The organism is Stenotrophomonas sp. YJH_SMC_37, from assembly GCF_059370035.1.
On record NZ_JCAFTG010000016.1, the window covers coordinates 1 to 57,671 of the forward strand.

Consider the following 57,671-nt stretch of genomic DNA (forward strand, 5'->3'; position numbering starts at 1 on the left):
GCCCGAGCGACTCGGCCAACTCCACGGCTTGGTGCTTGAACTCATCGGTATAGCTACGACGGGTGATACGGGACATAAGGGACCTCCAGGTGCGATCAAAGTATCGCTTCTTGGCGTCCGCTGACGGGGGGCCAGATCAGTCAGCCGCATGGATGCGGCTGCCAAGCCTCCAGGGACGGATTCACGGCGTCCCCCGCGTACCCAACCCGACCGGCCCACCCGCGGCTTCTCCTTTCCGCGACCACCCAGACACCACCCACGAGGGGCTGCGCCGATGGCTGGAAACTTCCTGACTCTGCGCAACGCCAGTTATGGAAGCGTTCTCACAACGCTGCACGACAGCACACCCGCTGACCAAAGTCCGCAAAAAACGTTAGCTGGTTCACACTTTTACGCCGCGTTGATCTTGATCAATGGACTTGTCGTAATCGGCCTGCACAATGGCGGCCCGTTCGGCACGGCGCGCCGTCAATCGATGCAGCGCGAGGGGGCGTCGGGCGGGAGCAGTACTGATCCAACGGGTACAGGGAGCGCGGGGAACTGTCACTGGGGAGCGGCAGCCGCGCAGGTACCGACCGGATCCGGTCGCCGGTTGCGTCTGCGGGGATGGGGACGCAACCGGCCACCTCTATCTGAATGGGGAAGCCCGATCACGACGTCTTCACATTTCCCGCTGAACGGGGCAAATCGTTGTGATTCATGGTGTTAGGGGTTTTAATTCATCCATGACCTGCTAACCTGCGACGATGATTCGACGCACTCTGGCCTGCATGCTCACCCTCGGCCTGGTCGCCTGCGCGACCCAGCCGAAGTCCCCACCGTCTTCGCCGCAGGCCAGCAGCACGCCGCGCCAGCCGTCCGCCAAGGCCCATGGTCCGGCCGAGGCCGCGCCTGAAGCCGCTGCCGCCACCGCACCGCCGGTCGATCTCACCCCGGTGCCGTTCGAGGTTGCACGGGCCCGCTTCATTGCCGATACCGCCAAGCGCTATGGCCTGAGGCCGGAGCAGATCAGCAGCGTGCTCGACCAGGCGCAGGTGCGCCAGCCGATCATCGCCGCCATGTCGCGTCCGGCCGAACGGGTCAAACCGTGGAACGAGTACCGGCCGATGTTCATCAGCAAGGCACGCATCGATGGCGGCCGCGCGTTCCTGGCCCAGCATCGTGCCGAACTGGATCGCGTGCAGCAGCGCACCGGCGTGCCGGCCGAGGTGATCGTGGCGATCATCGGCGTGGAAACCAGCTACGGAAAGAATGCGGGCAATCATCGCGTGCTCGATGCGCTGTACACGCTGGCGTTCTACTACCCGCGCAGTGGCGACCCGGCCAAGCTGGAGCGCGAAGTGCGCCGCGAGCTGTTCTTCCGCGATGAGCTGGCCAAGCTGTTCGAGCTGGGCCGTGAGGAAAAGCTGGACATCACCACGCTCAAGGGCAGCTATGCCGGTGCGATGGGCATGGGCCAGTTCATGCCGTCCAGCTATCTCGATTACGCCGTGGACGGTAATGGCGATGGCCGTCGCGACCTGTTCACCAGCTACGACGATGTGTTCTCGTCCATCGCCAATTATTTCGTGAAGAAGGGCGGCTGGGTCCGTGGTGGCCAGGTGGCCGTACCGGCCACGCTGGCGCCGGGTCGCGAGGAGTTCAACCCGACCGAATGGATGCCGACCTGGTCGCTGGCCGACCTAGCCCAGCGCGGCTACCAGCCCAGCGCTACGGTGCAGCCGGGCGCCACCGCAACGCCGATCACGCTTGAGGGCAGCACCGGCAAGCAGTACTGGCTGGGCTTCCAGAACTACTACGCGATCACCCGCTACAACCTCTCGAAGATGTACGCGATGGCCGTGTTCCAGTTGTCGCAGGCCATCGCCGGACAGGAGCTGCCCCCGGCATGAACATCAGATGGCTGGTCCCGAGCTTGATCGTCCTCGCGCTGGCTGCCTGCAGCAGTGCGCCGAAGAAGCCGGCCACGGCCGGCCACGGTGGCAAGCCCAGCGGCACGGTGGTGCAGGGTCGGGGCTCGCGCCCGGCGCATTGCCCGGAAGGCTCGCCCTATGCCGCGGCCAAGGAAGACCCGAACACGCGCGGCAACTACACCGCCGGGGGGCTGTACAAGCCAGGCGTGCGCGACAGCACCCCGGACTACATTCCCAACGTCGCCTGCATTCCCGAGCCGGAAGTGACCGCCGAAGAGCGTTCGGCCATCGGCAACAAGTCGCCGTACGTGGTGCTGGGCAAGTCGTACAAGGTGCTCGACGACACCCGCAATTATGTCGAGCGCGGTACCGCGTCGTACTACGGCGCCAAGTTCCACGGCCGCCTGACCTCCAACCGCGAGGTCTACGACATGTACCAGTTCACCGCCGCGCACAAGACGCTGCCGCTGCCCAGCTTCGCCCGTGTGACCAACCTGGACAACGGCGAGTCGGTGATCGTGCGCGTCAACGACCGTGGCCCGTTCCATGATGGCCGTGTGGTCGACCTCAGTTATGCCGCCGCAGTGCGGCTGGGCATCACCCAGCGCGGTACCGGCAATGTGGAGGTGCGCGCGTTGCAGCCGGGCGAGGGCAACCTGCTGGCGCAGAAGCCGTCGCGCCGCGAGCGCCGTGCCGCCGAAACGGCTGTCGCGGCGGCCAGTACGCGCCCGGTAACGGCTGCGCGTGCCACCGCCGACAGCGACATCGATCGCCTGGTCAAGCGCCTTCCGGCCGACGCCACGCCTGCGCGTGGCCAGCCGGCCACCACACAGGGCGTGGCCAGCGCGGTGCCGGACGTGGCGGTCAGCAGCCTGCCGCCGAGCGCACCGCCGGTGCGCAGCCCCACAATGGCGCCGGTTGCAGTCGCCAGCGCCGCGCCGCGCACGGTCGCGCCGGCCGCAGTGCGTACGGTGCCCGCCACCGCAGCAGCCCCCAGCCTGTCGCAGCAGGTGGTCGGCGCGGTGATGGTGCAGGTCGCCAGCTTCTCCAGCCGCGACAATGCCAACCGCGCGATGGGCCAGCTCAACGCGGCCGGCATTGTCGGCGCGACCATCAGCGACATCGCCGCCGGTGGCCGCACCCTGTTCCGGCTGCGCGTTCCCGCCAGCGACCATGCCAGTGCCGCGGAACTTGTCGGCCGCATCGCCGGTCTGGGCCTGGGTTCGCCGCAGATCGTCAAGGATTGACCCGCCTGGGCTGGTGCTGCCGGCCCAGGCTCGCCCGGCCTTACAATGGCCGCTTCGTTCCACCCTCCATTCCTGGCCGTCCCCTGGAGCCTGCTGTCCAATGAATTTCCGTTCCGCCGCCACCGCCCTGGCCGCCACCCTGGTGGTGGGCCTGGCTTCCGCCCAGACGCCGCTGCCGACCCCGGCCACGCCTGCGCCTGCCGCCGCCGCCCCGGCCACCGTTGCCACCCCCCCGGCGCCGGTGCCGAGCGTATCCAAGGCCTGGGTGCTGATGGACTACGCCACCGGCCAGGTGCTGGCTGGCGAAAACATCCACGAGCAGCTGGCCCCGGCCAGCATCACCAAGGTGATGACGTCCTACGTGGTTGCCGCCGAGGTCAAGAACGGCAAGGTCCGTGCGGATGACCAGGTGATGATGAGCGAGCGCGCCTGGCGCGAAGGCGGCGCCGGCACCGATGGCAGCTACAGCGGCTTCCCGGTCAACCAGACCGCACGCCTGGAAGACATGGAAAAGGGCATGGCGATCCAGTCCGGCAATGACGCCGCGATCGCCCTGGCCGAGCATGTGGCCGGCAGCGAAGAAGCCTTCGCGTCGCTGATGAACAGCTACGCCGCCAAGATCGGCATGAAGAACTCGCACTTCGTCAACGCCCACGGCCTGACCGCCGAAGGCCACCACAGCACCGCCTATGACCTGGCACTGCTGGGCCGCGCGATGGTGCGTGATTACCCGGAAACCTACGCGTACAACAAGATCAAGGAATTCCAGGTCGGCAACATCAAGCAGCCGAACCGCAACCTGCTGCTGTGGCGAGATGGCAGCGTCGACGGCATCAAGACCGGCCACACCTCCGAAGCCGGTTACTGCCTGATGAGTTCGGCGCAGCGCGGCGACCAGCGCCTGATCGCCGTGGTATTGGGTGGTGCGTCGGAAAAGCAGCGCGCTGATGACAGCCTGGCCCTGCTGAACTGGGGTTTCCGCTTCTTCGAGACCCACCGCCTGTACGAGCCGGGCAAGCCCGTGGCCGAGCACAAGGTCTGGAAGGGCACCGCCGACAAGGTGCAGCTGGGCGTGGCGCAGCCGATGCTGGTCAGCGTGCCGCGCGGCCGCTACAACGACCTGAAGCCGAGCATCGACGTGCCCAAGACCCTGGAGGCACCGTTCACTGCCGGCCAGCAGATCGGCACCGTGAAGGTCACGCTGGACGGCAAGGTCGTCGCCGAAGCGCCGCTGGTTGCCGTGGCTGCCGTCGAACAGGCCGGCTTCTTCAAGCGCCTGTGGGACAGCTTCTGGATGTGGTGGGAATCGGAATGATCCACGCCCCGGCGTGGTGAATGAAAAGGCCGGCGTATGCCGGCCTTTTCGTTCCGGGATGTCGGATGCGGATGGGGGGAGTGCCGGCCGCTGGCCGGCTCCCCATGAATCAATCCGGAAATGCGAGAGCCGGCCAGCGGCCGGCACTACCGGCAGCGCCTCACTTGCAGCGAGCGATGCAGTAACCGGTGTGCCGACCAACGGTCGGCACCTACCCGCTTCACCCTCAGCGCCTCGCCTACAGCGAGCGGCTGATGGTGAAGCTGCCGAACACCGGCGATTGGCGCTGGCCGTTGAATTCGCGCGTGCTGTGGTACCGCGCGGCAGCGAACTTCCAGCGGCCGTACATCACCGCCACGCCGTACCCGCCGTAGGCCACCACATGGCGCTTGTCCACGCTGTGGCTGTTGCGGAAGGTGTTGCCATCCAGCGTGATGTCGCGGATCACCCAGGCAGCGTCGGAGGTCGCGAACAGGTGCCAGGACCACCCGCTTGGGCGGCCGCCGCGGGTCGGCGCCGTGTTCTCACCTGCCGGGCGCAACGGCGTGCTGCCGAAGTCATCCGGCAGCTTCCAGCCGAAGCGCACTTCACCGCCCAAATTGGCCTTGGTTTCCAGGTTGCCGATCGACCCGCCGTAGTGGCTGATCGCGTCCCAACCCCAACCGTCGGCATTGACGCTGGCATCGCCCGGCCAGCGGCGCATGCGCTCATGGGTCAGCATGAACAGTGGTTCGTTGTGCAGCTGGTTGTCCCAACCCTTGAATTTCTCGTCGCCCAACACTTCATGCACGGCATTCTGCACCTGCTTGCCCTGCGCCCACGGGCCGACCACGCCCAGTGTCAGCTGGGTGGTCTGCAGGCGGTCGCCGCTGCGCGCATTGAAACCGAAGTTTGCGATCAGCACGCCGGCGTAAGGGCGGTCGTCCTCGATCAGGTCCCTGCGGCTGAAATCGGTTGGGGTGAAAATCCCCTGGCCGATGCTGAAGATCATGTTCTGCTGTTCGAACCTGCCCGGATGCAGCCCTTCCAGGTACCGGTTCACCCAGCGCGCCATGCGCGGCAGGCAGGGGTCGTCGGTGTAATCGACCAGATTGGGGGAGACCAGGGTCAACAGCGCACCGTTGGTATAGCCCTGGTCCTGGTGGCGGCCGCCGAACAGGTCGTTGTCGACGCGGAAATTGACCTGCGGCGGATGGTCGCGCATCGCGTCCGGGCCACATTGTTCGGCCGCCTGGGCGGCAAGCGGGAGGGCAGCAGCCAGCAGGCCGTACAGGCCGAGGGCCGCAAGGCGGCGGTGGGAAGGGGGACTCATTGGGAGGGCTTTGTTCTGTCTGTCGTTGTATGCCGCGACACGGTACTCGCGGGGACGTGACGGAACGAGCGCGTTCGAATCACTTGTCTGTTCCGAAAACGACATTGTCTCGTGAGGACAATCCTGAACCCTCCTGTAGCGGGCTTTGGGGCAATGACCAATGCTGAACGTCTGTTCAGCTGCAACGCAGCGACTCACCAGTGCGCCGTTTGACGTTGATGAATACTCTTGGGTTTGTTGCCCTGCGGCCCGATAATGGCTTCATGGAAATCAAGTCCGACAACCCCGACCACGGCTTCCAGTTCCCCGGCCAGTTCGAGCTCAGCGCCATGGGCCCGGCCAACCGCGGCCTGGAACATGAGCTCCCCCGCCTGCTGCTGGCTGCCGGCATCGATGTGGTCAACGAACGCATCAGCTGGAAGCACTCCTCCAACGGCAAGTACGTGTCCGTCCGCATCGTGTTCAAGGCCGAAAGCCGCGAGCAGTACGACCTGGCGCACCAGGCGCTGCGCGACCACCCGGAAGTGAAGTGGACGCTGTAGCCGACAGCTGCCCGGCCGAAGCCGCCCCGGAACACCGCGCGCCGCGTCCGGCGGTGGTCCGTGACCTCGGCCGCCAGGCCTACGAGCCGGTATGGCGCGCCATGCAGCGCTTCACCGACCAGCGCAACGACAACGATGCCGACGAGCTGTGGGTGGTCGAGCACGACCCGGTGTTCACCCTGGGCCAGGCCGGCAAGGACGAGCACGTGCTGGCACCGGGTGAGGTCCCGGTGCTGCACGTGGACCGAGGTGGCCAGGTGACCTACCACGGTCCCGGCCAGATCGTGGTCTATCCGCTGCTGCGCCTGCCGCGGCTGGGGATCGGGGTCCGCGACTACGTGTGCCGCATCGAGCAGGCCCTCATCGATACGCTGGCCGAGTGGAACATCGGTGCCGAACGCCGCGAGGGCGCCCCGGGCGTCTACGTCGGTGGTGCCAAGATCGCTGCGCTCGGCATCCGTGTGCGGCGCGGCTGCACCTTCCATGGGCTGGCCTTCAACGTGGCCATGGACCTGGAACCCTTCCACCGCATCAATCCCTGTGGCTATCAGGGGTTGCAGGTGACCTCGGTAGTAGACTTGGGCGGGCCCTCCGGCATGGAGGCCGTCAAGCCGGTACTGCTGGAGCACCTGGCCCGCCAGTTCGGCCTGCTGCTCCAGCCCACGCACGAACTGCCCGATCTTTCTGCGGCCGCCTGACCGCTCCCGGAACTGCCATGACTGAAACCACCGCCCGTTCCATTCCCCTGCAGATCGTGCAGGGCGACTCCCCATCCGCCGCGCCGTTGCAGGCCGGGGTCAAGCAGCTGGGCGGTGACAAGATCAACCGCTCGCCGGTGCAGTTCGCCGACGCGCCGGTGCTGCGCAAGCCGTCATGGATCCGCGTGCGCATTCCCTCGGGAAATGCCGTGCAGAACCTGAAGGCCAAGCTGCGCGAAAACCGCCTGGTGACCGTATGCGAGGAAGCCAGCTGCCCGAACATCCACGAATGCTTCGGCCATGGCACCGCCACCTTCATGATCCTCGGCGAGGTCTGCACCCGCCGCTGCTCGTTCTGCGACGTGGCCCATGGCCGCCCGAAGCCGCCGGATGCCAACGAACCGGCCAGCCTCGGCCAGACCGTGGCCGACATGGGCCTGAAGTACGTGGTGGTGACCAGCGTCGACCGCGATGACCTGCGTGACGGCGGTGCCCAGCACTTCGTCGACTGCATCACCGCCATCCGCGAAAAGTCGCCGGGTACCCGCATCGAAGTGCTGACGCCGGACTTCCGTGGCAAGGGCCGCATGGAGCGCGCGCTGGAGATCCTGGCGCAGAACCCGCCGGATGTGTTCAACCACAACATCGAAACCGTACCGGACCTGTACCGCAATGTGCGCCCGGGTGCGGACTACCAGTGGTCGCTGAACCTGCTGAAGAACTTCAAGGCGCAGCACCCGGGCGTGCCGACCAAGAGCGGCATCATGCTGGGTCTGGGCGAAGACTTCGAACAGATCAAGGCCACCATGCGCGACCTGCGCGCGCACGATGTGGACATGATCACCATCGGCCAGTACCTGCAGCCGACCGCGCATCACCACCCGGTACTGAAGTACTGGACTCCCGAGGACTACAAGGCGCTGGAGGACTACGGCTACGAGCTGGGATTCAGCCACGTGGCCTCCGGCCCGATGGTGCGCTCGTCGTACCACGCCGACGTCCAGGCCAAGGGCGCCGGCATTTCCTGACACCCTGCCGGTGGGTGGGAGCTACTTCTCCTGTGGGTGCGGACCCTTGGTCCGCACACCTCTGCCTGCCGTAGAGCCGAGCCCATGCTCGGCTGCTTGCTGCCGGCCAGCCGAGCATGGGCTCGGCTCTACATGCATTCACAATTTGCTACACCGGCCCGGCTAGGCTGGTTTTCCACCGAGCGCGGCCGGGTGACAAACCCGGCAACTTTCGGCACTGTCGTGGTGTCTTAACACCCCGCAGTCTCCCCCTTGGCAAGGCGCCTTCGAGCACGTCAATGAAATTCAAAGCCCCCGCATTCCTGATGGCCCTGGCGCTGGTGGCGCCGCTGGCGCTGGCGGCCAAGGCCGACTCGCCGGCATTGCCCGCTGCGGTAACCGCCGATCAGGTGACCACCTCCAAGCTGGTGTACGGCCTGCTGTCCGACAGCCGTTATGCCTACCGCCCGCGCGCGCTGGACGAGGCCACGTCCAAGGACGTGTTCAAGCGCTACCTGGAGACGCTTGACGGCGGCAAGCAGTACTTCACGCAGGCCGACGTGGCGCGCTTTGCGCCGTTCGAAGCCAACATTTCCTCGGCCATTCGCGGCGGCGAGCTGGAGCCGGCATTCCAGGTGTTTGCGGTCTACAAGCAGCGCGTCGGCGAGCGCGTGGCCTACGCGCGCAAGCTGCTCAAGCAGGAACCGGACTTCACCACCGACGAGCGCTTCGAGTACGACCGCAAGAAGGTGCCGTGGGCCGCCAGCAGCGCCGAGCTGGATGAGCTGTGGCGCAAGTCGGTGAAGAATGACTGGCTGCGCCTTAAGCTGGCCGGCAAGAAGCCCGATGACATCCGCAAGACGCTGGACAAGCGCTATGCCACGCTTGAAAAGTCGGTCAACGAGCTGAAGGGCGAGGACGTCTTCCAGTTCTTCATGAACGCCTACACCAGCGCTGTCGATCCGCACACCGACTACTTCACCCCGCGCACCGCCGAGAACTTCAACCAGGCGATGTCGCTTTCGCTGGAAGGCATCGGTGCGCAGCTGCAGCGGCAGGACGACATGGTGGTGATCCGCGAGATCATCGCCGGTGGCCCGGCTGCAGTGGATGGCACGCTGAAGCCGGGTGACCGCATCGTCGGCGTCGGCCAGGGCAAGTCCGGCCTGGTCGAGGACGTGATCGGCTGGCGCATCGACGACGTCGTGGCCAAGATCCGCGGTGCCAAGGATACCCAGGTGAAGCTGGAATTCATTCCGGCCGCCGAGGGTGCCGACGGCAAGCACCACACCCTGGTGCTGACCCGCCAGAAGGTGCGCCTGGCCGAACAGGCCGCGAAGGGAGAGACCATGACCATCCCGGCCGCCAATGGCGAGCCGGCACGCAGGATCGGCGTGATCAAGCTGCCGACCTTCTACCAGGACTTCGAAGGCCGTCGCCGCAATGCGGCCGACTACGCCTCGGCCACCCGCGACGTGGCCAAGCTGCTGGCCGGCTTCAAGAACGACAAGCTGGACGGCGTGGTGCTGGACCTGCGCAACAACGGAGGCGGTTCGCTGGATGAAGCCATCGAACTGACCGGCCTGTTCATCGAGCAGGGCCCGGTGGTGCAGGTGCGCGAGTCTGGTGGCCGCGTCACCGTCAACAGCGACCGCAACCAGGGCGTGGCGTGGGATGGCCCGCTGGCGGTGCTGATCAACCGCGGTTCGGCCTCGGCCTCGGAAATTTTTGCTGGTGCCATCCAGGACTACGGTCGTGGCCTGGTGATCGGTGAAACCAGCTTCGGCAAGGGCACCGTTCAGAACATCGTCGACCTCGACCGTTGGCCGAGCGGCGAGACCCAGCGCTTTGGCCAGGTCAAGCTGACCATCGCCCAGTTCTTCCGCATCAGCGGCAGCAGCACCCAGCACAAGGGGGTGGTGCCCGACCTGGCCTTCCCGGCCAGTGTCGACGCCACCGAGTTCGGCGAGAGCACCTACGACAACGCCCTGCCGTGGACCCGCATCGCCGCCGTGCCGCACACCCAGTACGGCAACTTCGCGCCGCTGCTGCCGAAGCTGGAAATCCGCCACGACGCACGCATCGCCACCGACAAGGAGTTCCAGTGGTGGAACGAGGACGTGGAACAGTTCCGCACCGAGGCGGCCAAGAAGTACATTTCGCTCAACGAGGCCACGCGCCGCGCCGAGCGTGAGCGCCAGGATGCCCAGCGCAAGGAACGCCAGCTGCAGCGCAAGGAGCTGGGCCTGGCCCTGGACCCGCTGGCCGATGACAGCAGCGATGACGGCCTGACGGGCAACGAGCGCGACATCGTCAAGGACGCCGCGCGCGAGAAGGCGGCCGAGAAGCGCCCGGACCCGCTGCTGCGCGAGTCGGCGTCCATCCTGGCCGATGCGGTGAACCTGCTGGCCAACGACCGCCCGCTGTCGGCACAGGTGCTGCCGCAGTCGACCGGCGCCGGTCGCTGGGCGGACTGAGCCGGACACGGTATGTGATACCCGAGGGCCGGCATTGCCGGCCCTTCTGCTTTTTTCGTGCATGAACCGGCTGCAAACGGGGCCGCCTGACGCGGGTGCTTTCGACCTGCCGCACACAGCAACGGGGCTACCCTTGCCGGTACCGTCCTCGCAAGAGCACCCATGCGGTCCTCCCTCGTTTCCAGTGCTGTTGTGGCGCTTGGCAGCGCCCTGATCCTGTCGGCCTGTGGTGGCCGTGCCGCCGACAGCACGCTGCTGCGCGAATCCTTCGATTCCGGCGACACGTTCTCGCGTACCGTCGATGGCCGCCCCGGCGATGCCTGTGAAGCGGCGCGACGCACCCTGCTCAGCCAGGGGTACGCCATCGCCCGTGCCGATGACGCACAGGTGGAAGGCAACAAGAACTTCCAGCCGCGCGAAGACGACCATGAGCAGCTGGTGCTGCGCATCTCCTGTGCGCCCCGGGGCGATCAGGCGTTGGTGTTCGTAAGCGCCGTGCAGGACCGTTATGCGTTGAAGAAGAGCCCGACGTCCGCCAGTGTCGGCGTCGGTGCACTGGGCTCGGTATCACTGCCGTTCGGCAGCAATGACGATTCGCTGGTGAAAGTGGCGAGCAGCACGGTTACCGACGCCGATTTCTATCGCCGTTTCTTCCAGCGCCTGCAGCAGTACCTGCCACAGGCTGCGGGCACGCCACCGCCGCCACCACCCGCAGCAGTTCCTGAGCCCGCGCCGGTCCGCACGGACCAAGGGTGAACGTGCACGGCTGGCTGATGGGCGCGGCCCTGTTGCTCGCGCCTGTGATGGGCGTGGCGGCCACAGCCGGCGACTGCGCCCAGGGGCTGCTGCTGCGGCTGGGCTGGCGCTTCGACGAGGCCGCGCTGAAGGAGCCGCAGGTGCATGGTGGCGCGGTGTGCACCCGTGCGTCGCTGGCCGAGGCGCAGGCAGCAGGCGATCTGCACGTGCGCTGGCCGGCGCACATGTCCGCTGCTGCACGCCAAGCGCTGCTGCAGCAGTTGCTGGACGATCCGGCCACGATCTGCGCCTATGCGTTCCAGCTGGGGGCGGCCACGCAACGCGCCGCCTCGGCCTTGCAGGCCAACACCCGCTTCCGCTTCTCCGGCCTGCAGATGGGCTGGATCGGTTTCGGCCTGCAGGGCCCGCGCGCTCAAGGCTGGCAGCGTACGCACAGTCTTGGCCGCGGTTTCGTTCCCAGCGCGGGCAACAGCAAGGCGCTGCAGGCGTTCTACAACGGTGCCGTGCGTGCCGAATGCGGTGTCGGCCGCCAGGTCGCGCAGCTGGCCACCCAGCGCGAGCTGTATGGCGATGCTGCCTTCGATACCGAGTTCTCTGCGGATGAGCTGTCGATCGGCACCTTTCTCGCCCTGCATGGGACCGACAGCATCCTGCTTGGCGCGCATGCCGGCGATTTCTTCGCCGATGGCAAGGCAGTGCGTACCTCGGCGATGGGGCGCCAGGCGTTCGTCGGTGTGCCTGGTTTCATCGAGCATGCATACGACAAGGGCACGCTGGACGACCTGAGCAACCAGGCCGAGAACTTCGTGGTGGTCGAGGTGGGCGAGGACGCTGCGCGGGCGCTGGCCACGCATGGCGGCCTGGCCTGGTACGACCAGCGCAACGTCGAACTATGGAAACTCGCGCAGGACATCCCGCGCACCGGCCAGCGCTACTTCGAACGCCTGCTGTTCGAGCGCGACCCTGAGGTGCGCGCGGCGCTTGCGCCGCGCTACCACGCCACGCTGGCACGCATGGACCGCCTGCTGGACGATCCGTTCTACCAGCAGTTCGTGATCTATGTGCATCCGCGCGGTATACGTCCCATCGGCTACCACATCGCCCGCCTGCTTGACCGCAACCCGCGAACCCCCTTTTCGATCGACCTGGCGGTGCACAATCTGCATACCACGCTCTACCGGCGTTGGCGCGAGGCGCAGCTGCGCCACTGCGCGGCTACCGGCAGGCCAGGCAGCCTGACCCTAGACCCCAACTGAAGGTGAAACAATGGATATTGCAATGATCGGCCTCGGCCGCATGGGCGCCAACATGGCCCAGCGCCTGCATCGCGGCGGCCACCGCGTGGTCGGCTACGACCCGGGCGAAGGGGCCCGCCAGCGCGCCGCCGAGGCCGGCCTGGAGGTGGTTGATTCGCTGGCCGCCGCGGTGGCCGCGCTGCCGGTGCCGCGCGTGGTGTGGCTGATGGTGCCGGCCGGCGAAACCGTCGACCAGACGCTGGGCCAGCTGACCCCGCACCTGGCCGAGGGTGACATCGTCATCGATGGCGGCAACTCCAACTACCAGGACTCGATCCGCCGCGCCAAGGCGCTGGCCGAGGACGGCCTGGGCTACGTCGACTGCGGCACCAGCGGAGGCGTGTGGGGCCTGCAGGAGGGCTACAGCCTGATGGTCGGTGGCGAAGCGCCGGTGGTGGAGCAGATCGCGCCGCTGCTGCGTACGCTGGCACCGGCCGAGGACCGCGGCTGGGCGCGTGTCGGCCCATCCGGCGCTGGCCACTTCACCAAAATGGTGCACAACGGTATCGAGTACGGAATGATGCAGGCTTACGCCGAAGGCTTCGCGCTGATGGAGCGCAAGCAGGAGATGGAGCTGGACCTTGCCCAGGTGGCCGAAGTCTGGCGGCACGGCAGCGTGGTGCGTTCGTGGCTGCTGGACCTGAGTACCGAAGCACTCAAGCGCAATCCGTCGCTGGATGGCATCGCGCCGTATGTGGAGGATTCCGGTGAAGGCCGCTGGACCGTCGCCGAAGCCATCGCGCTGGACGTGCCGGCCCCGGTGATCACCTTGTCGCTGCTGGAACGCCTGCGTTCGCGCGAATCCAACTCGTTCACCGACCGCCTGCTGTCGGCGATGCGCAACGAGTTCGGTGGGCACGCCATCAAGAAGTCGTAAGCAATCGGGGTCGGACCCCTTTCCGCAGGAAAGGGCGCTGACCCCCATGGCGCCAGGGGCAGTCGAGCATGGCTCGACTCTGCAAAAGCATTTTCCGATTGTTTGCACGTCATCCACGCATGGCGTGGATCTACTGGCAGATCGCGGGAAAGTGCCGAAGGCCAGGTGGGGGCGGTTGCGGGGGTGTCTGCGGCATGGATGGCGCGGCCAAGCCTCCAGGGACGGATTTACGGCGTCCCCCGCAACCCGACCCACCCCGCCATCCCACGGATAGCCGGCTTTTGCTGTTGAGGTTGCCGGCCAGCGGCCGGCACTACCGCTTCTGCGGGTGCAGGGCGCAGCCCTGCCGATCACCCCAACGCGATTCGCCGCCCTTCGCGCGCACTGTCCATGCCCGCCTGCAGCAACTGCATCAACTGCAGTGCCTGCACCGGGCTGACCGTAGCTTCGCCGTCGCCGTGCATCGCCGCGGCGAACTGCGCATACAGCCGCCGGTAGTCGCCAGGCAGGTTGTCCACCGTCGTGCGCTGCACGTTGTCTTCGGCATCGCAGCGCACCAGCTCACCATGCCGCGGATCGATACCCCAGCCTGGCGCACCGGGTGCCACACCGCGGCGCAGCTGCGCCTCCTGCACGTCCAGGCCGTGCTTGATCCAGCTTGCCTTGCTGCCATGCACGCTGAAGTGCGGGGTCTGTGCCGCGACCAATGAACCGGAATGGAGGATCGCGCGATGCCGCGGGTAGTGCAGCACGGCGTGGAAGTAATCGATGCCGCTGCCGCCTTGGCGCAGCACGGCAAGATCCGCATCGATCGCCTCGGGCCAGCCGAACAGCACCAGCATCTGGTCCAGCAGATGCGGACCCAGGTCGTACCACAGGCCACTACCGGGCCCGTCCTGCTCGCGCCAGCGATCGCGCACCTGCGGCCGGTAACGGTCGAAATGCGCATGGCACTCGGCCACGTCGCCGAGTGCGCCTTCGGCCAGCAGCGCCTGCAGGGTGAGGAAATCCGCATCGAAGCGCCGGTTCTGGAACACGGTGGCGATGCGGCCGGCGCTGCGTGCCGCAGCCAGTACCGCTTCGGCTTCAGCGACATCCAGCGCAAACGGCTTGTCGACCAGCACGTGCTTGCCCGCGGCCAGCGCCGCGATTGCAAGCGGCGCGTGCTGCGCGTTCGGTGTGGCAATCACCACTGCGTCCACGGCCGGATCGTCGAACACGTCCTGCGGCATCGCACGCACGTGCACGTCGCTGAACGCGCGCAGCAATGTGTCGCGCTGCGAACTGACGATGCTGTGCAGCGCCAGCCCGGGTGTGTGCTGGATCAGCGGCGCATGGAAGACGCGGCCGGCGAGGCCGTAGCCGATCAGGGCCAGTTGCAGGTCGGGGCGCATGGCAGAGCTCCGGCTGTGGGAAGGGCAGGGTATACGACGGGTGGTGACAGGCCAAACTGAACCGTTGCCCCAGGAAACGGTCCGATTCACGGCGGCATGACCGCAGCGCCACGCCTGCTCTACGGCGGCTTGTCCAGACTGGCAGCACATCCCGAAGGAGTACGACACGATGAGCAATACCTCCCGCACACTGATTGCTTCTGCCTTGACGCTGGGCCTGGCGCTGTCCTCCTCGGCTGCATTTGCAAAGGATCCCGCTGCCAAGAGCCCGCCGACCAGCAGCCATCCGGCCACGCATGCTGATCGCCATGACTCCAATGAGCCTGTGACCGATACCTGGATCACCACCAAGGTGAAGGCCGACCTGCTGGCCAGCAGCAACGTTCCGGGCACGGAGATCAAGGTGGAAACCGTGAACGGCGTTGTCAGCCTGAGCGGCGCGGTGGCCTCCCAGGCCGAGAAGGACAAGGCGGTTGCCACTGCCAAGGGCATCAAGGGCGTGACCCGCGTCGATGCCGCTGCACTGAAGGTCAGCACTGCTGCCAAGCGCTGACCTGGCGGAGTGGGCGCCCCGGTATGGGGCGCCCACTCCCGCGTGAAGCCGAGCCGTGCTCGGCTGCCGTTGGGTTCCAGCCGACCGTGGGCTCGGCCGTACAGCGCCGAAGTACCAGCCGTTCAGCCAGCGGCGCTGGAAACTCCAGAGTTTTGACCCGCCTGCGCTATATTGCCGGTTCCGCCGCACTGGGGCCGGGTACGGCCCATGCTTTGCGGCCGTGTTGATGAGGAACTATGGCGCTGGTTTTCAGTGATGACATCTGGGACCGCTGGCGGATGCCCGCCCTGGCGCTGGCCGCCGCAGCGATCATCGTGGTGCCGTGGTTGACACTGCGCCACCTGCAGCAGGACAGCGAAGATGCGATGGCCTGGGTCAATCATACCCAGGCTGTCGGCGTGGCCTTGCAGCAGCTGCAGGCCGATGTACGCGATGTCGAATCGGCCGCGCTGACCCTGTCCAAGGGCGTGGACGCGCCTGGCCTGCGCGAGCGCATGGCCAAAGCCAATGAACTTCCCGGTCGCCTGGCTGAACTGGGCCGGATGACCCGCGACAATCCTGAGCAGCTGATCCGCATCGGCCGCATCGAGTCGATGCTGGAAGGGCGCATGGCGCTTGCCCGCGAACTGGCAAAGTCAGAGCCCAACAGTGACCAGCGCGAGCTGGTGCAGGACCTGAGCACGCGTTATCCGATCCGCGGGCTGGTGGAGGAACTGCAGGCCAGCGAGCAGAAGCTGCTGGCACAGCGCGCCGAGCAGGCCGCCCGCCAGCGCAAGCAGACCGAGTTGGTGTCGTGGAGTTCGCTGGTGGTCCAGCTGGCGTTGCTCGGCCTGGTGCTGTGGCTGCTGCAGCGGCAGATCGGCCGACGCCTGCACGCCGAGCGGCAGTCATTGCGTTCGGCCGCGCGTGCAGCGTCGGTGCTGCAGACGGTGCGCGAGCCGATCGTGCTGCTCGACCGCGATCTGCGCGTGCAGCTGCACAATCCTGCTTTCGCCGAGCTGTATGGTCTGCAGGATGAGCGCGCCGAGGGCCTGGTGCTGGATAACGTCGGCAACGGTGCGTGGCAAGACCCGGTGATGCGCCAGCGACTGTCCGATGTGCTGCTGCGCGGCCGGGAACTCTGGGACTTCGAGCATGAACAGCGCACCGCCGATGGCTTGGTGCGCTACATGCTGCTCAACGCTCGGCGCATGCCGCTGCCGGACACCGATGACGAAGTGGTGTTGCTCACGGTCAGCGACGTCACCGTGCAGCGTGCGGTGCAGCTGCGTGTGGAGGAACTGAACCGCCAGCTGGAAGGCAAGGTTGCACAGGTGTCCGAGGTCAACAGGGAACTGGAAGCCTTCAGTTACTCGGTCTCGCACGATCTGCGGGCGCCGCTGCGCCACGTGGCTGGATTCTCCGACAAGCTGTCGCGCCATCTCGGCGATGCGGCCGATGACAAGAGCCGCCATTACCTGGAAGTGATCTCCAGTTCGGCGCGGCGCATGGCCGCGCTGATCGACGACCTGCTGGTCTATTCGCGGCTGGGCCGTGCGGCAATGCGGCACCAGGCGGTGGACATGCAGTCGCTGGTGGCCGATACCCGCGCCATGCTCGATTCCAATCTGCAGGCCGAGGCTGAGGCCAGCGGCCACGTGCACCAGGTGGAGTGGAACATCGCGCCGCTGCCGATCGTGGTGGGTGACGAGAACATGATCCGCCAGGTCTGGCTGAACCTGCTTGGCAACGCTGTGAAGTACTCGGGCAACCGCGAACCGGCGAAGATCCGCGTGGATTACCAGCCCCAGCCCGACGGCGGCCATCAGTTCACGGTCAGCGACAATGGTGCAGGCTTTGACATGGCCTATGCCGGAAAGCTGTTCGGTGTGTTCCAGCGCCTGCACAAGGCCAGCGACTACCCCGGAACCGGTATCGGCCTGGCCAGCGTCCGTCGCGTGCTCACCCGCCATGGCGGCCGTATCTGGGCCGAGGCCGAACCGGACGTCGGCGCCACCTTCCACTTCTACCTGCCCCCCGCGACCGACGCGGACAAACAAGGTCCCTCTGCATGACGACTCTGCGCACCATTCTTCTCGCCGAAGACAGCCCGGCCGATGCCGAAATGGCGATCGACGCCCTGGAAGAGGCGCGTCTGGCCAATCCCATCGTGCACGTCGAGGATGGCGTGGAAGTGATGGACTACCTGCTGCGCCGCGGCGCCTTCGCCAACCGCGAGGAAGGCCTGCCGGCGGTGCTGCTGCTGGACATCAAGATGCCGCGCATGGACGGCCTGGAAGTGCTGCGGCAGATCCGCGAGCACGAAGAACTCAAGCGCCTGCCGGTGGTGATCCTGTCGTCCTCGCGCGAGGAAAGTGATTTGGCCCGCAGCTGGGACATGGGGGTCAATGCCTACGTGGTCAAGCCGGTGGACGTGGACCAGTTCTTCGGTGCGGTGCAGACCCTGGGCAAGTTCTGGGCGTTGATCAACCAGGCACCGGAACTCGAGTGAGCCCATGCCCCTGACCGGTCCTGCCCTGGGGGCGCTGCGCATCCTGCTGGTGGAGGACTCACCGGAAGATGCCGAGCTGATGTCCGAACAGATGCTCGATGCGGGCCTGGACGCTCGTTTCGAGCGCGTCGAGAGCGAGGCGGAGCTGCGCCAGGCACTGGCCGCGTTCCAGCCGGACATCGTGCTGTCCGACCTGAGCATGCCGGGGTTTTCCGGTGATGATGCGCTGCGCATCGTGCGCGAGACGGCGCCGGAAGTCCCTTTCATCTTCGTCTCCGGCACCATGGGTGAGGAGAACGCGGTGGCGGCGCTGCAGAAAGGCGCCAACGATTACATCATCAAGCACCAGCCGGCGCGCCTGCCGTCGGCGGTGGCGCGTGCGATCCGCGATGCCCGCAGCGCCGTAGAGCGCGCACGGGTGGAGACCGAACTGATGCGCGCGCAGCGCCTGGAAAGCCTGTCGCTGCTCGCCGCCGGCCTCAGCCATGACCTGCGCAACATCCTGCAGCCGCTGCTGATCATGCCGGACCTGTTGAAGGCGCGTACCGACGATCCGCAGTTGCACCACCTGGCCGACGTCATCGCCGAGTGTGGCCGCCGCGGCCACGAGATGGCCGAATCGATGCTGTCGTTCGTGCGCGGTTCGCGCAAGCCGAGCGAGCGTATCGAGATCAAGGGCCTGTTCGATGCGGTGGCCCTGCTGTTGCGCAGCAACGTGCCCGATGCCGTGCGCCTGGAACTGCAGGTGCAGGACGAAGGCCTGGTAGTGGATGCCAACTACACCGAACTGCAGCAGGTCATGCTGAACCTGGCACTCAATGCGATCCAGGCGATGCCCAACGGCGGCCGACTGAGCCTGACCGCCAGCCATGCCGGCCAGCGCGATGGCGTGGACTGGATGCGTATCTGCGTTGCCGATGAAGGCATTGGCATGGATGCGGACACGCTGTCGCACCTGTTCAATCCATTCTTCACCACCAAGGCAGATGGCACTGGCCTGGGCCTGATCTCCTGCAAGCGCATTGTTGAGGGCGCTGGTGGCAGCATCCATGTCAGCAGCCAGCCGGGACAGGGCACCTGCTTCGAACTGCGCCTGCCGATGCACGAGATCATCGACGGCAGCGAGCCGATCGAACAGCTGGTGGCCTTGGGCAGCGGCCAGTCGATCCTGGTGGTCGATGGGGAAGCCACGCGCCTGTCGCTGCTCGGTAACGCGCTGTCCAGCCAGGGCTACCAGCTGCAGTTGGCCTCCGATGGCCCGGCGGCGCTGCGCTGGATGCAGCAGGAGGCAATGCCGGCGCTGGTGATTGCCGATGCCGGCTCCAAGCTGCTGCCGGCCAGCCAGCTGCTGGGCGAGATGGCTGCGCTCGGTTACCGCGGCCCGGCGCTGGTGCTGGAAGACCCTGCGGTGCCGGTCTCGGCCGACGCCTTCCCGGCCGGAGTGGAGGTGCATGTACTGCACAAGCCGCTGCAGATGCAGCAGGTATTCCGCGCCGTGGCCGAAGCGCTGGGCTGAGTAAGCATCGCCGGGCATGGCCCGGCGCTACCCACCGCCTTCGGTAGCGCCGGGCCATGCCCGGCGGCAGGTCAGGTCGATCAATCCACGGTTTCCCAGGGGAACCGCGGCAGGGCGTCCACCGCCTGTTCCAGGCGCCGTGACCAGTTCTGGTGGATATCGGCATACAGCGCTGAATCCGCGCCCAGCCGCAGTTGCCGGCCGATACGCAGTTCACCGTCGCGCAGCAGCGCCAGGTCGATCGGCAGGCCCACCGACAGGTTGGACCGGATGGTGGAGTCCAGCGAGACGATGGCCGTGCGCGCGGCGTCCTCCAGCCGCGTGGTCGGGCTGAGGATGCGATCCAGGATCGGCTTGCCGTACTTGGATTCACCGATCTGCAGGTAGGGCGTCTCCGGCGAGGCGGCAATGGCGTTGCCGAGCGGGTAGATCATGTACAGCCCGGGCCGCTCGCCGGCGATCTGGCCGCCGAAGATCAGCGTGGCCTGGGTGTTGACCCCGTCATGGCCGTGTTCGCTGTGGCTGCTGTGCACCTGGCTGTCCACCAGCAGCTGACCCACATACGCGGCGGCTTCGAACAGGTGGGTCATGTCGCGCAGGTTGGGCACGCGCCGCTCTGCGGCGTCGCGGCCCAGGCGCGACACCAGCAGCTGGGTGGTGGCCAGGTTGCCAGCCGCCATCAGCACGTAGGCTGCCTGGCCGGGATATTCGAACACGTGCAGCTTGCGATGCACGCGCACATCGTCCAGCGAGGCATTGGTCCGGGTGTCGGCAGCGAAGACCAGGCCCTCGTCCACCTCGATTCCAACGCAATAGGTCATGTCGGTGCCCTATCATGTGCGTCCCGGATTGTAGGCAGGCCGCCGTGACGACGGCATGTCCACGCCCCCCAAGTGCCGTCACCTGAACCGCATGACCACCGTGCTCCTGAGCCTGGGCAGCAACGTCCAGCCCCGCCGCTACCTCCACGCCGCGGTGACGGCCCTGCGCGAGCGTTTCGGCGCGCTGCGGGTGTCGCCGGCCTACCGTACTGCCGCGGTCGGCTTCGACGGCCCGGCCTTCCTCAACAACGCCGTGGCGATCGACACCGACCTGCCGCTGCAGGAACTGGACGACTGGCTGCACGCGCTGGAAGACGCGCACGGCCGCGATCGCAGCGGGCCGCGCTTCTCCGACCGGACCCTGGACATCGACGTGGTGTTCTACGGCGACCTGGTGGTGGAAGGCCCCGGCCACCTGCGCATTCCGCGCCCGGAACTGAAGCATGCCTTCGTGCTGAAGCCGCTGGCGGACATCGCGCCGGGCTTCATCGACCCGGTCAGCGGGCAGGACCTGGCCACGCTGTGGCGGGCGCACGCGCAGTTTGGCGAGGCGTTCGAGGTGGTGGACCTGGAATGATGGGTTGTTGTTGCCGCTGCGCTCGCCGGGCATGGCGCGGCGCTACCGGTGGTGCCGGCCGCTGGCCGGCAAGATTTCAGCTGACGGTGCGCCCACCATCCACGCGCAGGGTGTGGCCGGTGACGAAGCTGGCTTCGGCCACCAGCCAGTAGACCGCTTCGGCGATCTCCTCGACCGTGCCGATCCGCGCCAGCGGCGTGCGCGCCAGCAGCGCCTCGCGGGCGAAATCGTCCTTGCCCTGTTCCGGCCAGAGGATCGCACCCGGCGCCACCGCGTTGACCCGCACCTTCGGCGCCAGCTCCAGTGCCAGTGCGCGGGTGGCCATCTCCAGCGCGGCCTTGGCCATGGTGTAGGCGATGTGGTCGCGCATCGGATCGGTGCCGTGCAGGTCGGTCAGGTTGACGATGCAGCCCTGCTGGCGGCGCAGGTAGGGCGCCGCCGCTTGTGACAGCAGCAGCGGCGCACGTGCATTGACTGCATACAGTGCGTCCATCGCCTCGGCGGTGACCTGGCCGAGCGGGGTGGGGAAGAAGTTGGAGGCGTTGTTGACCAGCGCGTCCAGGCGGCCGAAGTGGGTGACGGCCTGTTCCACCAGGTCGGGCAGGGCGTCGGCGTCACGCAGGTCGGCCTGCAGGGCCAGCACGCTGCCCGGCCGCACATTGTCGAAATCGAACGCGGCCTGCTGCAGTTCGGCGCTGGAGGTGTTGGCATGCAGTACCACCGACCAGCCACAGGCGTGGAACTGGCGGGCGATGGCCGCACCGATCCGGCGCGCGCTGCCGGTGATCAGGACCACGGGGTGGGTATCGCTCATCGAGGGTCCTCCAAGGCTCGGCTATCCTGTGCACCATTGTCACCGCATTCGAAGACGCCATGCAGCCCACCTTCCCCCTGCCCGAAGCCGATGCCCTGGCCCACAGCGACCAGCTGGCCGCCGCCCTGCGCGCCGAGATCCTTGCCCAGGGCGGGGCGATGCCCTTCTCGCGCTTCATGGAGCTGTGCCTGTATACCCCTGGCTGGGGTTACTACAGCGCCGGCGCCAGCAAGTTCGGTGGCAGTGGTGACTTCACCACCGCGCCCGAGCTTGGCAGCCTGTTTGCCGGCAGCGTGGCCAATGCGCTGGCGCCGGTGTTCGCCCAGCTCGGCGCGCAGGCGCGGATGCTGGAGCTGGGCGGCGGCACCGGCGCCTTCGCCGAGGCAGTGCTGCTGCGCCTGGCCGAGCTGGATGCGCTGCCGTCGCGCTATGCCATCCTCGAACCCAGTGCCGATCTGCGCGAGCGCCAGCAGCAGCGTCTGCAGCAGAACCTGCCGGCCGAGCTGGCCGCGCGCGTGGACTGGGTCGACCGCCCGTTCGACGAGGACTGGGAAGGCGTGGTGTTCGCCAACGAGGTGATCGACGCGCTGCCGACCCCGCGCTTCCTGATCCGCGATGGCGAGGTCTACGAGGAAACCGTCGAGCTGGACGCCGAAGGCAATTTCATCCGTGGTGCGCAGCCGGCCGACATCCTGCTCAACGGTGCGGTGCGCCATATCGAGCGCTACCTGGAAAAGCCTTTCGCCGAGGGCTACCGTTCCGAAGTGTTGCCGCAGCTGCCGTACTGGCTGCAGGCGGTGGCTGGTGGCATGCAGCGTGGTGCGATGCTGTTCGTCGACTACGGCTACAGTCGCAGCGAGTTCTACCAGCACGACCGCGATGAGGGCACCGTGCGCGCGTTCTACCGCCACCACGTGCACAACGACGTGCACCGCTGGCCGGGCCTGCAGGACATCACCGCGTCGGTGGATTTCACCGCGATAGCCGAGGCCGGCATGCACGGCGGTTTCGAGCTGGCGGGCTACTGCAGCCAGGCCAGCTTCCTGCTCGGCAACGGCCTGGACCAGGTGCTGCTGCTGGCCGAGGAACGCACCGACGAGGTCGGCCGCATCCAGTTGCGCGACCAGGTGAAGAAGCTGACCCTGCCGACCGAGATGGGCGAGCGCTTCCAGGCCATCGGCCTGCAGCGTGGCGTCGATTTCGAACCGGCCTTCGAACTGGGTGACCTGAGCTGGCGCCTGTGAGCGAGGTGTTGCCGGTGATCAAGCCGCTGCGGCGGCCGCGGTTTTGGGCCGTGCTGTGGGGTTTGGCCGTGCTGCTGGTGATTGTGGTCTGCCTGATCCCGCCACCGCCGATTCCGTTGCCGGAAAACAGCGACAAGGGCGAGCACTTCGTCGCCTACTTCATCCTGGCCGGCAGCGCTGTGCAGCTGTTCCGCCGCGGCAGGCCGCTGCTGTGGGTGGGCGTGGCCCTGGTGTTGATGGGCATCGGCATCGAGTTCGCGCAGGGCGCACTGACCAGCAACCGCATGGCCGACCCGATGGACGCCATCGCCAACACGGTGGGCGTGCTGGTCGGCATGGTCACGGCCCTGACCCCGCTGCGCGACCTGCTGCTGCGCTGGCGAGGGTGAGGTTCCTGTAGAGCCGAGCCCATGCTCGGCTGCCTTTCAACCGGAAAGCCGAGCATGGGCTCGGCTCTACAGTAGATCCACGCCATGCGTGGATCCGGCCGCAAAGCGCCAACCAAGGTTGGCACCTACCTGAGCGTGACCTCATCCAGCACCCACATCGCCGGGCGCGTGTCGCCGGTGAAGTTGATGCACAGGTCACCGGTGCCCTGCGTCCCCTTCGGCAGCGCCGTACGCAGCGTCACGAAGCCATCGGCATCGGGCGTGGCCGGCAGCGGTACTTCGGCCAGCACCTTGCCGCTGCAATCTCCGCGACGCACCTGCATCTCGCCATGCGCGCGCCTCGCTTTTTCGAAGCGACGCTTCGGCTCGTCGTGGGCCAGCTGGAAGTAGTAGGGGATGCGCCCGGCACGGACTTCCACGCTGCCGACGCCGTCCAGCTGCGCCTGCGGCCAGCGCCAGCAGGGCTGGAAGATATCCACGTTGAACACCGCGCGATTTCCTTCGCGCGGGCCATCGTCCTCCAGGCGCAGCACCAGCCCCTTCTTGCCCACGCAGCTGAGCAGCTCATCGCTGCGGCGGCTGAGCAGCGATTGTGCGCTGAACGCCGCGACCGTCGGCTTCGCCGCCAGCATCTGGCCCTGGTAGAACGCGGCGGCCTGCACGGTAGCGGGCAGCTGCGCGGTCAGCGGCTGCTGGTACAGCGGCGACTGCGCCGTCACCGGCTGGCCATCGGTGCTGTAGCGCACTTCATAGCCCAGCGGATTGGCCAGCGACACGGTCACCGTGTTGGCGGCGCGGTTGTTGGTGTAGTCCACGCCCACTTCGAACGGGGTCTGCGCGTAGGCCAGGCCCCAGGCGCGGTAGCGCTGCAGCTGCGCGGGCAGGCGCGCGAGGAAATCGCGGAAGTCGCGATGTTCCGGCGTGCTCCAGCCGGTCTCGGCCACTGCCGCCAGGCGCGGGAACAGGTTGTGCTGCAGGCGTGCGTAGGTGCGCGTGTGCTCGGTGAACATGTTGGCCTGCAGACCGAGAATGTGCTGGCGCTTGTCGGCCGCCAGCTCGGCCGGCACCGGCTCGTAGTTGTACAGCTTGCCGAGGTTGACCTGGGCCGGGCGGCCCGGCGGTTCGTTCGGCGAGGCCGTCTGCAGGTAATCCAGATAGAGGTAGCCCACCGGCGACATGACCACGTCATGGCCAGCACTGGCCGCGGCCAGGCCACCTTCGGTGCCCTGCCACGACATCACCGTGGCCTGCGGTGGCAGGCCGCCTTCGAGGATTTCGTCCCACCCGATCAGGCGCCGGTCGTGCTTCTCCAGGAAGGTCTCCAGGCGCTTGATGATGTGGCTCTGCATGGCCATTTCATCCTTGATGCCCAGTGCACGCATGCGCTGCTGCACCTGCTTCGAGGCTTCCCACTGGTCCTTGACTGCCTCGTCGCCGCCCACGTGCACGTACTTCGCAGGGAACAGTTCGATCACTTCTTCCAGCACGTTCTCGAGGAAGGTGACGGTGCTGTCTTCCACGTTGAACAGGTTCGGGAACACGCCCCATTCACTGATCGGCTTCAGCGGGGTGTCGATCGAACCCAGTTCCGGGTACGCGGCAATCGCGGCGGTGGCATGGCCGGGCACGTCGATTTCCGGAATCACCTGGATATGCAGCTTGGCGGCATAGGCGATCACTTCGCGGATCTGCTCCTGCGTGTAGAAGCCGCAGTACGGATGCTCCTGGCCATTGGCCGGATCGACGCCGCCATCACCCGCCGGCAGGCGGCAGCTTCCCACCTCGGTCAGCTTGGGGTAGCGCTTGATCTCCATGCGCCAGCCCTGGTCATCGGTCAGGTGCCAGTGGAAGGTATTGAGCTTGTGCGCGGCCATCGCATCGAGCACGCGCTTGATCTCGTCCAGGCTCTGGAAATGCCGTGCCGAGTCGAGCATGAAACCGCGCCAGCTGAAGCGCGGCGCGTCCTGGATCTGTACCGCGGGCAGCACGCCGTTGCTTCCGCCCGTGGCCAGCTGGGCAAGCGTGGTTGCGCCGTAGAACAGGCCGGTTTCGTTGCCGGCCTGGATCACCACGCCATGCGCGGTGCTTTCCAGCGTGTAGCTCTCGCCGCTGTCACGGAAGGTGGGCACGATCTGGAAGCGGATGCCGCCCGGGGCGGCTGCCGTCTTGCCCTTGGCCGGCGTAAGGCGCGGACCGCCACTGCGCGCCAGCAGGTCGGTGAACTGGGTGGCGACGCGCTGCGCGGCTTCGCCTTCGGCGTGCAGCGCGGTATCGGCGCGTACGGTGATGCCGCTGCCCTGGCCGCGCTGCACGGTGGCTGGCGCGGGAATCAGCATCAGGCTGCCGGTGCGCAGCTGCGGGCCGGGTGCTTCGGTGGCCGGCGTGGGATCGGCGGCCAGCGCCGGCAGTGCCGGCAGCAGGGCAATCAGGCTGCCCAGCAGCGCGCTGCGCATCCGGGCGCGGGAAGGCTTGACCATCGGAACGACTCCTTGGAACGGTGCGATGAACGCTATACATGAAAAACGCCGGGCCCGGAATGACCAGGCCCGGCGTGCGTGCACGACTCGGCGATGTTGCCGCCGCTGGATCAGTACTTGAAGCGGAAGTTGAGGTAGTACTGGCGACCGTTCTCATAGAACGCGCTCGGGATCGAGGCGCTCTGGTAGTACTTCAGGGTCGGGTTGTTGAGGTTCAGCGCATCGAAGCTCACGCTCATCCAGTCGGTCGCCTTGTAGCTGAGCGACAGCGACAGTGTGCCGAAATCATCCTGGTAGTACGGGCTCGCGCCCTTCAGACCGATCAGGAACGAGGACCGGTAGGTGTAGCTGACGCGCGCACCGAAGGTATCATTCTCGAAGTAGGCACCCACGTTGTAGGTGTTCTTCGAGGTACCCAGCAGGTTGTTGCTGCCGTCTTCCCAGGTGTGGGAGGTGCTGCCGTCGGCGTAGGTGTAGTTGGCGTTCAGGCCGAAGTTCTCACCCAGCGGCTGTTCGTAGGCGAACTCCATGCCGTAGACCTTGCCGTCGGCGTTGACCGGCACGGCGACCTGGTAGGCCTCCAGCTGGTTGCTCAGCTCGCTGTACAGCATCTGGGTCTGGGTGCCGAAGGCCACGTAGTCCTTCAGGTTCATCGAGTACGCGCCCAGCGACACCAGGCCGCGCGGCATGAAGTACCACTCCAGGTTGGCGTCGAAGTTGGTCGACAGCACCGGCTTCAGCTTCGGGTTGCCGCCACCGCCGACCTTGGTCAGGTCCGAACCCCAGGACGATGCGCCCAGTGCCGAGAAGTCCGGCAGGGTCTGGGTCTGCGACGCGGCGAAGCGGAACACCAGGTCATCGGCCAGATCGAACTTCAGGTTCGCGCTGGGCAGGATGCGGTCGTGCTTGTTTTCGAACGACAGCGCCTTCCATTTGCCGAACAGGCTGCTGACGTCGGCGTTGGCGATATCGCTGACCGCCTGGTAGGTGTCGATGTCCTGCTTGATGTTGACGTAGCGCAGGCCGACGTTGCCGCTCCAACGGTCGCCGCTGAAGTTGGCCTGGACATAGCCGGCGAAGTTCTTTTCGGCCACCTTCCACTCGGCGCCATAGTTGTGGCGACCGGTCGGGCCGTCATTGCCGGCCAGCCAGGTGGAGTTGTTGAGCACTGCGTCCTTCAGCGCACCGGGGGTGTAGTACCAGATGTTGCGCGGGAAATTGCCGCCGATGCCGCCGGCGAAGCCACCCGGGAAGCTGCCGGTGGGGGCGCCCTTCAGTGCGTCCCAGATCGCGCCCGGCGTTGCGCCTTCCGGCGACAGCGCCTCGCGCTTGTGGTCGGCATAGCGCACGCCGAAGTCGAGCGAGTTCAGCACGCCGCCATCGTTGAAGTACTGATTGAAGTCCGCCGTGAACCACTTTTCCTTGTCTTCGGCAGTGACTTCCTGGTTGCCCCAGGTGCCGAAGCTGGTCACGCCGTTCGGGCTGATGTCGCCGCCGACGTTCCAGTCCACCGGCGAACCGTTGCCGTGGGTGGTCCAGTTGGCGCCGCCGCCGTCAGCCACGGTCACTTCCGCGATGAACTGGCGCGGCGTGGTGCCGGTACCCTTGGTGCTGCCGGCCTGGAACTTGGCGTTGAGGCTGTCGTTGATCTGCCAGTCGGCATCGAGGGTGATGTAGTTGCTCTTGGCGGTGGCCTCGCGGTAGATCATGTCGTACACCGCGTACGGCGTACCGGCGACGCCTGCGAAGTTGGCGTTGGTCAGCACGCCATCCTTGACCACATAGCCTGGCAGCGGGGCCTGGCCCGGGCGGGTGATCACGCCGGCGTCGTCCTTGTCGTCGCCCATGATCTTGCTACCCCACAACATGAAGTTGCGGTTGTAGTTGTTGGCTTCCATCTTGGAACTGAAGCCTTCCAGGCCCAGCGTCAGATTGTCGGCCGGCTTGAACTGCAGTGAGATCAGGCCACCCTTGCGCTCGCGGGTCTGCTCGAACAGGGTCGAGCCGAGCAGGGCGGGCGCATAGACACCGGCCAGGTCCGGGTTCGACTTGGCTACGGTGCCGTTCGGGTCGATCTTGAAGAAGCCCGACGGGATTTCCTGCGCTTCACGACGCAGTTCACGCTTCTGGCTGAACCCCTGCACCATCACGCCGAAGGTGCCGTCGTCGTTCTTGTAGTTGAACAGGCCCGACAGCTGCGGGTCGGTCGACTTGGCCTGGTCCGAGCGCACCGCGCCGATCGAGGCTTCAGCGGTGATCTGCTTGGAAAATTCCAGCGGCTTGCGGGTGAGGATGTTGACGGTGCCGGTGGTGCCGCCGTCCTGCAGCTTGGCCTGCGAGGACTTGTTCACCTCCACCGAGCGCACCAGTTCCGACGGCAGCAGGGTGTAGCTGACGCTGCGGCCGACATTGCTACCTTGGCTGAGCACGAACCAGTCGGCCGAGCCGACGCTGTGGCCGTTGATCAGGGTCTGGGTCAGGCTCGGGCTGGTGCCGCGCAGGCTGACACGGTCGGCTTCGTCGAAACCGCCTTCATCGGCGCTGGACGAGCTGATGTTCACGCCCGGCAGGCGCTGCAGGGTATCGGCCACGTTATGCGCGGGCAGCTTGCCCACGTCTTCGGCAGTGACCACTTCCACACGCGCATTGGCTTCGCGCTTGGTGTCCAGCGACTTTTCCATCGAGCCACGGATGCCGGTAACGGTCACGGTGTCCAGATCGGTGGCGGTCGGGGCCGCCTGCTGCGCGTGCGCACTGAAGGCGATGCAGCTGACGATGGCGGCCGAAAGCAGGGTCTTGCGGGTGTTCATGATGTCTCTCCTCATCACTCGATTGGGTGCCGGCGGCGGTGTTCGGTTACGGTTGCGATGACATGCGCGGGGCGGCGGCGAAGTCCCGTGCGTTGGCGTGCCACGTACTGCGTGCTGCGATTGCGTTGAAGCCTGTTGCGGTGTCAGGCGGCCGATTGCTGCAGGTACCAGCTGGCAGCGCCGACCACGCCCAGCTGGCCGTGCTCGACGACCTTCACCGGGATGCGTGCCAGTGCTTCGCCCATCGGCCCCTTCTGCAGGTAGCGTTCGACGAAGGTGCTGGCGCGCAGGTATTCGCGGATCTGCGGCAGGATGCCGCCGGCCAGGTAGACGCCACCGTGGGCGCCGTAGAACAGGGCCATGTCGCCGATGGTGCTGCCGAGCAGGCCGCAGAACACATCCAGCGCCTGGCGCGCATGCGCATCGCTGTCGGCCATGGCCGCAGCGGTGACTGCATCGGGGCTGGCCAGCGTCGGTGCCCGCCCCTGCAGCGCACACACCGCGCGGTACAGGTTCATCAGGCCCGGGCCGGAGATCGCATGTTCGATCGACACATGGGCGCGGTCGCGCTGCATGTGGCGGACGATGGCCATTTCCAGTTCGGTGCTGGCGGCCAGGGTCGGCTGGCCGGCCTCGGTGGGCAGCACCACCGGGCCGTGCGCGGTGGGGATCCACAGCGCGGCGCCCAGACCGGTACCGGGGCCGACCACCAGGGTCGGGCCGCGCGTGGCGGTGTCCGGCCCGCACAGGTGCAGCACGCCGCTGGCGTCCACCTGCGCGGCGGCATAGGCCACCGCTTCGAAGTCGTTGACGATGTAGACCCGCTGCAGGCCGACGTCGGCTTCCACCTGGCGCGCCGACAGCGGCCACGGCAGGTTGGCGGTGATCACGGTGCCGTCCTCGCGGGCGTAGCCGGCGCTGGCGACCACGCAATGCGTGGGCCGCGGGCCTTCGCCGAGGAAGTCGGACAGGATCGCGCTGAGGCCGGCGTGGTCGGCATTGCGGTACTTGCGGTACTCCAGCACCTGCACCGGGTGGGCGGCATCACCGCTGGCCTGGACCCGGGCCACGCGCACATGGGTGCCACCGACGTCGGCGGCCAGGAACGAGGGCGCAACGCGGGACAGGACATGGGCCGGGGCGGGGTGGCTGGCGGTCACGCGGGCTCCTGCTGTCAGGTGGGGCCGGCCCGGAACCGGGGCGGCGATTGTGGCGGAGTCTGTAACCGCGCTGACAACGATGTCAACGAGTTCGTGACACTTTCGTTGCTGCGTTGCAACGAACGCGGCGTGCAGTAAACGTTTACATGGTGTGAGTGCGAGTTTCACGTGGGAGCCATTGCCGCACGTGGCTCTAGGACTGCCGCGCATTCAGCGGGGCGTACCGCGGTGGACTTGCGCAATGCAGCACGAGGTTCAGGCAGGCGTGCATGGAAGTTGACAAACCGCCGTTGTCCATCGAAAGAATGTGACAACGTTGTTCCCAGCCACTCTCCGACGCCGCGTTCTGCGGCCGTCGCCGCAGGAGCCCTCCTGATGTCCGCCGTCCCCGCTGCAAGCGCGCGCCCGAACGTGGCCACCTCCATCGCCATCGTTGGCGTGTTGTTCTTCCTGATCGGCTTCTTCACCTGGCTCAACGGCCCGCTGATCACCTTCGTCAAGTTGGCCTTCGAACTCAGCGAGGTCGGTGCCTTCCTGGTGCTGATGGTGTTCTACCTGTCCTATTTCTTCCTGGCCCTGCCGGCGTCCTGGATCCTGCGCCGCACCGGCATGAAGAAGGGCCTGAGCCTGAGCCTGCTGGTGATGGCCGGGGGGGCCGCGCTGTTCGGTGAGTTCGCGACCCAGCGCTGGTACCCGGGTGCGCTCGGCGGGCTGTTCGTGATCGGCAGCGGGCTGGCCCTGCTGCAGACGGCGATCAATCCCTACATCTCCATCCTCGGCCCGATCGAGACCGCAGCGCGTCGCATCGCGCTGATGGGCATCTGCAACAAGATCGCCGGCATGCTGGCGCCGGTGCTGATCGGCACCCTGGTACTGCATGGCATCGGTGACCTGGACAAGCAGGTACAGGCGGCCGACGCGGTCACCAAAGTGGCCCTGCTCAATGAGTTCGCCGCCAAGATCCATGCGCCGTACCTTGCGATGGCCGCGCTGCTGGTGGTGCTGGCGGTGGCCGTGCTGTTCTCGCCTCTGCCGGAGATCAAGTCCTCCGAAGCCAATGCAACGCCGTCAGGGGCACCGGGAACGGCCGAGCGCCGCAGCATCTTCCAGTTCCCGCATCTGTGGCTGGGCGTGCTGTGCCTGTTCGTGTACGTAGGCGTGGAAGTCATGGCCGGTGATGCGATCGGCACCTACGGCCACGGTTTCGGCTTGCCGCTGGACCAGACCAAGATGTTCACCTCGCTGACGCTGGGTGCGATGTTGGCCGGCTACGTGGTCGGCCTGCTGGCGATCCCTGGCCTGGTCTCGCAGTCGCGCTACCTGACCATTTCGGCGGTGCTGGGCGTGGTGTTCTGCCTCGGCGCCTGGGCCACCCACGGCTACGTGTCGGTGGCCTTCGTGGCCCTGCTGGGCTTCGCCAACGCCATGATGTGGCCGGCGATCTTCCCGCTGGCGATCCGCGGCCTGGGTCGCTTCACCGAGACCGGCTCGGCCCTGCTGGTGATGGGTATTGCCGGCGGCGCGATCATTCCGCAGCTGTTCGCCGTGCTCAAGCAGCACATCGACTTCCAGCTGGTGTTCGTGCTGCTGATGGTGCCGTGCTACCTGTACATCCTGTTCTACTCGGTGATCGGCCATCGTGCCGGCCTGCCGCAGGACAAGGCTTGATCGGCGATGATGGACGGCAGCCAACCCCAGGGAAAACCCATGCGCAGAGCGACCATCAAGGACGTTGCGGAGAAGGCCAAGGTCTCGCTGAAGACGGTCTCGCGGGTGATCAACAACGAGCCCTCGGTGATGCAGGCCACCCGTGCGCGGGTGCTGCGTGCCATCGCCGAGCTCGACTACGAGCCCGATCCGTCCGCGCGCAACCTGCGCAGCGGCACTACCTTCGTGATCGGGCTGGTCTACGACAACCCGAACCCGTACCACATCATCGGCGTGCAGAACGGCGTACTGGCCGCGTGCCGCGAGACCGGTTTCGGCCTGCAGATCCACCCCTGCGATTCCAGTTCGCCGCTGCTGGCCGACGAGCTGGCCGATTGGGTGCAGCGTTCGCGCCTGGCCGGGCTGGTGCTGACCGCGCCCATGTCCGAGCGCCGCGACCTGATCCAGGCGCTGACCGCGCGCGGCATCAAGCTGGTGCGCATCATTGCCGCCACCGAAGACCCGGCCGATGGCGCCTGTGTGTTCGTGGACGACCGCGAGGCCGCCTACGAGATCACCGAGCACCTGATCCAGCTGGGCCACCAGCGCATCGGCTTCCTCTGGGGCGGCAGCTCGCACCGGTCTTCGGGCGAGCGCTACGCCGGTTACGAAGCCGCGCTGAAGGACTACGGCATGACCGTGGACAAGCACCTGGTGGTGCAGGGCGATTACACCTTCGATGACGGTTTCCGCGGTGCGCGCCGCCTGCTGGCGCTGCGCGAGCCACCTACCGCCATCTTCGGTTCCAACGATGAAATCGCCGCCGGTGTACTGGCAGCCGCAAAGTCGGCCGGCATGAACGTGCCCTACGACCTGTCCATTGCCGGTTTCGAGGACAGCCCGTTCTCGCGCCAGTCGTGGCCGCCGCTGACCACCGCCAAGCAGGCCACCGAAGACATCGCCCGCCACGCCGCGCGCCTGCTGATCGCGCAGCTGCGCAGCGATGCCTACGACGACGCGCCGGCGCCGCTGCACAACCAGGGCTTCGTGCCGCAGCTGGTGGTGCGTGGTTCGACCGCGCCGATGCGCCCCGCCGGCGCACGCCCCCTTCCTTCCGATCCTGCCTGAGCCTGCCATGTCGCTGTCAGACCCCACGTCCACCCTGATGTTCGCCGAGGCCGCTGAAGCGGCCGACGTGGTTGCGCGCCAGTTCTCGCGCAACCACGCCATCATCGAAACCCTGGCCGCCAGCCTGCGTGCTGCACCGCCGCCGTTCGTGGTCACCTGTGCACGCGGCAGCTCCGACCATGCCGCCACCTATGGCAAGTATCTGCTGGAAACCCAGCTGGGCCTGGTGGTCGCGTCGGCCTCGCCATCGGTGGGGTCGGTCTACGCCGCACCATTGCAGCTGCGCGGCGCACTGTTCATCGTCATCTCGCAGTCGGGCAAGAGCCCGGACCTGCTGCGCAACGCCGAGGCCGCCAAGGCGGCCGGTGCGCGCGTGATCGCGCTGGTCAACGTCGAGGATTCACCGCTGGCGCAGCTGGCCGACACGGTCATTCCGCTGCACGCAGGTGCCGAAAAGAGCGTGGCGGCGACCAAGAGCTACCTGGCGTCGCTGGCCGCGCTGCTGCAGCTGGCCGCGTACTGGAAGCAGGACAGCAGCCTGCGTGCGGCGCTGGACCTGCTGCCCGACGCGCTGCGTGAGGCGTGGCAGTGCGACTGGAGCGCGGTGACCGAAGGCCTGGTCGAGGCCACCAACCTGTTCGTGCTCGGCCGTGGCCTGGGCTTGGGGGCGGCCCAGGAAGCGGCGCTGAAGTTCAAGGAAACCTGCAGCCTGCATGCCGAAGCCTACAGCTCGGCCGAGGTCAAGCACGGCCCGATGGCGCTGGTTGACCGTGGATTCCCGGTGCTGGCCTTCGCGCAGCCCGATGAAACCGGCGCCGGCACCCGCGCGGTGGTCGAGGAATTTTCTGCCCGGGGCGCGCAGGTGTGGCTGGCCGGGGCCGGCGGCAACCTGCCGGTGGCTGCAGCGCCGCATCCGTTGTGCGCACCGTTGCTGACCGTGCAGAGCTTCTATCGCGCAATCAATGCGCTGGCGCTGCGCCGTGGTTTCAACCCGGATCTGCCGCCGCATCTGAACAAGGTTACGGAGACGGTGTGATGGCCACGGTCCTGCGCAACGCCCGCATCCTGGCTGGCGAGGAGTTCCGCGACGATCTGGCGGTGGTGATCGAGGACGGTCGCATCAGCGCGCTGCTGCCTGACGCTGCACCGCAGCTGGGCCAGGCGGCCGAGCAGATCGATCTGGACGGCGGCTGGCTGCTGCCCGGCTTCATCGATGTGCAGGTCAATGGCGGTGGCGGCGCGCTGTTCAACAACACGCCGGACGTGGCGGCGCTGCGCACCATTCCGCAGGCGCATCGTCGTTTCGGTACCACCGCGATGCTGCCGACGCTGATCAGCGATGACGTGGCGGTGATGCGCGAAGCCATCGGTGCGATGCGCGAGGCCATCGCGCAGGGCGTGCCGGGCGTGATCGGCATCCACCTGGAAGGCCCGTACATCGCGCCGGCGCGCAAGGGCACGCACGATGCCAGCAAGTTCCGCGTGCCGGACGAAGAAGAGATCGCGCTGGCCGCCTCGCTGGACAACGGCGTGACCCTGCTGACACTGGCGCCGGAACGCGTGCCGCTGGAGACCATCCGTGCGCTGGTCGAACGTGGCGTGATCGTTGCTGCTGGCCACACTGCTGGCACGTACGAAGAGATTCGCGCCGGACTGGATGCTGGGGTGCGTGGCTTCACCCATCTGTACAACGCGATGTCGCCGCTGCAGGGCCGTGAGCCCGGTGCGGTGGGCGCTGCGCTGGAAGACCGCGACAGCTGGATCGGCGTCATTGTCGATGGCGTGCATGTGCATCCGGCCAGCCTGCGCGTGGCGCTGGCGGCCAAGCCGCGCGGCCGCGTGCTGCTGGTGACCGATGCGATGCCGCCGGTCGGTGCCGATGATCCCAGCTACGTGCTCTACGGCGAAACCATCACCGCCATCGACGGCGTGGTGCGCAATGCCGCCGGTTCGCTGGCCGGCTCGGCGCTGGACATGGCCACCGCCGTGCGCAACACCGTGCAGCTGCTCGGCCAGCCGCTGGCCGAAGCCGCACGCATGGCCTCGACTTACCCGGCGCAGTTCCTCAACGTCGACGACCGCCTGGGGCACATCGCCGAGGGCTACCAGGCCGACCTGGTGCTGCTGGATGATGCCCTGCAGGTGCGTGGCACCTGGATTGCCGGACAGTACGAGGCCGCCTGATGAACCCGACGCCGCCACGCCGACTGGGCTCGATCGACGCCCTGCGTGGCATCACCGTGGCGGCGATGCTGCTGGTCAACAACCCGGGCGACTGGAGTGCGGTGTTCGCACCGCTGCGCCATTCGGAATGGCATGGCTGCACGCCCACCGATCTGGTGTTCCCGTTCTTCCTGTTCCTGGTGGGCGTGTCGATGGCGTTCAGCGTAGCGCCGCGCGCGCTGGACGTGTCGGCGCGACCTGCACTGGCGCGCGGCGTGCTGGAGCGCGCGCTGCGCATCCTGCTGGCCGGTGCGCTGCTGCACCTGCTGATCTGGTGGGCGTTGGATACCCATCACTTCCGCATCTGGGGCGTGCTGCAACGCATCGCGGTGTGTGCGGCGTTGGTGGGCGTGCTGGCGGTCTACGCGCGGCCGCGCGTGCAGGTGGGCGCTCTGATCGCGCTGCTGGTGGGGTACACCGTGTTGCTGCTGGGCATCGGTGACCTGGCGCCATGGACCAACCCGGCCAGCCGCCTGGATACCGCGTTGTTCGCGCCGTGGATCTATCAATGGCACGCCGATGCCGGGCTGGGCCATGACCCGGAAGGATTGCTGAGCACGCTGGGCGCGCTGGCCAGTACCGTGCTCGGGCTGTTGGCCGGAGGCCTGCTGCGCAGCGGACGTGCCGCGGCGCTGGCCGGGCTGGGTGTGGCGACTGCGGTGTTGGGCCTGCTGCTGGCGGTGGTGCTGCCGTTGAACAAGCAGTTGTGGACGCCCAGCTACGTGCTGTGGACCGGTGGCCTGGCGGCGCTGGGGCTGTGGCTGGGCCACCTGTTGATCGACCAGAAGGGCTGGCCGGCGCTGGGCCGGCGCTTCGGCGTCAATGCGATCACGGCGTATCTGGGCGCATCGGTGATGTCGGTGGTGCTGATGGCTACCGGGGTTTGGGGGTGGGTCTGGCAGCGACTGGCCACCGCAATGCCGCAGGCGCTGGAGCTGGCGTCCATGCTGCAGGCGCTGGTGTTTGTCGCGCTGTGGTGGGGCGTGGCATGGTGGCTGGACCGGCGGAAGATCTATCTGAAGATCTGATGGCACCTCATCCACGCCATGCGTGGATGCTCTCCGCGCGGCCTGTGACCGCTGCAAAGATGAATAATTTCAGCCACGTGGAGGTGGGGTGATGGCCGATCAAGTTCGCAACTGAACTGTGATGGCCGCCACGCAATTTCACCTATCGAAACCGTTCACCACACGGCAGACTGCCTGCGCAGTACCGCATATCCGCAGTTCCTGATCCCTTGTCCAGGAGTGCTGTATGTCCCGTGCCGTTCCGCGCGCTTTCCGTCCGCGCCGCCTCACCGTTTCCGTGCTGCAGGCCCTGGCTGTCCCGTCCGTCATGCTGCTGAGTGCCAGCGTCGCCTGGGCCGGCTGTGACAGCGCCGCCCCCGTCGCCGGCCAGACGGTCACCTGCGATGCCAATGCGCCGAACCCGCAGACTGTTCCCATCACGGCCAATGGCGCGGCCGGCATCACCATCAATATCGCCAACACGGCACAACTGCAGCAGAGCGGCGGCAGCAGCGCGATTTCGCTTGTTGGTGCTGGTGGGCATCTGTTGTCCAACCTGGGCACGATCAGTTCGGTGGGCGGTGTGGCGGTCCAGCTCGGTGGCGGCAGCCGTGTCGAAAATGCGGGCAGCATCAGCACCGGCAACAACACCGCCCTGCAGTTCGTCGGTGCGGGCGACAGCGTGCTGGTCAACCGCGGAACGATCAGCGGGCGCACCGGCGTACAGTTCGATTCAGGCAACGACCGCCTGGACATGCAGGCCGGCAGCATCAGCGGCGGCGTCCTGCAAGGGGATGGCAACGATGTGCTGCTGCTGGGCAATGGCACCATCGACAGCGTCGACCAGGGCAACGGCGATGACCAGATGACCGTCACCGGCGGCACCGTCACCGGCCTGGTAGCGCAGGGCAGTGGCCGCGATGATTTCGTCATGAGTGGCGGCACGATCGGCGCGCTGCAGCAGGGCGACAACATCGATACCTTCCGCATGAGTGGTGGCCGCATCATCGGCGCGTTCGAGGATGGCGACCAGGCGTGGATGACCGGTGGCCGCATCGGCCGCGTCAACATGAAGCTGGACAAGAACCTGTGGGACCAGTCCGGCGGCACCGTGGATGGCAATGTGGTGACCGGTTTCGACACCGATACCATCATCATCTCGGGTACCGCCTACATCGGCGGCAACATAAGCGTCAGCGGCGGCAACGACAGCGTGACCATCACCGACGGCACCGTGCGCGGGCAGGTACTGCTCAGTACCGGCGATGACACCTTCAACTGGAATGGCGGCGGCATCGTCTACGGCGCGATCGACATGGGCCCGGACAACGACGTGGCCAACCTCAGCAACCTCAACCAAGGCAACCTAGGTGCGGTGCCGCTGTTCGACGGCGGCAGTGGCATCGACCAGCTCAACCTGAGCAACGTCAAGACCACGGGCGTGGGCCGCTTCCAGAACTGGGAGACGATCAGCCTGACCAACAGCACCGAGCTGAGCTTCGATGGCGACCTGGTGCTGGGCGACAGCGCAACCGGCACCGGCACGCTCACCGTGGATGACACCAGTACCGTGTATGCGGGCAGTGGCAGCCATGCCATCCGTCCGTTCAACAGTGGCGCACTGGTGGAGATGGTCAATGCCGGGCGCATCGACCTGACCGGTACCGGCGCGGGCGACGTGTTCACCGTGCGTGGCAATTATCGAGGCGATGGCGGTGGCCTTTACCTGCGTACCGTGCTGGGCGCGGACAAGTCCACCAGCGACCGTCTGGTGATCGACGGCGGTACTGCCACCGGGACCACCGGCATCGGCGTGCTCAATGCCGGCGGTAGCGGCGCCGCCACGCTGGCCGATGGCATCCTGGTGGTGCAGGCCTTGAATGGTGGCCGCACCGCGCCGGGCGCGTTCTCGCTGTTCGCACCGGTTGCGGCCGGTGCCTACGAGTACTTCCTGTTCAAGGGCGGTGTCAGTGCCGGTACCGCCGAGAACTGGTACCTGCGTTCGACGCTGGTGACCGGGCCGACGCCAGCACCCAACGGTGGCGGCAGCGCGACACCGCCACCGCTGACGCCTCCAGTGGCCCCACCGCCGCCGATCATCCCGGCACCGCCGCCGCCGCCCGAAGGCGCCACCGATCCGGACCTGACCGCGGGCGAGACCGCGCCGCCACCACCGCCACCGGAACCCGCGCCGGTGGCGCCACCCAGCGATCCAGCCGTGCCGGACGTGCCAGTGGCCGGCGGTGCGCTGCCCGGAACCGGTGCCCCGCCGACGCCGGGTGCACGCCCCGCCGAGGGCGCGGTGGTGCCGCTGTACCGCGTGGAGACTGCCACCTATGCCGTGGTGCCGCCGCTCCTGCGCGAGACCTCGCTGGCCAGCCTCGGCACCTTCCACGAGCGGCAGGGCGAGCAGCGCCTGCTGTACAACCAGGGCGCATTCCGCACCGCCTGGGGCCGCTTGGTGGGGCAGAGCAGCGAGATCCACTGGAAGGGCGATGCGCAGCCCGGCTTCGATGGCGATGTGATGGGCCTGCAGGCTGGTCTCGACGTGTGGGCCGCTGCCTCCGACAACCATCGCAACCAGATCGGCGTGTTCGTCGGCCGCACCCGCGCGCAGGGCAAGACCACCGGCCTGGCATTGGGCTGGGAGAACGTGCAGGTGGGCCAGAACCGCCTGGACGACAAGCACGTGGGCCTGTACTGGACGTTCACCGACAGCAGCGGCGGCTACATCGACGCCGTGGCGATGCAGAGCCGTTACGACGGCCGCGTGCGTTCCTCGCGCGGGCTTGGCTTCGGCTTGAGCGGTGATGGCACCAGCGTGTCTGTGGAGGCCGGCAAGCCGCTGCTGCGGTTTGGGCAGTCCGCATGGTGGCTGGAACCGCAGCTACAGGTGATCTGGCAACGCACGTCGCTGGACGACCGCCGCGATGAGGTGTCGAGCGTGCGTTTCGACAACGACAACGCCTGGACCGGCCGCATCGGCCTGCGTCTGGCCGGCGATTATCAATTGGCCGACAACGGCTGGCAGCCGTATTTCAAGCTGAATTACCGGCATGGCCGCTCCGGCGAGGACCGCATCCGCTTCGACGACGACACGATCATCAATTCGCAGCGCTCACGCGCGCTCGAAGCCGGTGTCGGCGTGGTAGGGCGCTTCAACCGCACCATCAGCGCGTACGCGGTGGCCGACTACACGCGCGAGCTGGGCGGTGACCGCAACGAGAAGCGCCGCATCATCGAAGGCAACATCGGCCTGCGCGCGGACTGGTAGCGCGCGGTACGGATGTCATGACTCGTTCCGGTGGGTGTCGACCTTGGTCGACACGTCCTGAAATGCCGTTCGCTTTGGGCGATCGGGAATTGCTATGAATTTATGAATCCGTAGATGAGATTACCTTTCTCGAAATGGACATGAAGAATGGCTTCGCTGGGCTCGCCATCCCCGAGGAGATAGCACTCAACTGCAATGTCACCATCACCATAGTCATACGTGGTCATCAACGGTATCAAGTCGCCTGCTGCGCCGTACGCAGGTAGAGGGATGGAAATGGCGGCACCTTCTAGGAAGTACACCGGCAGAAGCTCGTAGATTTCCAGAATCATGACTGAGGTCAGGCCAAAGTCCTCCTGCAGTGTGCTGCTATCCCGATCTGATATCGCCTGCACGAATTTCCGAAGTAATTCATATCTCTTGTCGTCCATGGCTTGATCTGATGGCTTTCTCATGGGGCGAGTTTTCCAGCAGGATTGCAACATCTAGCAGCATTCGTTGGCTCGTATCGGCAGCAGCTCGGGCGCGACCAGCGCCCCGGCATGATCGGCCAACACCACCACCGCATGCAGCAACCCTTCCTCCACCTGCGGCGGACACTGCGCCTGCGCATCGTCCGTCTCGCGCGCCGACTGTGCAGCCAGCAACACGCCGCCGCAGGCGGACAATGCGGCAAGGCAGCGCGTTGCCTCGGCCAGTTCCCGACCGCGCGCCTCGCTGAGTTGCCGCTCGCGCCACGCCTGGCCGTCGGCTCCGTGGCTGTGAGCGACGCCGTGCAACCGCGCGAAGAATGCGGAGGGCGGCGCCTGTTCGTGGACTTCGGTGAGCGCATCTTCCAACGCTTCGGCTGCGGTAGTGGACAGCTGCAGGCCGGGCAATGCAGCACCGAGCAGTGCATGCAGGCGTGGATAGGTGGGGTAGGGCGTGTTCATGGCAGCAACCTCACAAGGCAAGGCCACCTGCGGGATGCAAGGTGGCGGGCGGTGCGGGTTGGCGTGCCGGTGAAGCTCTTCACGAGGAAGGACGCCGGCGGATCCGGGGATCCCCACGCACCGCCCGCCGCAGAACGACGGACGGTGCATTGTTCGGGCCGGCAACGACGTTGCAAGCCCGCTCGTGAAAAGCTTCATTCAGGACGCCAATCCCGGTCAGCGCAGGAAGCGCCGACGGAGGCAACCTTCTCGCGTTCTACGTGGCGATGACATGGGCAAAGTTGCAATTTACTGATCGCGTGCACGCTGTCTTGCTGCAACCCGCGGCGGGGCCAGATACGACAGTTCGCGCATGGCGAAAGCCATCACCTGCGGGCTATGCTGTGCGCCTGCCTCAACGACAAGGAAACGTCACATGCAGGTTCGCAAGGGAGTGCGTCGCATTGGTGCGCTGGTGATCGCGCTGGTGGCTGCCAACGCCATGGCCGATACGCCCAAGGCAATCGAAGTGCCCTCGCCGGAGGCGGAGGCCGAGATCCTCAACCTGCTTGAACGGCAGGCGCTGTATCGCGACCGGGTGGACTGGCCTGGCACCCGCACACGACTGCAATCGGTGCAGGGCGACCCCGTGAAGCGGCTGGCGTTGCTGCGCGAAGCCATTGCGGTCAGCACGGGCAATCATGGCGTATGGACGACGACCCAGCGCCAGAGCGAATCCCTTGCGCGCGCTCAGCAGGTCGCCGCCGCCGCCGTGGAAAGGGCCAAGGCCGCCGATGCGGTGGATGCGCGCATCGGCTGGCTGGTCATCGAGGGCTATGCCTCCACGCCCGGCGCGACGCCACAGGAAGCGTTCCGCCAGAACATCCAGCGCGCCGCGCGGTGGCAGCAGGTCATCCGTAGCATGGACGACGGCATGCGCTGTGGCTGGATCGTCGACCTGCGTGACAACAGCGGTGGCAACATGTGGCCGATGCTGCTGGGCATGGCACCGCTGCTGCGCACCTCGGTGGTGAACAACGAAGATGTGGGGGCGTTCGAAACCGCACAGGGGCCGGAGCGCTGGACGTTGACCGCGACCGCCGTGCAGCGTGCAGGCAAGTCGGTGCTGGACTTCGGCCAGTCCGGGTATGTGCTGCGGCAGCCCGGCGCGCCGGTGGCAGTGCTGTTTGGACCGCGCACCGGCAGTTCGGGCGAGGCCTCGGCGCTGGCGTGGCGTGGTCGTCCGCAGACGCGGAGTTTCGGTCAGCCCACTGCGGGTGTCTCCACTGGCAATGTCGTGCACACGCTTGCCGATGGCAGCCGCCTGCTGCTGACCACCAGCGTGATGCGGGACCGCAATGATCGTGGCGACGGCTTGAAGATCGAGCCCGACCAGCGCGTCGAGGGTGACGCCGCCACCGTGGCCGCCGCCCAAGCCTGGCTGCTGGCCCAACCCGCCTGCCAGGGCCGCTGATCCATGATCCTGATCGGCCAGCAGGAGCGGGTGGTGGTGGTCGGCCCCACCGAGGCCCACCACTGCCTGCGCTGCCAGACGGAAACCGAGTTCGCGCCCCAGTTGCGCTACAAGATGGCGCGCATCGACCTGCTGTTCGGCCTCACCTACCATCGCCGTTATGAGCTGGCCTGCACCCGGTGCGGGCACGGCTGGGTGCTGGACACCGACACCATGGACCAGCAGCTGGGTGGGGTGCCGATCCCGTGGCGGCACCGCTTCGGCCTGCCGCTGATGCTGGTGGTGGTGGCCGGTCTGGCGGCGTTGGGCTGGCTGTGGCGGCATGGATTCCTCGGTTGAGGAGCGGGCCTGCTAAAGTCTGCCCTGCAATCACGTACCGGAAGCGACCATGGACCACGACACCCCGTTCGACCCCCTCAACGACCTCGAGGTGCGCCTGCTGCAGGCCCAGGACGGCACGCTGACCGCAGCGCAGTTCCTCGATGGCCTGCTGACCTCGACGGCGTTCGTGCTGCTGGACAAGGCCATTGGCGAAGATGGCGCCTGGGACGAGAGCATCTCGCCGCTGGTGCTGACCAGCGAAAGCGGCGAACCGATGTTCGCGGTATTCACCGCCCCCGAGCGCGCGGGCCTGTGGCACGAGCAGCTGCCGCAGTTTGCGCATGCCATGCCGATCGCGGTGCACGCGCTGCTGGCCGGTATCGGCGACGGCGTCGGCCTGGTGCTGAACCCGGGCCTGGACGTGGGCATGGAGATGATTCCCGATGCCGTGGCCCAGCTGAAGCAGCGTGCGGCGGCGATCACCCGTGGGATGGCGCACTGATCCAGGGAATTGGGGTTGCCGGCCAGCGGCCGGCACTACCAATAGCGGTGCACGCGGCTGTCGCGGATCAGCGGGCCGCCGCGAAGGCTTTTACCCGCGCCTTGGTGGGAGAGACAGTGTGTCTTCTCCTATTGAGGGTCAGTCTTTTCTGACTCTCACACAGCTGACAAATGTGATAGCGTCGCTTCGGGCGGCGTAAGGATTGTGCAGTCGCCTTCGGGAAAAGGACGGTGCAAGGCCGGCCTTTGGGAAATGGAATCCAAATCTGAAGGAATGCCTAGTGATCGATGCATTGCGTCGTGTTGCGTTGCGTTCGACTGTGCTGCCAGTTTTCTTGATCGGTCTTATTATCTCGGGACCAGTCGCGGCTCAGTCGGTTGCGGACGGTATCCATCCCTATTTGGAATACCGGAAGCGAATCCAGAACGCTGAATCGCTGTCCACTTTGGATACGGGGCTGTTCGGCGAGGGCGTAAGTCTATACGACGGAAGCACGCAGTTCCGCGTGGTCGAAATCGACCTGCCAGGCAACAGTAATCTGCCCGTGCAGTTTGCACGCCGATTGAATATGCAGTTGCAGCCGCAAGGTAGCATCCGCGACCACGATGCTCGCCTGTTGGGCCTGGGAAATTGGGATGTTGAAGTGCCTCATGTGGCGGTAACCTACGCGAATTCCACCGGTCTTCCTGCAAGGGTATGCACTGTGGGGAGTGTGCCGGGCAGCGGCATCTTCAATGTCAGGGAGTTCTGGAGCGGGCTCAACGTACACCTCCCAGGTCGAGGCGACACTGCCATGCTTGGCATTATCGCAGGCACCCCCTTGCCTACTGCAGGAACGAGCACCCGACTTACAACCAAAGAGCGCGATGCTATTGACTGCATCACTATGGACAATGGTAGTCGCGACGGGTTCCGGCTTACAACGACCTCGGGTGAGCGCTACTACTTCAATCAATTGACCACGCGCCGTGAGGCACCGTTGCAGAAGCTCGTACCCACTACGCGTGGCAACGATCCGGTGTCAGTCATCCTGGAGCGAACGCGCTATTACCTTTTGGCAACCAGGTTGGAGGATCGGTTCGGAAACTGGGTCCAGTTCTCATACAACGGCGAGGGCCTGCCCACGCGGATCTGGAGCAACGACGGGCGCGAAATCGGGTTTGTCTACAGTCAGGGACGAATGACCAGTGCCACTGCCAATGGGCGCTCCTGGGGCTTCCAGTACCAGACGACCCTGGCGGAAAACCTGTTGACAAAGGTCACTCGTCCAGACGGTAGCTCATGGCGCTATGCCTACTCAGGAACACTTCTGCCGTCGGCCCCGCTACCCATCGATACGCTGCCAGGCTTGCCGTGGTGTAGGGACTCCTCCCTTCCGCTGTCAGCTGACTATGTTGTGACTGCAACACATCCGGCGGGCGCTACGGGTACCTTTTCGTTCGTTAATCAACGGCATTGGCGACACGGCGTGCATCTCACCGAATGCATGCAGAAGGGCGATCCCCGTGAGGATCCAGAGTACGTATTGGGTGTTCCTCATTTCTTCGATGTACTCAGCATCGTCGGCAAGGCCATCACCGGTCCTGGCCTGTCGACCATGCAGTGGACCTATGACTATGGCAATTCTCCTTCTGACCTGTGGGGAAGCCAGAATGAGCCCGCCGTCTACCCTTGTGCGACGTGCATCCAGACGAAGGTCGTACAGGTTCGTCGCCCGGATGCTACTACTCAGAAGTTGACCTTTGGCAATCTCTACATGCTCAACGATGGGCGGGAACTGCGCGAGGAGGTTCTCGATGCCCAAGGGCGTGTGGTACAGACACGATCCAGTGACTACTTGGCCGATGCTTCGGCTGCCGGTCAACCCTTCATTGGGGAGTATGGTGCGATTCTCGGAAGCTTGAACGATCCAGCAACAGTTCGCGTGCGTCCTGTTACGCGGACACAGTTGCAACAGGACGATACTACCCACACTTGGCAAGCGGCAGCCTACGACCGCTTTGCACGCCCAGTGGAGCAAGTTCGCACTGGACCTAGCGGATCCGTTCGTGAGCGGCTCGATTATCACGACAATACAGTTCACTGGGTGTTGGGACAGCTGTCACGAGTGACCGATCTTGCCAGTGCAACCATAGTTGCCGAAGCGGCCTTCGATGCCAATGCCATGCCAGTCGAGACGTTCGCATTTGGAAAACGGACCCAGACAAGGACTTATCATGCAGACGGTACCGTCGCATCGGTCCGTGATGGAAACGGCAACACCACTAAACTCTCCGAGTGGAGGCGCGGGATTCCTGGGCTGGTGCAGTTTGCAGACGCGACGACGTCAAGAGTTCTGGTTGACGAGAATGGTTGGATAGCAAGCGCAACTGATGAAAGTGGATTTGCCACCAGCTACGGCTATGATGCAATGGGGCGAGTTGCCAGCGTCGTCTATCCCGCAGGGGATGCGGTGAACTGGACTCCGATGACCCGCGTCTTTCAACAGGTGGGTGCGGAGGAGTACGGCATTCCTGCGGGGCATTGGCGACAGGACATCGCAACTGGAAATGGGCGCTTGGAGACGATCTATGATGCCCTCTGGCGACCCGTTTTTACGCGCGAGTACGATGCTGCCAACATCGCGGAAACGCAGCGGTTGCAGCGCTTCAGCTATGACCATGAAGGTCGGCTGTTGTTTGCGTCTTACCCGGGCAGGGGAGCGAATCTGACCACGGGAAACTGGAGTGAGTACGACACGCTCGGTCGCAGGACTGCTGCTATCCAAGACAGTGAGCTGGGTACGCTGGTAACAGTGACCGAGTATCTGCCAGGCGCCCGAATCCGGGTGACCGACGCGCGCGGAAAGCAGACCCAGACCAGTTTCCAGGCTTTCGATAAGCCGGCCTACACGGCCCCGATCGCTATCGTGAAGCCTACAGGCGTCGTGCTGGATATACCGAGAAATGTATTCGGTAATCCGGTGAGCGTTACGCAGCGTAGCAGCGATGGATCGGTCTCGCTGACACGTCGATATGTCTACGACATGCATCAACGTCTTTGCAAGAGCATCGAGCCTGAGACTGGTGCCACTACGCTTGGCTACGACGCGTCCGACAACATCCTCTGGTCAGCCACGGGAATGAATCTTCCCGCAGTCGACTCCTGCGATGCATCCAGTGCCTATTCCTCTGGACGTCGCGTAGACCGTGGCTACGACGCCCGCAACCGGTTGAGGACCTTGACGTTCCCGGATGGCAACGGCGACCAGCAATGGGTCTACACCCCAGATGGGCTACCGCAGCAGGTTACGACGAGGAACGCCATCAATACCAGTCCGGTCGTCAACACATACGTGTACAACCGGCGGCGATTGCTGGTGGGCGAGAGTGCCACGATTGCCGGTGCGTTCAACTGGGCGCTTGGCTATGGCTATGATGCGCGCGGCGTGATGGCCAGCATCCAGTATCCCAGTGGCCTGTCGGTTGATCTGGCGCCCAACGGTCTGGGGCAGATCACGCGTGTTGGGGGATTTGCATTGGGTGTTTCCTATCATCCCAACGGGGGTATGCGCGCATTCACTTATGGAAATGGCATCGTCCATGGCATGACCCAGAACGCGCGCCAGTTGCCTGGGCGCGTAACAGATTCCGCAGGTGTGCTGGACGATGTCTACAGCTACGACGGCGGCGGAAACGTGACGAGGATCGAGGACGTTCTCGACGCGGGTCGCAATCGGACCATGCAGTATGACGATCTGGACAGGCTCACCCGGGCGAGCTCAGCAAGATTCGGTGGCGACGGAGTAATGACCTATAGCTACGACGCACTGGACAACCTGCGATCAGCTCGATTAGCCGGAGTGAAAGACCACATCTACTGGTATGACAGCAACAATCGTCTTACCAATGTGCAGTCTTCCGATGGTGCAACCACCATGGGGCTGGGATATGACGTGCAGGGCAATCTCGCCACGCGCAATGGACAGGCCTTCAGGTTCGATTTCGGAAATCGCCTGCGCGAGGCTGAAGGTGCCGAAAAGTATGCTTATGACGCACATGGGCGTCGCGTGCTGAGCCAGGCGCCAGGCGGGGATATCCTGTCGCTCTACGACAGCGCAGGCGTGCTGCGCAGACAAGAAAACCAGCGGACGGGTGAAGGCACGGAGTACATTCACTTGAATGGCAGTCTGCTTGCCAAGTCTGTGACCGCCATGGCGCCGGGGGTGCCGGTGATTACTGCGCCCTCATTCAGCAGTACTGGGAGTTTCACGGTTGGCTGGTCGAGCGTAGTGGGTGTATCGACTTATGAGCTGCAGCAGAGAACCGGACAGGGGGGCTGGCTCTCTGCCTATTCTGGATCGGCGCTGGCATGGTCGACCACTGGCAAGCCTGCCGGGAGTCATGGGCTCAGGATTCGCGCTTGCCGTGCCGTACTGTGCGGCGGTTGGAGCGCCGAAGTGACAGTGGTGGTTGAGTTGGCACCGACGGCTGCGCCCACGATCACGGCTCCAGCCAGCGCAACGGGCGGCAACTACATTGTGGGCTGGACAGCGGTTGCAGGCGCTACCTCATACAGGTTGGAAGAGCAGAAGGATGCCGGTGCGTGGGGGGAAGTGCAGAATTCTGCAGAGCGCAGCCGATCTTTCAGTGCGAAGCCAGGCGGAACTTACGGGTATCGTGCACGTGGCTGCAACACGAGTGGCTGTGGTGTCTATTCCCAAGCTGTGACAGTGAAGTCCGTTCATCTGCCGACTTCGGCCCCGGCATTGAACGCTCCAGCCAAAGTGCTGGGGTCTGCATATTCGATCAATTGGAACGCGGTGAGCAACGCCACTTCGTATCAACTGGATGAGCGCTTCAATGGAGGAGGCTGGGCTACCATTTCCAGTGCGGCGGCCGTCAGCTACGCCGCTTCCGGCCGCGCTCATGGGGTGTACGAATACCGCGTTCGAGGCTGTGCTTCGGTAGGGTGCGGACCATATTCGGGCGTATCCGCAGTCCAGGTGGTGATTGCTCCGGCAGCAGCGCCGTCGATCAGTTCGCCAGCGTCGAGCAACACGGGTAGCTACACCGTGAACTGGTCGTCTGTGGACCGCGCAACGAGCTATCTGCTGCAGGAGCAGATCAACGGCGGAGGCTTTGGCAACCTTCAAAACGACGGGTCGCAGCAGCGAGCTGTCAGTGGCAGGAGTAACGCTACTTATGGATATCGAGTTGCCGCATGTAACGAAGCGGGCTGCAGTGTCTTCTCGCCAGCTGCAGTCACGGCGGTGAACATTCCTCCACCAATTCCAGAAGCACCGGTCCTGTTTGAAGCCTGGTACTACTATTCCGAGGGACATACGACCTACCAAGGCGGGTGGACGGAAGTTGCGGGCGCCACGCGTTATGAATTCAGCGGAACGGCGGGTTGTGTGGCCACGCTTCCTTTCTGCTCAGTTGTTGTGCGTGGCATGCCCAAAATCACTGCCTTCCGGGTTGTAGCCTGTAATGCGAGCGGCTGTTCCCGGCCGTCCAACGAGTTGGTAGTGCAGGATGGCTTTGAGCGATGAATTGCCATGAAGGCCGTCTGGGAGGCGACAGTGATGCTATCGATCATTTTCAGAACGTTGCTGATCTTGACTCTGGTTGCGTGGGGCTCTGCTGCCAGGGCGCAGACGATCACCTATATCCACACCGATGCGCTTGGATCGGTGGTGGCCGAATCGGATGCCAATGGCGCAGTGACCAAGCGCCACATCTATGAACCCTACGGGACAGTAGTTGGTGGTCAGGTTGATGATGGTCCTGGATATACCGGGCATGTGAGCGATTCGGCCACTGGGCTGAGCTACATGCAGCAGCGGTATATGGATCCGCAGTTGGGTATATTCCTGTCGGTGGATCCGGTGACGGCACATCAACAGCCAGCTAGCCAATTCAATCGATACCGATATGCGGACGGAAATCCCTACAAGTTCACGGATCCTGATGGGAGGGCCGCGCTGCAACTGCTCGTTCCTTTCGTCTTCATTCCGATTGCTGGTGCGACCATCTACTACACAAGTACCACTCCTGAACAACGTGTGGAACTTGGCAATAGGCTGGAAGCGGGAATCAGGGAGCTGGTGCAGGAGTCAAAACCGGCACCACATGAGCCTGCATTGAAGAGTGATGGTTCGATAGTCTCGGATCGAGAGCCTGGAAGTGATGGAAAGCGTGGCTCAACTGGAGGGCCTGGTGCGGGGAAGCGGTTCCCGAAGGAGTCTCCCGAAGCTAAGGGGAGCAAGGAGGGTGTCCCATGCGTCTACTGCGGAGTTCCTACAACCAATACGCAAGGATTGCCAAATTCCCGAGAGAGGGACCACATTGATCGAAAGTCGAGAGGTGGAAATAATAGTCCTGAGAACGAGAGAGACGCCTGTAGGACGTGCAATCGAGACAAGGCGGCAAGGAACCCCGATGAGTGGAGTGGAAGATGAATGACAGAGCGACGAAGGTGAGATTTGCCTTGGATGACGGCGGGGTGGAGATTATGCATGTCCGACTTTTGCCGGATGGTTCGCTTGTGCTGGACAATATTCCATTTTATGCATACGGGGTTAGTTGTGGAGATACTATCGCGACGGAGCGTGACGAAGATGGCTTAATGTTCGTGGGAGTTCTCGCTCGGGGGGGGCATTCCACATATCGAGTCAGGTTGCCAGCATTCGCAGGAGATGAGCGCTTCCTGATGCGTTGGTCAGAACTGGAAGTTCTTGGCTGTACCTACGAAGGCTCTAACGTTGGTGAAAGACTACTCTATGCCGTGGATGTGCCGTCTCACGCTGCAGTGGCCGAAGTGTATAGGCTCTTGGAGCAAGGTGAGAGCGAGGGTGATTGGGAGTTTGAGGAGGGATTCTACTGTTCTCCTGATTTCATTTCTTCGGAACTTCACTAATCGTGGTCTTACCATGTTTTTCCTTTGCATTGGGGTTGCGGCGGCGAAAGTTCAGTGGGAAGGAAGTCGATGAGCGTAGGGTCATCAACTCGCAGAATTTCCTATTCGGATCCTTAAGCGCATCAAGGCTCTCATGTCTCCGGTGAAATGTTCTGTTCCGGTCCTCAGGCGCGGCGAAACGTCCCCATTGTTTAGCCCATTGACGGTAGCCCAAGGGCTCCCATCAGGCATTCGACTACTCTCAGGCATGGCCGCCCATTCACCGTGCGGTTTAAGGCGTACGCGGGGCTGGTATGCGTCACGATGCGAACGGGCAGAAGCAATCCTCCAAGAAGTCCATCGGCAAAGCGGGCGCTTCTCCGGCGCAGCGAGGCCTGCAACTCGTATTCGCCCAATCGAATTCTGTTCGGATTGCCACCTCCGATCGAGTTCGAAGGCGTGGATACGAATTAGATGGTTGTAGTCATGGATGGGGCAGGGAAGTGACCCGGCACTGTGACCCAATTGAAGCAACGGGCTGCGGCGATCAACCGTGGGAAGGCGCACTGATCGAGGAAGCTAAGGCGGCAGGCAAGTACGTACTGTTCAATGGAGAGGAGCATCGTGGGCAGGCGTTCTAACCGATCGCTGTGGGTCTATGAGATCGGCCTTGTTGCGGGTTTGGCACTGGTAGCTGCGTTCATCACCCGGTTCAATCCGGTGGAGACACTCCGGCTGGGTGGATGGCTGTTCCTCTTGATGCAACCCATCTTGTTGGGTGCTCATGCTGTCGACCACTTCTCGCGTAAGCGTCGTCGATAGACGGGCGATCGGTGCCGGCCAGCAGCCGGCATCACCAGGTGCTTCAGCGGGCGGCGGCGATGGCTTTCACCCGCGCCTTGGCCAGCGCTTCGCCGATGGCCGGGCCCTTCAGATGCGTGGTATCCAGATCCCGCGCCTGCACTGACAGCGCCGCCTGGTGCAGGCGCTTGAGCGTTTCGCCCTGTGGGTAGTCGGCGTCCTCGAAGCCGAGCCGGCCGCGCTTGTCGGCCTCGCAGCACAGTGCGATGCGGGCCACGCGTTCCGGCCGGCGCAGCGCATCACAGCGGCCCAGCAGTTCCAGCACGGTGGCATCGCGCAGTTCATCGATGCGGTGCACGTTCAAGTGCTCGCGGCACACCGCTTCGGCCAGCTGCTGGTGTTCGGTGGGAATCTTCAACCGCGCACACAGTGCCTTCAACGGCTTGATGCCGCGCTGCTCGTGCATGATGTGGCGCGGCCATTCCTCCGGCGGGGTCAGGCCCTTGCCGAGATCGTGGGTGAGGGCAGCGAAGCCGACCAGGTCATCACCCGGCGCCAGTTTCGCGGCCATGTCGCTGACCATTTCCTGGTGGATGCCGGTGTCGACTTCCGGGTGGAATTCGGCACGCTGCGGTACGCCGTACAGCGCTTCCAGCTCGGGCAGGATCGGACCCAGCGCCTGCGCATCGTGCAGTGTGCGCAGGAACGCGGAGGGCCGCTCACTGACCAGCGCCTTGCGCAGTTCCTGCCAGACGCGTTCCGGCACCAGCGCGTCCAGTTCACCGCTGGCGGCGACCTCGCGCATCAGTGCCATGGTCTCTTCGGCGACGCTGAAGCCCAGTGGTGCAAAACGGGCCATGAAGCGCGCCGCGCGCAGCACGCGCAGCGGATCCTCAACGAAGGCCGGCCCGACATGGCGCAGCACGCGCTGTTCCAGGTCACGCACACCGCCATAGGGATCGACCAGCGTGCCGGTGTCTTCGTCGCAGGCAATCGCGTTGATGGTGAAGTCGCGGCGCTGCATGTCTTCTTCCAGCGTCACCGCCGGATCGGCATCGACCACGAAGCCGCGATAGCCGCGGCCGGATTTGCGCTCGGTGCGCGCCAGCGCGTATTCCTCACCGGTCTTCGGATGCAGGAACACCGGGAAATCACGGCCGACGGCGGTGTAGCCCTGTGCTTCCATCTGCGCGGGCGTGGCGCCGACCACCACCCAGTCGCGGTCGCCGGCAGGGCGCTGCAGCAGGCGGTCGCGCACGGCGCCGCCGACAAGATAGATCTTCATGGTCGGGATCATCGCATGCCCGACTTGTAGAGCCGAGCCCATGCTCGGCTGCTCAGGCGGTAGCGCTACCGGACAGAACAGCAGCCGAGCGTGGGCTCGGCTCTACAGAAGGCGGGTGATCAATCGCCGCCCTGCTCGGCGTCGGCCGCGCAGCTGAAGCGCTTGCGCTTGTCCACCAGGCGGCCCATCAGGCGGTCGCTCAGCGGCAGCGCATCACCATTGAGGCGCCAGTCGTAGATCACGCTGAAGGCCAGCACGCGGGCCACGTACTCGCGGGTTTCCTTGTAGCTGATGGTCTCGATCCACAGGTCCGGATCAAAGCCCGGGCGTTGGCCCTGCCAGCGTGCTGTCGGCGTCGGCCCCGCGTTGTACGCGGCGATGGTCACGTACGGCAGGCCGTCGTACTTGTTCATCAGCTGGCGCAGGTAGGCGGTGCCGATGGCAATGTTGGTGTCCGGGTCGTACAGGCTGTCGGCGCCGCCGTAGCCGGTCAGGCCGATGGACTTGGCCACGCTGGCACCGGTGGCCGGCAGCACCTGCATCAGGCCCATGGCGTTGGCAGGCGAGCGCGCACGCGGAGTGAAGGTGCTTTCGGCTCGGATCTCCGCAGCCACCCAGGCCGGGTCGATGGCATTGCGTGCCGACTCGCGGCGGATGGTGGCGTCGTGGTGCAGCGGGAAACGCAGGTCGTACAGGCGCTGTTCCTGCGGCTGCTTGCCGAGCGCGAACACGGCGCGGTCGAACCAGCCGTTGTCCTGCGCGACACGTACCGCCAGGCGGCGCTGGGTGTCATCGAAGCGCGACAGCGCGCTGTTCCATTCGGCCACGGCCCAGCTGGCGCGGTCGATCTGGTACAGCGCCATCGCGCGCTGGATGGCCGGGTCGCGCGCGACCGCTGCCTGTGCCTGCGCGCTGTCATTCGGCTTCCACGGGCACAGCGTGTAGCCCTGCTGCAGCTTGTCGGCGGCCAGGAAACCGTGGAAGGTCGGTGCGCGTGCGGCTTCGCGGAACAGCGGCTGCGCCTGCTGGGCCTGGCCGGTCTTCTCCAGCATCCGGCCTTCGAAGTAGCGCCAGCGCGGGTCGCTGCGCTGCTTGCTGCCCATCTTGCGGATGGCGGTCAGCGCCGCCGGCCAGTCGCCGCGCGACATCGCTTCGCGCACGCGCCATTCGTGCAGGCGTTCGTCATACGCCGATTCCGGCACCGCGTTGAGGCGGCGCGCCGAATCGGGCAGGTAGGACGCCACCGTCCACAGTGCGATCTGGTATAGCACCTGGCCCTGCTGCGCGGCACTCAGGCCCAGCGCCTGGGCGTACTGCGGCAGCTGCTGTTCGGTGGCGGCCGGGTCGGCCTTGGCCAGCTTGGCCAGGCCATCGGTGGCGATGCGCCGGCTGCGTTCGTTGCGCGGCCAGTTCAACGCGCTGGCATTGGGCTTGTCGACAAAGGCAGCGTAATTGTTCGCCAGCGCCAGGTCGGTGGCAGGCAGGCCACGCGCAGCGCTGCGCATCACGGCGGGCTGCTGCGCGTCGGCGGCGGCATCGATCCGTTCCCAGCGCAGGGCGTCGCTCAGGCCACCTTGCGCCTGCAGCACGGCGAAAACGGCATCACAGCCGTCCGGCAGCGACTTGCCGTTCTTGCGCCACAGGTCCTGCGCCTCGCTGATCCACTGCGGATCGACCTTGCCCGTCACCTGACGCGCGGTCAGTTGCGCACAGCGCAGGCCGGCGTTGTCGGTGGGCACCCAGTTGGCGAGCAGGGTGGGCCAGTCCTGGCGGCGTGCGACCGAGGGCAGCCACACGCTGCGGAACGTGTTGGCCACGGCCTGGCCGTCATAGCGCTTGAGGAAGGCCTGTGCCTGCGCGGTATCGACGGTGTCGATGTTACGGCGCAGGTTGGCGTACTCCAGCCATCCGTAAGCCGGATGGCGGCTGAGTGCAGCGGCCTGGCCGGGATCGAACTGGCCGCGTTCGGCGGCTGCGATCGCGGCCTTCAGCTGCGCGTTCTGGGCGTCGAGGGACTGGGCGTTGGCGCAGCCGATCAGCAGCGTGGTGGCCAAGGGCAGCAGGGACAGGGCAGTTGAAGTGCGTCGGGTCATGGCGACCAGCATAGCGGGCGATGGCTGAATTCAGTTTCGCATTGCGTGCACGCCGAGCGTCGGCAACGACAGCTGAATGACCCCGCGCAGGCCACTGCCGCAGGGGACGGGAGGCGTCGTAACGTCGGCCTTGGGCGAACGGCCCGGCTGCAGGGAGCGGCATATGGCGTTCAGTAGCGCAGGAAGAAGCGGTCCGCTGGCGGACATCAATGTCACGCCACTGGTGGATGTGATGCTGGTGCTGTTGATCATCTTCATCGTGACCGCGCCGATCGTGGCCCGGCCGATTGCCGTGCAGTTACCACAGGCCACCGATCGCACGATCGATCGCCCCGAACCGCCGCCGCCTATCGAGCTGCGCCTGGATGCTGCCAACCAGCTCAGCTGGAATGGCCAGCCCATGACGATCAGCGAGCTTCAGGCGCGCCTGCAGGCACAGGTGGGCGAACATGCCGGCAACCTGCCGGAGCTGCGCATCGCCACCGATCCGGCGGCCGAGTACGAAGGCATGGCGAGGATTCTGGCCGCGGCCGAGGCGACCGGTATGGAGCGGATTGCCTTCGTGCGATAGAGCGTTGTCTCACTGCCGCTCATGCGGTGATTGCTGCATGAGCGGCGCTTGCCCCGCTGACAGCGTCGCATCCAGGATCCGCAGAAAAGCCATTTCAATCTGCGCTGGAACCGGGGTCGGATTTGCTCGCCACTTTCCGCTCTCAGGGTCATGTTCAACGTCGAAAGCAGTCAACTCGGCTCTCTCGAAATCCACCACAACCGTCAGTCCCTCTCCCGAGGCCAAGGCCGCATTGCTGGGAGAGGGGCAGTCGTTGCACTCGATTACGCCGCCCGCTCTCGATTCGCCTGCCAGGAAAAGAAGCAGCGTCATCACCATCGTAATGCCCGGCGCGCCACTTGCTGGTTTCATGATCGATCCTCCTGCGATTGGCTGGAGGTTCGAGTCTGCACCGGACCGATCAGCGGGGCCTTCTGAATCAAGCAATTTCAGACTACTTCTGAAATGGTTCGGCAAAGACCTGTTCGATAAATGCGGCAACTCCCGGCGCGCGATGTCGCGGCCGGCATCAAGGCCGCGTGCCGTGAACACCATCGCAAGGTCATAACTGTAGCTATTTGACGCAAAGCGCCTGTAATTGCGTCAATTCCACGTGAAAGAGTGTCGACCGTCACGCCGGGCCTTTTACCACTTGTTTACAAAGGAGACGCTGCCGCCATGCAGGGGGGAGCGCGGCAGTCCATGTCCCGACATTCCTTTGGAGAGAGAGCGAATGAATCACCTGCACCACCGCCCGTTGGCGGTTGCCGTCGCGCTGTGCGTGATGGCCCTGGCACCGCTGGGTGCCGCTGCACAATCCACCACCAACCTCGATGCGGTGGAAGTGACCGGCACCCGCATCAAGCGCGCTGAAGTCGAAGGCCAGGTGCCGATCCAGACATTGACGCGCGGTGACATCGAACGCACCGGCCTGACCTCGATCGGCGAAGTGCTGCAGCAGCTCACAGGTTCCGGTTCGGCGCTCAACGCCAAGTTCAACTCGTCCGGCAACTTCGGTTTCCCGCCCGATGGCAGTGGCGTGGGTGCCGGCTCGGCGCAGGTCGACCTGCGCCACCTGGGGGCCAAGCGCGTGCTGGTGCTGGTCGATGGCATCCGCTGGGTCAATGAGTCGTCCGCCTCCGGCGTCGGCTCGGCCACCGACCTCAACACCATTCCGTTGGCCATCGTCGAGCGCATCGAGGTGCTGGAAGATGGCGCGTCGTCACTGTACGGCTCCGATGCCATTGCAGGCGTGGTCAACATCATCACCCGCCGCGATTTCGATGGTGGCCAGGTGACGCTGAACTACGGCGAGTACAGCAAGGGCGACGGCACCCAGAAGGGCGTGGACCTGGCTTGGGGCAAGAGCGGCGACCGCTTCAGCCTGTTCCTGGGCGCCAGCTGGACCAAGCAGGATCCGGTGTTTGCCAAGGACCGCGAACAGTCGCGCTTCCCGATTCCCGGCACCGGTCTGGCCTTCGGTAGCGGCGGCATTCCGCAGGGCCGTTTCATGTTCACCGACCCGAACACCGGTGCGGTGCAGAACATCGTGCCCAATACCGGCGTGAGCAATCCGCGCTACGACGGCAGTGCCGGCTGCAGCCGCACGGATGACTACCACTGCTTCGCTACCGCCGACCGCTTCAACTTCGCCGAATACAACATGGTGCTGACACCGTCGGAGCGCAAAGGCCTGTTCGGCCAGTTCCGCTTCGACATCACCGACAACGTGCAGTGGTACGTCAAGGCACTGGGCAACCGTCGCGAGTCGACCAACCAGGCCGGCCCCGAGCCGCTGTTCTTCGGCCCCGATGGCGCCACCGGCAATCCGCTGGCCGACAACATCACCGTGTCTGCACTCAACCCGTACAACCCGTTCGGGTTTGACCTGGTAGCGGGCGACAACCTGAGCCTGATCGGCCGCCGTCCGGTGGAAGGCGGTGCGCGCGTGTTCAAGCAGGAAGTGGACACCACCTATTTCGCCGCCGGCCTGGTCGGTGACTTCCATGCCGCCGACCGCAGCTGGTACTGGGACGTCAACGGCATGTACAGCAAGAACAAGGCCGAACAGACCAACTACGGCAGCTATGACATCTACAAGGTGAACATGGCGCTGGGCGATCCGGCGGTGTGCGCGGCCACGCCGGGCTGCGTGCCGCTGAACATCTTTGGTGGCGTCGGTTCGATCACCCCGGACATGCTGAAGTGGATCCAGCCGGTGGTGCGCGACCGCAGCCAGAACGAGCTGAGCCTGTTCACCGCCAACCTGTCCAGCGAGCTGTTCTCGCTGCCGGCAGGTCCGGTGTCCTTCGCCACCGGTTTCGAGTACCGCAAGTACAAGGGCTCCTACCAGCCCGATCCGCTGACGGTGATTGGTCACTACAACGGCGTGCCGTCGCAGCCGACCTCCGGTTCCTACGATGTCAACGAGGCTTACCTGGAGTTGAGCGTGCCGATCTTCGCCGATTCCTCGTTCGGCAAGAAGCTGGACCTGAGCCTGGCCGGCCGTTATTCGGACTACTCCACCTTCGGTGGTGAATTCACGCCCAAGTACGGCCTGCGCTGGCAGGTGACCGATGACTTCGTGCTGCGCACGACCTATGCCGAAGGCTTCCGTGCACCATCGATCGGTGAGCTGTACGGCTCGGCCGCGCGTGCCGACCTGCAGCTGTTCGATCCGTGCTCTGTGGGCCTGGGCGGTACGCCGCCGCGTGGCAGCGCGGCCAACTGTGCTGCGCTGGGCGTACCGGCCGGGTTCCAGCAGGCCAACTCGCAGATCTCGGTGACCACCGGCGGCAACCGCGAGCTGGACCCGGAGCGCTCGCGCAGCTTCAGTGCCGGCTTCGTGTGGAGCCCGTGGTTCGGCAACAATGCCTCGTGGTCGGAGCGCTTCGATGTGGAGGTGACCTTCTACCGCCATGCCATCGACGGTGCGATCCAGGCAATCAACGCGCAGACCCAGCTGGACCTGTGCGTGGAGACGCTGGACCCGATCTACTGTGATGGCATTACCCGTGCAAGCACCGGTGCGGTCAGCAGCTTCAACAACCGCCTGACCAACCTGGGGTCGATCAAGACCGACGGCTGGGATGTGGATCTGTTCTGGACGCTGCCGCAGACGTCCATCGGCCAGTTCAAGCTGGGCTGGAAGAACACCTTTGTCGGCCGCTACGAGGCCACCGGCGCGGCCGGGCAGAAGCAGCCGCAGAAGCCCGGCGTGGAAGTGGCTGACAGTTCGATTCCCGAATGGACCAGCAACGCCAGCATCGGCTGGACGCTGGACCGCTGGAGCGCCAACTGGACGGTGCGGCACATCTCCGAGCTGACCGAGAACTGTGGCGATGCCGCGGCCTTCCCGGTGTGCAGCAACCAGGCTGCGGGTACCAACACGCTGTCGGCCACCACCTTCCACGACATGCAGGTGGGCTACAAGATCGACTGGATGAAGGGGTTGCAGCTGACCGCCGGCCTGAACAACGTGTTCGACAAGGATCCGCCGATCTGCCTGTCGTGCTCGTTGAACGGCTACGACGCCTCGACCTACGACATCCCGCGTGGCCGTTACTGGTACCTGCGCGCGGACCTGCGCTTCTGATGTGAGGGTGGCAGCGCCGGACAGTTCCGGCGCTGCCTTGCTGGTGTAGAGCCGAGCCCACGCTCGGCTCAGGGAATCAGCCGAGCATGGGCTCGGCTCTACAGGTGCGGCGCGGTCGTACCCCGCGTCTGATCAGAACGCCCAGGTGAACGTCAGCGAGCCGTTGCGGCCATCGCCGTAGGCACCGTAGCCGTTGATCTGCGACAGGTACTTCTTGTCCAGCAGGTTGTTGAGGTTGGCCTGCACGCTGAACTCCGACGAGATGCGGTAGCGCACGAAGGCGCTGACCAGTGCGT

The 57,671-nt window shown here is 65.5% G+C and carries 44 protein-coding genes (1 of these 44 running past the window's edge); 31 read left to right on the forward strand and 13 right to left on the reverse strand.

Annotation, left to right across the window (positions count from 1 at the left end):
* Nucleotides 1–746: 746 nt before the first annotated feature.
* The 3 genes from mltB to AC5P8J_RS18030 all read left to right on the forward strand — a co-directional run bounded on the left by mltB (nucleotide 747) and on the right by AC5P8J_RS18030 (nucleotide 4,475).
* On the forward strand, nucleotides 747–1,892 hold the full coding sequence (gene mltB, locus AC5P8J_RS18020) for a lytic murein transglycosylase B (RefSeq protein WP_227854291.1): 1,146 nt from the start codon (nucleotides 747–749) through the stop codon (nucleotides 1,890–1,892).
* Nucleotides 1,889–3,160, forward strand: a complete 1,272-nt coding sequence (locus tag AC5P8J_RS18025) for a septal ring lytic transglycosylase RlpA family protein (RefSeq protein ID WP_019660679.1) — start codon at nucleotides 1,889–1,891, stop codon at nucleotides 3,158–3,160. The genes mltB and AC5P8J_RS18025 overlap by 4 nt, the downstream gene beginning before the upstream one ends.
* A gap of 100 nt (nucleotides 3,161–3,260) precedes the next feature.
* A complete protein-coding gene (locus AC5P8J_RS18030) occupies nucleotides 3,261–4,475 on the forward strand; it encodes a D-alanyl-D-alanine carboxypeptidase family protein (RefSeq protein ID WP_021203735.1) in 1,215 nt (404 codons plus the stop codon).
* Nucleotides 4,476–4,713: 238 nt separating this feature from the next.
* Here AC5P8J_RS18030 and AC5P8J_RS18035 read toward each other — a convergent pair whose 3' ends face one another.
* Nucleotides 4,714–5,787: a lipid A deacylase LpxR family protein gene (locus tag AC5P8J_RS18035; RefSeq protein WP_021203734.1), complete on the reverse strand. Its 1,074-nt coding sequence runs from the start codon at nucleotides 5,785–5,787 to the stop codon at nucleotides 4,714–4,716.
* Nucleotides 5,788–6,050: 263 nt separating this feature from the next.
* Here AC5P8J_RS18035 and AC5P8J_RS18040 point away from each other — a divergent pair, with 263 nt between their 5' ends.
* From AC5P8J_RS18040 to gnd, 7 genes are all read left to right on the forward strand, one after another.
* The gene (locus tag AC5P8J_RS18040; RefSeq protein ID WP_005411067.1) at nucleotides 6,051–6,329 is read left to right on the forward strand and encodes a YbeD family protein; all 279 of its coding nucleotides are present in this window, start codon (nucleotides 6,051–6,053) and stop codon (nucleotides 6,327–6,329) included.
* A complete protein-coding gene (gene lipB / locus AC5P8J_RS18045) occupies nucleotides 6,317–7,027 on the forward strand; it encodes a lipoyl(octanoyl) transferase LipB (RefSeq protein WP_227854290.1) in 711 nt (236 codons plus the stop codon). The genes AC5P8J_RS18040 and lipB overlap by 13 nt, the downstream gene beginning before the upstream one ends.
* A gap of 17 nt (nucleotides 7,028–7,044) precedes the next feature.
* Nucleotides 7,045–8,055, forward strand: coding sequence for a lipoyl synthase (gene lipA / locus AC5P8J_RS18050; protein WP_019660674.1), 1,011 nt, complete (start codon nucleotides 7,045–7,047; stop codon nucleotides 8,053–8,055).
* A 278-nt stretch (nucleotides 8,056–8,333) separates the two neighbouring features.
* Nucleotides 8,334–10,511, forward strand: coding sequence for a carboxy terminal-processing peptidase (locus AC5P8J_RS18055; protein WP_227854289.1), 2,178 nt, complete (start codon nucleotides 8,334–8,336; stop codon nucleotides 10,509–10,511).
* Nucleotides 10,512–10,673: 162 nt separating this feature from the next.
* On the forward strand, nucleotides 10,674–11,267 hold the full coding sequence (locus tag AC5P8J_RS18060) for a DUF2242 domain-containing protein (protein WP_019660672.1): 594 nt from the start codon (nucleotides 10,674–10,676) through the stop codon (nucleotides 11,265–11,267).
* A 17-nt stretch (nucleotides 11,268–11,284) separates the two neighbouring features.
* On the forward strand, nucleotides 11,285–12,523 hold the full coding sequence (locus AC5P8J_RS18065) for a hypothetical protein (protein ID WP_134730126.1): 1,239 nt from the start codon (nucleotides 11,285–11,287) through the stop codon (nucleotides 12,521–12,523).
* A gap of 10 nt (nucleotides 12,524–12,533) precedes the next feature.
* Nucleotides 12,534–13,439, forward strand: coding sequence for a phosphogluconate dehydrogenase (NAD(+)-dependent, decarboxylating) (gene gnd, locus AC5P8J_RS18070; protein WP_111098686.1), 906 nt, complete (start codon nucleotides 12,534–12,536; stop codon nucleotides 13,437–13,439).
* Between the two features lie 350 nt (nucleotides 13,440–13,789).
* Here gnd and AC5P8J_RS18075 read toward each other — a convergent pair whose 3' ends face one another.
* Nucleotides 13,790–14,833 carry an oxidoreductase gene (locus AC5P8J_RS18075; RefSeq protein ID WP_021204678.1) on the reverse strand — a complete coding sequence of 348 codons (1,044 nt, stop codon included), beginning with the start codon at nucleotides 14,831–14,833 and terminating at the stop codon, nucleotides 13,790–13,792.
* A gap of 169 nt (nucleotides 14,834–15,002) precedes the next feature.
* Between AC5P8J_RS18075 and AC5P8J_RS18080 the strand changes: the two genes are divergently transcribed.
* The 4 genes from AC5P8J_RS18080 (at nucleotide 15,003) to AC5P8J_RS18095 (ending at nucleotide 19,393) form a co-directional block, all read left to right on the forward strand.
* A complete protein-coding gene (locus AC5P8J_RS18080) occupies nucleotides 15,003–15,386 on the forward strand; it encodes a BON domain-containing protein (RefSeq protein WP_019660668.1) in 384 nt (127 codons plus the stop codon).
* Nucleotides 15,387–15,622: 236 nt separating this feature from the next.
* Nucleotides 15,623–17,440 carry a sensor histidine kinase gene (locus tag AC5P8J_RS18085; protein WP_019660667.1) on the forward strand — a complete coding sequence of 606 codons (1,818 nt, stop codon included), beginning with the start codon at nucleotides 15,623–15,625 and terminating at the stop codon, nucleotides 17,438–17,440.
* Nucleotides 17,437–17,877 (forward strand): response regulator, encoded by a 441-nt coding sequence (locus AC5P8J_RS18090; protein WP_005411057.1) that lies wholly within the window; start codon nucleotides 17,437–17,439, stop codon nucleotides 17,875–17,877. The genes AC5P8J_RS18085 and AC5P8J_RS18090 overlap by 4 nt, the downstream gene beginning before the upstream one ends.
* Nucleotides 17,878–17,881: 4 nt before the next feature.
* Complete coding sequence (locus AC5P8J_RS18095; protein ID WP_019660666.1) at nucleotides 17,882–19,393, forward strand: ATP-binding protein; 1,512 nt, start codon at nucleotides 17,882–17,884, stop codon at nucleotides 19,391–19,393.
* A gap of 80 nt (nucleotides 19,394–19,473) precedes the next feature.
* Here AC5P8J_RS18095 and AC5P8J_RS18100 read toward each other — a convergent pair whose 3' ends face one another.
* Nucleotides 19,474–20,214, reverse strand: coding sequence for a proteasome-type protease (locus AC5P8J_RS18100; protein WP_021204677.1), 741 nt, complete (start codon nucleotides 20,212–20,214; stop codon nucleotides 19,474–19,476).
* Between the two features lie 91 nt (nucleotides 20,215–20,305).
* Here AC5P8J_RS18100 and folK point away from each other — a divergent pair, with 91 nt between their 5' ends.
* The gene (gene folK / locus AC5P8J_RS18105; protein WP_134731692.1) at nucleotides 20,306–20,791 is read left to right on the forward strand and encodes a 2-amino-4-hydroxy-6-hydroxymethyldihydropteridine diphosphokinase; all 486 of its coding nucleotides are present in this window, start codon (nucleotides 20,306–20,308) and stop codon (nucleotides 20,789–20,791) included.
* 76 nt (nucleotides 20,792–20,867) lie between these two features.
* Here the strand turns inward: folK and AC5P8J_RS18110 are convergent, their stop codons facing one another.
* On the reverse strand, nucleotides 20,868–21,605 hold the full coding sequence (locus tag AC5P8J_RS18110) for a pteridine reductase (protein WP_019660663.1): 738 nt from the start codon (nucleotides 21,603–21,605) through the stop codon (nucleotides 20,868–20,870).
* A 59-nt stretch (nucleotides 21,606–21,664) separates the two neighbouring features.
* Here AC5P8J_RS18110 and AC5P8J_RS18115 point away from each other — a divergent pair, with 59 nt between their 5' ends.
* Both AC5P8J_RS18115 and AC5P8J_RS18120 read left to right on the forward strand, forming a co-directional pair.
* The gene (locus AC5P8J_RS18115) at nucleotides 21,665–22,849 is read left to right on the forward strand and encodes a class I SAM-dependent methyltransferase (RefSeq protein WP_227852058.1); all 1,185 of its coding nucleotides are present in this window, start codon (nucleotides 21,665–21,667) and stop codon (nucleotides 22,847–22,849) included.
* Nucleotides 22,846–23,238 (forward strand): VanZ family protein, encoded by a 393-nt coding sequence (locus tag AC5P8J_RS18120; protein ID WP_227854287.1) that lies wholly within the window; start codon nucleotides 22,846–22,848, stop codon nucleotides 23,236–23,238. The genes AC5P8J_RS18115 and AC5P8J_RS18120 overlap by 4 nt, the downstream gene beginning before the upstream one ends.
* A 125-nt stretch (nucleotides 23,239–23,363) precedes the next feature.
* Here AC5P8J_RS18120 and AC5P8J_RS18125 read toward each other — a convergent pair whose 3' ends face one another.
* The 3 genes from AC5P8J_RS18125 to AC5P8J_RS18135 all read right to left on the reverse strand — a co-directional run bounded on the left by AC5P8J_RS18125 (nucleotide 23,364) and on the right by AC5P8J_RS18135 (nucleotide 29,685).
* On the reverse strand, nucleotides 23,364–25,715 hold the full coding sequence (locus AC5P8J_RS18125; RefSeq protein WP_495217020.1) for a family 20 glycosylhydrolase: 2,352 nt from the start codon (nucleotides 25,713–25,715) through the stop codon (nucleotides 23,364–23,366).
* A 110-nt stretch (nucleotides 25,716–25,825) separates the two neighbouring features.
* A complete protein-coding gene (locus tag AC5P8J_RS18130; protein WP_021204672.1) occupies nucleotides 25,826–28,525 on the reverse strand; it encodes a TonB-dependent receptor in 2,700 nt (899 codons plus the stop codon).
* Nucleotides 28,526–28,668: 143 nt separating this feature from the next.
* A complete protein-coding gene (locus AC5P8J_RS18135; protein WP_197575834.1) occupies nucleotides 28,669–29,685 on the reverse strand; it encodes a glucokinase family protein in 1,017 nt (338 codons plus the stop codon).
* 375 nt (nucleotides 29,686–30,060) lie between these two features.
* Here AC5P8J_RS18135 and AC5P8J_RS18140 point away from each other — a divergent pair, with 375 nt between their 5' ends.
* The 6 genes from AC5P8J_RS18140 to AC5P8J_RS18165 all read left to right on the forward strand — a co-directional run bounded on the left by AC5P8J_RS18140 (nucleotide 30,061) and on the right by AC5P8J_RS18165 (nucleotide 38,964).
* Nucleotides 30,061–31,353, forward strand: coding sequence for a sugar MFS transporter (locus AC5P8J_RS18140; protein WP_043401667.1), 1,293 nt, complete (start codon nucleotides 30,061–30,063; stop codon nucleotides 31,351–31,353).
* A gap of 39 nt (nucleotides 31,354–31,392) precedes the next feature.
* Nucleotides 31,393–32,460 (forward strand): LacI family DNA-binding transcriptional regulator, encoded by a 1,068-nt coding sequence (locus AC5P8J_RS18145; RefSeq protein WP_005411045.1) that lies wholly within the window; start codon nucleotides 31,393–31,395, stop codon nucleotides 32,458–32,460.
* A gap of 7 nt (nucleotides 32,461–32,467) precedes the next feature.
* The gene (locus AC5P8J_RS18150) at nucleotides 32,468–33,496 is read left to right on the forward strand and encodes an SIS domain-containing protein (RefSeq protein WP_021204669.1); all 1,029 of its coding nucleotides are present in this window, start codon (nucleotides 32,468–32,470) and stop codon (nucleotides 33,494–33,496) included.
* Nucleotides 33,496–34,644, forward strand: a complete 1,149-nt coding sequence (gene nagA, locus AC5P8J_RS18155; protein WP_495217021.1) for an N-acetylglucosamine-6-phosphate deacetylase — start codon at nucleotides 33,496–33,498, stop codon at nucleotides 34,642–34,644. Before AC5P8J_RS18150 ends, nagA begins: the two co-directional genes overlap by 1 nt.
* Nucleotides 34,644–35,711, forward strand: a complete 1,068-nt coding sequence (locus tag AC5P8J_RS18160; RefSeq protein ID WP_021204667.1) for an acyltransferase family protein — start codon at nucleotides 34,644–34,646, stop codon at nucleotides 35,709–35,711. The genes nagA and AC5P8J_RS18160 overlap by 1 nt, the downstream gene beginning before the upstream one ends.
* Before the next feature lie 226 nt (nucleotides 35,712–35,937).
* Nucleotides 35,938–38,964 carry an autotransporter family protein gene (locus AC5P8J_RS18165; protein WP_227854286.1) on the forward strand — a complete coding sequence of 1,009 codons (3,027 nt, stop codon included), beginning with the start codon at nucleotides 35,938–35,940 and terminating at the stop codon, nucleotides 38,962–38,964.
* Nucleotides 38,965–39,056: 92 nt separating this feature from the next.
* Here AC5P8J_RS18165 and AC5P8J_RS18170 read toward each other — a convergent pair whose 3' ends face one another.
* Nucleotides 39,057–39,395: a hypothetical protein gene (locus AC5P8J_RS18170; RefSeq protein ID WP_021204665.1), complete on the reverse strand. Its 339-nt coding sequence runs from the start codon at nucleotides 39,393–39,395 to the stop codon at nucleotides 39,057–39,059.
* A 54-nt stretch (nucleotides 39,396–39,449) separates the two neighbouring features.
* Nucleotides 39,450–39,896, reverse strand: a complete 447-nt coding sequence (locus AC5P8J_RS18175) for a hypothetical protein (RefSeq protein ID WP_021204664.1) — start codon at nucleotides 39,894–39,896, stop codon at nucleotides 39,450–39,452.
* Between the two features lie 415 nt (nucleotides 39,897–40,311).
* Between AC5P8J_RS18175 and AC5P8J_RS18180 the strand changes: the two genes are divergently transcribed.
* The 6 genes from AC5P8J_RS18180 (at nucleotide 40,312) to AC5P8J_RS18205 (ending at nucleotide 49,072) form a co-directional block, all read left to right on the forward strand.
* Nucleotides 40,312–41,349, forward strand: a complete 1,038-nt coding sequence (locus AC5P8J_RS18180; protein WP_227854285.1) for a S41 family peptidase — start codon at nucleotides 40,312–40,314, stop codon at nucleotides 41,347–41,349.
* Between the two features lie 3 nt (nucleotides 41,350–41,352).
* Nucleotides 41,353–41,688 (forward strand): hypothetical protein, encoded by a 336-nt coding sequence (locus tag AC5P8J_RS18185; RefSeq protein WP_021204662.1) that lies wholly within the window; start codon nucleotides 41,353–41,355, stop codon nucleotides 41,686–41,688.
* 49 nt (nucleotides 41,689–41,737) lie between these two features.
* Nucleotides 41,738–42,172 (forward strand): SseB family protein, encoded by a 435-nt coding sequence (locus AC5P8J_RS18190; protein ID WP_021204661.1) that lies wholly within the window; start codon nucleotides 41,738–41,740, stop codon nucleotides 42,170–42,172.
* 280 nt (nucleotides 42,173–42,452) lie between these two features.
* Nucleotides 42,453–47,705 (forward strand): RHS repeat protein, encoded by a 5,253-nt coding sequence (locus AC5P8J_RS18195; protein WP_478436039.1) that lies wholly within the window; start codon nucleotides 42,453–42,455, stop codon nucleotides 47,703–47,705.
* 6 nt (nucleotides 47,706–47,711) lie between these two features.
* Nucleotides 47,712–48,614, forward strand: coding sequence for an RHS repeat-associated core domain-containing protein (locus tag AC5P8J_RS18200; protein WP_478436038.1), 903 nt, complete (start codon nucleotides 47,712–47,714; stop codon nucleotides 48,612–48,614).
* Nucleotides 48,611–49,072 carry a DUF4265 domain-containing protein gene (locus AC5P8J_RS18205; RefSeq protein WP_021204658.1) on the forward strand — a complete coding sequence of 154 codons (462 nt, stop codon included), beginning with the start codon at nucleotides 48,611–48,613 and terminating at the stop codon, nucleotides 49,070–49,072. The genes AC5P8J_RS18200 and AC5P8J_RS18205 overlap by 4 nt, the downstream gene beginning before the upstream one ends.
* Before the next feature lie 844 nt (nucleotides 49,073–49,916).
* Here AC5P8J_RS18205 and AC5P8J_RS18210 read toward each other — a convergent pair.
* Together AC5P8J_RS18210 and AC5P8J_RS18215 are read right to left on the reverse strand one after the other, a co-directional pair.
* Nucleotides 49,917–51,137, reverse strand: coding sequence for a multifunctional CCA addition/repair protein (locus tag AC5P8J_RS18210; protein WP_495217022.1), 1,221 nt, complete (start codon nucleotides 51,135–51,137; stop codon nucleotides 49,917–49,919).
* 119 nt (nucleotides 51,138–51,256) lie between these two features.
* Entirely contained in the window at nucleotides 51,257–53,242 is a 1,986-nt protein-coding gene (locus AC5P8J_RS18215; protein WP_111102092.1) for a transglycosylase SLT domain-containing protein, read from the reverse strand.
* A gap of 151 nt (nucleotides 53,243–53,393) precedes the next feature.
* Here AC5P8J_RS18215 and AC5P8J_RS18220 point away from each other — a divergent pair, with 151 nt between their 5' ends.
* Nucleotides 53,394–53,801 carry an ExbD/TolR family protein gene (locus tag AC5P8J_RS18220; RefSeq protein ID WP_021204654.1) on the forward strand — a complete coding sequence of 136 codons (408 nt, stop codon included), beginning with the start codon at nucleotides 53,394–53,396 and terminating at the stop codon, nucleotides 53,799–53,801.
* A 9-nt stretch (nucleotides 53,802–53,810) separates the two neighbouring features.
* Here AC5P8J_RS18220 and AC5P8J_RS18225 read toward each other — a convergent pair whose 3' ends face one another.
* A complete protein-coding gene (locus tag AC5P8J_RS18225; RefSeq protein WP_134731646.1) occupies nucleotides 53,811–54,335 on the reverse strand; it encodes a hypothetical protein in 525 nt (174 codons plus the stop codon).
* Nucleotides 54,336–54,564: 229 nt separating this feature from the next.
* Here AC5P8J_RS18225 and AC5P8J_RS18230 point away from each other — a divergent pair, with 229 nt between their 5' ends.
* Complete coding sequence (locus AC5P8J_RS18230) at nucleotides 54,565–57,375, forward strand: TonB-dependent receptor (RefSeq protein WP_478405883.1); 2,811 nt, start codon at nucleotides 54,565–54,567, stop codon at nucleotides 57,373–57,375.
* Nucleotides 57,376–57,507: 132 nt separating this feature from the next.
* Here the strand turns inward: AC5P8J_RS18230 and fhuE are convergent, their stop codons facing one another.
* Nucleotides 57,508–57,671, reverse strand: the 3' portion of a protein-coding gene (fhuE, locus tag AC5P8J_RS18235; protein ID WP_021204651.1) for a ferric-rhodotorulic acid/ferric-coprogen receptor FhuE. 2,002 nt of this gene lie beyond the right edge of the window; the window shows 164 of its 2,166 coding nt (coding positions 2,003–2,166); its start codon lies beyond the right edge, outside the window; its stop codon occupies nucleotides 57,508–57,510.

Excerpts from the sequence above, each read along its gene's own strand:
- mltB (WP_227854291.1), top strand. The coding sequence starts at position 747 with ATGATTCGACGCACTCTGGCCTGCATGCTCACCCTCGGCCTGGTCGCC.
- AC5P8J_RS18025 (WP_019660679.1), top strand. The coding sequence starts at position 1,889 with ATGAACATCAGATGGCTGGTCCCGAGCTTGATCGTCCTCGCGCTGGCT.
- AC5P8J_RS18030 (WP_021203735.1), top strand. The coding sequence starts at position 3,261 with ATGAATTTCCGTTCCGCCGCCACCGCCCTGGCCGCCACCCTGGTGGTG.
- AC5P8J_RS18035 (WP_021203734.1), bottom strand. The coding sequence starts at position 5,787 with ATGAGTCCCCCTTCCCACCGCCGCCTTGCGGCCCTCGGCCTGTACGGC.
- AC5P8J_RS18040 (WP_005411067.1), top strand. The coding sequence starts at position 6,051 with ATGGAAATCAAGTCCGACAACCCCGACCACGGCTTCCAGTTCCCCGGC.
- lipA (WP_019660674.1), top strand. The coding sequence starts at position 7,045 with ATGACTGAAACCACCGCCCGTTCCATTCCCCTGCAGATCGTGCAGGGC.
- AC5P8J_RS18055 (WP_227854289.1), top strand. The coding sequence starts at position 8,334 with ATGAAATTCAAAGCCCCCGCATTCCTGATGGCCCTGGCGCTGGTGGCG.
- AC5P8J_RS18060 (WP_019660672.1), top strand. The coding sequence starts at position 10,674 with ATGCGGTCCTCCCTCGTTTCCAGTGCTGTTGTGGCGCTTGGCAGCGCC.
- AC5P8J_RS18065 (WP_134730126.1), top strand. The coding sequence starts at position 11,285 with ATGGGCGCGGCCCTGTTGCTCGCGCCTGTGATGGGCGTGGCGGCCACA.
- gnd (WP_111098686.1), top strand. The coding sequence starts at position 12,534 with ATGGATATTGCAATGATCGGCCTCGGCCGCATGGGCGCCAACATGGCC.
- AC5P8J_RS18075 (WP_021204678.1), bottom strand. The coding sequence starts at position 14,833 with ATGCGCCCCGACCTGCAACTGGCCCTGATCGGCTACGGCCTCGCCGGC.
- AC5P8J_RS18080 (WP_019660668.1), top strand. The coding sequence starts at position 15,003 with ATGAGCAATACCTCCCGCACACTGATTGCTTCTGCCTTGACGCTGGGC.
- AC5P8J_RS18085 (WP_019660667.1), top strand. The coding sequence starts at position 15,623 with ATGGCGCTGGTTTTCAGTGATGACATCTGGGACCGCTGGCGGATGCCC.
- AC5P8J_RS18090 (WP_005411057.1), top strand. The coding sequence starts at position 17,437 with ATGACGACTCTGCGCACCATTCTTCTCGCCGAAGACAGCCCGGCCGAT.
- AC5P8J_RS18095 (WP_019660666.1), top strand. The coding sequence starts at position 17,882 with ATGCCCCTGACCGGTCCTGCCCTGGGGGCGCTGCGCATCCTGCTGGTG.
- AC5P8J_RS18100 (WP_021204677.1), bottom strand. The coding sequence starts at position 20,214 with ATGACCTATTGCGTTGGAATCGAGGTGGACGAGGGCCTGGTCTTCGCT.
- folK (WP_134731692.1), top strand. The coding sequence starts at position 20,306 with ATGACCACCGTGCTCCTGAGCCTGGGCAGCAACGTCCAGCCCCGCCGC.
- AC5P8J_RS18110 (WP_019660663.1), bottom strand. The coding sequence starts at position 21,605 with ATGAGCGATACCCACCCCGTGGTCCTGATCACCGGCAGCGCGCGCCGG.
- AC5P8J_RS18115 (WP_227852058.1), top strand. The coding sequence starts at position 21,665 with ATGCAGCCCACCTTCCCCCTGCCCGAAGCCGATGCCCTGGCCCACAGC.
- AC5P8J_RS18125 (WP_495217020.1), bottom strand. The coding sequence starts at position 25,715 with ATGGTCAAGCCTTCCCGCGCCCGGATGCGCAGCGCGCTGCTGGGCAGC.
- AC5P8J_RS18130 (WP_021204672.1), bottom strand. The coding sequence starts at position 28,525 with ATGAACACCCGCAAGACCCTGCTTTCGGCCGCCATCGTCAGCTGCATC.
- AC5P8J_RS18140 (WP_043401667.1), top strand. The coding sequence starts at position 30,061 with ATGTCCGCCGTCCCCGCTGCAAGCGCGCGCCCGAACGTGGCCACCTCC.
- AC5P8J_RS18145 (WP_005411045.1), top strand. The coding sequence starts at position 31,393 with ATGCGCAGAGCGACCATCAAGGACGTTGCGGAGAAGGCCAAGGTCTCG.
- AC5P8J_RS18150 (WP_021204669.1), top strand. The coding sequence starts at position 32,468 with ATGTCGCTGTCAGACCCCACGTCCACCCTGATGTTCGCCGAGGCCGCT.
- nagA (WP_495217021.1), top strand. The coding sequence starts at position 33,496 with ATGGCCACGGTCCTGCGCAACGCCCGCATCCTGGCTGGCGAGGAGTTC.
- AC5P8J_RS18160 (WP_021204667.1), top strand. The coding sequence starts at position 34,644 with ATGAACCCGACGCCGCCACGCCGACTGGGCTCGATCGACGCCCTGCGT.
- AC5P8J_RS18165 (WP_227854286.1), top strand. The coding sequence starts at position 35,938 with ATGTCCCGTGCCGTTCCGCGCGCTTTCCGTCCGCGCCGCCTCACCGTT.
- AC5P8J_RS18170 (WP_021204665.1), bottom strand. The coding sequence starts at position 39,395 with ATGGACGACAAGAGATATGAATTACTTCGGAAATTCGTGCAGGCGATA.
- AC5P8J_RS18175 (WP_021204664.1), bottom strand. The coding sequence starts at position 39,896 with ATGAACACGCCCTACCCCACCTATCCACGCCTGCATGCACTGCTCGGT.
- AC5P8J_RS18180 (WP_227854285.1), top strand. The coding sequence starts at position 40,312 with ATGCAGGTTCGCAAGGGAGTGCGTCGCATTGGTGCGCTGGTGATCGCG.
- AC5P8J_RS18185 (WP_021204662.1), top strand. The coding sequence starts at position 41,353 with ATGATCCTGATCGGCCAGCAGGAGCGGGTGGTGGTGGTCGGCCCCACC.
- AC5P8J_RS18190 (WP_021204661.1), top strand. The coding sequence starts at position 41,738 with ATGGACCACGACACCCCGTTCGACCCCCTCAACGACCTCGAGGTGCGC.
- AC5P8J_RS18200 (WP_478436038.1), top strand. The coding sequence starts at position 47,712 with ATGAAGGCCGTCTGGGAGGCGACAGTGATGCTATCGATCATTTTCAGA.
- AC5P8J_RS18205 (WP_021204658.1), top strand. The coding sequence starts at position 48,611 with ATGAATGACAGAGCGACGAAGGTGAGATTTGCCTTGGATGACGGCGGG.
- AC5P8J_RS18210 (WP_495217022.1), bottom strand. The coding sequence starts at position 51,137 with ATGAAGATCTATCTTGTCGGCGGCGCCGTGCGCGACCGCCTGCTGCAG.
- AC5P8J_RS18215 (WP_111102092.1), bottom strand. The coding sequence starts at position 53,242 with ATGCTGGTCGCCATGACCCGACGCACTTCAACTGCCCTGTCCCTGCTG.
- AC5P8J_RS18220 (WP_021204654.1), top strand. The coding sequence starts at position 53,394 with ATGGCGTTCAGTAGCGCAGGAAGAAGCGGTCCGCTGGCGGACATCAAT.
- AC5P8J_RS18225 (WP_134731646.1), bottom strand. The coding sequence starts at position 54,335 with ATGGTGTTCACGGCACGCGGCCTTGATGCCGGCCGCGACATCGCGCGC.
- AC5P8J_RS18230 (WP_478405883.1), top strand. The coding sequence starts at position 54,565 with ATGGCCCTGGCACCGCTGGGTGCCGCTGCACAATCCACCACCAACCTC.